The organism is Mesorhizobium sp. L48C026A00, assembly GCF_000502375.1.
GTDB lineage: Bacteria > Pseudomonadota > Alphaproteobacteria > Rhizobiales > Rhizobiaceae > Mesorhizobium > Mesorhizobium muleiense.
Genome location: NZ_AYWU01000033.1, coordinates 1 through 57,149, shown reverse-complemented (window position 1 = coordinate 57,149; position 57,149 = coordinate 1). Strand labels below are relative to the sequence as shown.

52 protein-coding genes and 6 pseudogenes (1 of these 58 running past the window's edge) are annotated in these 57,149 nt (G+C 60.9%); 31 read left to right on the top strand and 27 right to left on the bottom strand.

The features are described from left to right. The 10 genes and pseudogenes from X738_RS85380 to X738_RS75000 all read left to right on the top strand — a co-directional run. Positions 1–403: the 3' portion of a hypothetical protein gene (locus X738_RS85380; RefSeq protein WP_156942712.1), read on the top strand. 62 nt of this gene lie to the left of the window's left edge; only the last 403 of its 465 coding nucleotides appear in the window; its start codon lies off the left edge, out of view; the stop codon is at positions 401–403. 1,306 nt (positions 404–1,709) lie between these two features. Continuing rightward, positions 1,710–1,955, top strand: a pseudogene (locus tag X738_RS89815) (IS701 family transposase); the annotation flags it as partial. Between the two features lie 286 nt (positions 1,956–2,241). Further along, positions 2,242–2,626 (top strand): annotated as a pseudogene (locus tag X738_RS83585) (Tn3 family transposase); the annotation flags it as partial. Positions 2,627–3,296: 670 nt separating this feature from the next. After that, positions 3,297–4,355 (top strand): phosphoenolpyruvate mutase, encoded by a 1,059-nt coding sequence (gene aepX, locus X738_RS75030; RefSeq protein ID WP_023802965.1) that lies wholly within the window; start codon positions 3,297–3,299, stop codon positions 4,353–4,355. An 87-nt stretch (positions 4,356–4,442) separates the two neighbouring features. Beyond that, positions 4,443–5,630 (top strand): pyridoxal phosphate-dependent aminotransferase, encoded by a 1,188-nt coding sequence (locus X738_RS75025; protein ID WP_031256566.1) that lies wholly within the window; start codon positions 4,443–4,445, stop codon positions 5,628–5,630. 14 nt (positions 5,631–5,644) lie between these two features. Then, positions 5,645–6,454: a phosphocholine cytidylyltransferase family protein gene (locus X738_RS75020; RefSeq protein ID WP_031256564.1), complete on the top strand. Its 810-nt coding sequence runs from the start codon at positions 5,645–5,647 to the stop codon at positions 6,452–6,454. Positions 6,455–6,464: 10 nt separating this feature from the next. Further along, the gene (locus tag X738_RS75015) at positions 6,465–7,073 is read left to right on the top strand and encodes a CDP-alcohol phosphatidyltransferase family protein (protein WP_023802962.1); all 609 of its coding nucleotides are present in this window, start codon (positions 6,465–6,467) and stop codon (positions 7,071–7,073) included. Then, complete coding sequence (locus X738_RS75010) at positions 6,956–8,206, top strand: aminotransferase-like domain-containing protein (protein WP_084833910.1); 1,251 nt, start codon at positions 6,956–6,958, stop codon at positions 8,204–8,206. Before X738_RS75015 ends, X738_RS75010 begins: the two co-directional genes overlap by 118 nt. 67 nt (positions 8,207–8,273) lie before the next feature. Next, entirely contained in the window at positions 8,274–9,056 is a 783-nt protein-coding gene (locus tag X738_RS75005; protein WP_198032916.1) for a class I SAM-dependent methyltransferase, read from the top strand. A 36-nt stretch (positions 9,057–9,092) separates the two neighbouring features. Then, positions 9,093–9,911: a class I SAM-dependent methyltransferase gene (locus tag X738_RS75000; protein WP_023802959.1), complete on the top strand. Its 819-nt coding sequence runs from the start codon at positions 9,093–9,095 to the stop codon at positions 9,909–9,911. Here X738_RS75000 and X738_RS74995 read toward each other — a convergent pair. The 7 genes from X738_RS74995 to X738_RS74970 all read right to left on the bottom strand — a co-directional run bounded on the left by X738_RS74995 (position 9,891) and on the right by X738_RS74970 (position 17,868). Next, a complete protein-coding gene (locus tag X738_RS74995; protein WP_023802958.1) occupies positions 9,891–11,015 on the bottom strand; it encodes a hypothetical protein in 1,125 nt (374 codons plus the stop codon). The genes X738_RS75000 and X738_RS74995 overlap by 21 nt on opposite strands. Positions 11,016–11,123: 108 nt before the next feature. Further along, a complete protein-coding gene (locus tag X738_RS74990) occupies positions 11,124–12,290 on the bottom strand; it encodes an extracellular solute-binding protein (protein WP_198032915.1) in 1,167 nt (388 codons plus the stop codon). A 191-nt stretch (positions 12,291–12,481) separates the two neighbouring features. After that, positions 12,482–13,156, bottom strand: a complete 675-nt coding sequence (locus X738_RS0143835) for an HpcH/HpaI aldolase family protein (RefSeq protein ID WP_245277824.1) — start codon at positions 13,154–13,156, stop codon at positions 12,482–12,484. Positions 13,157–13,392: 236 nt separating this feature from the next. Further along, positions 13,393–14,229 (bottom strand): carbohydrate ABC transporter permease, encoded by an 837-nt coding sequence (locus X738_RS74985; protein WP_023802955.1) that lies wholly within the window; start codon positions 14,227–14,229, stop codon positions 13,393–13,395. Further along, entirely contained in the window at positions 14,226–15,197 is a 972-nt protein-coding gene (locus X738_RS74980) for a carbohydrate ABC transporter permease (RefSeq protein ID WP_051407956.1), read from the bottom strand. Before X738_RS74980 ends, X738_RS74985 begins: the two co-directional genes overlap by 4 nt. Beyond that, positions 15,194–16,369, bottom strand: coding sequence for an ABC transporter ATP-binding protein (locus X738_RS74975; RefSeq protein WP_023802953.1), 1,176 nt, complete (start codon positions 16,367–16,369; stop codon positions 15,194–15,196). Before X738_RS74975 ends, X738_RS74980 begins: the two co-directional genes overlap by 4 nt. Next, entirely contained in the window at positions 16,369–17,868 is a 1,500-nt protein-coding gene (locus X738_RS74970) for an alkaline phosphatase family protein (RefSeq protein WP_031256558.1), read from the bottom strand. Before X738_RS74970 ends, X738_RS74975 begins: the two co-directional genes overlap by 1 nt. A 147-nt stretch (positions 17,869–18,015) precedes the next feature. On the opposite strand from X738_RS74970, the gene X738_RS74965 reads away from it, so the two are divergent. From X738_RS74965 to X738_RS0143825, 3 genes and pseudogenes are all read left to right on the top strand, one after another. Then, on the top strand, positions 18,016–18,936 hold the full coding sequence (locus X738_RS74965) for a LysR family transcriptional regulator (RefSeq protein WP_023802951.1): 921 nt from the start codon (positions 18,016–18,018) through the stop codon (positions 18,934–18,936). 153 nt (positions 18,937–19,089) lie between these two features. Further along, positions 19,090–20,285 (top strand): annotated as a pseudogene (locus X738_RS74960) (pyridoxal phosphate-dependent aminotransferase); the annotation flags it as partial. An 18-nt stretch (positions 20,286–20,303) separates the two neighbouring features. Further along, complete coding sequence (locus X738_RS0143825; RefSeq protein WP_031256585.1) at positions 20,304–21,176, top strand: phosphonopyruvate hydrolase; 873 nt, start codon at positions 20,304–20,306, stop codon at positions 21,174–21,176. Positions 21,177–21,742: 566 nt separating this feature from the next. On the opposite strand, the gene X738_RS0143820 is transcribed toward X738_RS0143825, so the two are convergent. From X738_RS0143820 to X738_RS74930, 8 genes are all read right to left on the bottom strand, one after another. After that, positions 21,743–22,219: a plasmid pRiA4b ORF-3 family protein gene (locus X738_RS0143820; protein WP_280811474.1), complete on the bottom strand. Its 477-nt coding sequence runs from the start codon at positions 22,217–22,219 to the stop codon at positions 21,743–21,745. Positions 22,220–22,483: 264 nt separating this feature from the next. Beyond that, positions 22,484–22,669 (bottom strand): DUF4167 domain-containing protein, encoded by a 186-nt coding sequence (locus X738_RS88540; protein ID WP_031256556.1) that lies wholly within the window; start codon positions 22,667–22,669, stop codon positions 22,484–22,486. A 557-nt stretch (positions 22,670–23,226) separates the two neighbouring features. After that, positions 23,227–24,663, bottom strand: coding sequence for a glycosyltransferase (locus tag X738_RS74955; RefSeq protein ID WP_031256555.1), 1,437 nt, complete (start codon positions 24,661–24,663; stop codon positions 23,227–23,229). After that, a complete protein-coding gene (locus X738_RS81260; protein ID WP_023802945.1) occupies positions 24,626–25,348 on the bottom strand; it encodes an HAD-IA family hydrolase in 723 nt (240 codons plus the stop codon). The genes X738_RS74955 and X738_RS81260 overlap by 38 nt, the downstream gene beginning before the upstream one ends. Before the next feature lie 16 nt (positions 25,349–25,364). Further along, on the bottom strand, positions 25,365–26,612 hold the full coding sequence (locus X738_RS74945) for an aminotransferase class III-fold pyridoxal phosphate-dependent enzyme (RefSeq protein WP_023802944.1): 1,248 nt from the start codon (positions 26,610–26,612) through the stop codon (positions 25,365–25,367). 12 nt (positions 26,613–26,624) lie between these two features. After that, positions 26,625–28,109, bottom strand: coding sequence for a GMC oxidoreductase (locus X738_RS74940; RefSeq protein WP_031256552.1), 1,485 nt, complete (start codon positions 28,107–28,109; stop codon positions 26,625–26,627). Positions 28,110–28,182: 73 nt separating this feature from the next. After that, entirely contained in the window at positions 28,183–29,442 is a 1,260-nt protein-coding gene (locus tag X738_RS74935) for a condensation domain-containing protein (RefSeq protein WP_023802942.1), read from the bottom strand. Between the two features lie 199 nt (positions 29,443–29,641). Then, a complete protein-coding gene (locus tag X738_RS74930) occupies positions 29,642–30,598 on the bottom strand; it encodes a sulfotransferase (RefSeq protein WP_023802941.1) in 957 nt (318 codons plus the stop codon). 865 nt (positions 30,599–31,463) lie between these two features. Here X738_RS74930 and X738_RS74925 point away from each other — a divergent pair. Further along, positions 31,464–31,652: pseudogene (locus X738_RS74925) on the top strand (ISL3 family transposase); the annotation flags it as partial. 57 nt (positions 31,653–31,709) lie between these two features. Here X738_RS74925 and X738_RS74920 read toward each other — a convergent pair. Continuing rightward, positions 31,710–32,411 (bottom strand): annotated as a pseudogene (locus tag X738_RS74920) (IS6 family transposase). Positions 32,412–32,604: 193 nt separating this feature from the next. On the opposite strand from X738_RS74920, the gene X738_RS74915 reads away from it, so the two are divergent. From X738_RS74915 to X738_RS74900, 4 genes are read left to right on the top strand one after another with little or no spacing between them, the layout of a single operon-like run. Then, the gene (locus tag X738_RS74915) at positions 32,605–32,910 is read left to right on the top strand and encodes a gamma-butyrobetaine hydroxylase-like domain-containing protein (protein WP_023802938.1); all 306 of its coding nucleotides are present in this window, start codon (positions 32,605–32,607) and stop codon (positions 32,908–32,910) included. Then, on the top strand, positions 32,903–34,639 hold the full coding sequence (locus X738_RS74910; RefSeq protein WP_023802937.1) for a fumarate reductase/succinate dehydrogenase flavoprotein subunit: 1,737 nt from the start codon (positions 32,903–32,905) through the stop codon (positions 34,637–34,639). The genes X738_RS74915 and X738_RS74910 overlap by 8 nt, the downstream gene beginning before the upstream one ends. Before the next feature lie 10 nt (positions 34,640–34,649). Next, the gene (locus X738_RS74905) at positions 34,650–34,883 is read left to right on the top strand and encodes a 4Fe-4S dicluster domain-containing protein (RefSeq protein ID WP_031256548.1); all 234 of its coding nucleotides are present in this window, start codon (positions 34,650–34,652) and stop codon (positions 34,881–34,883) included. Position 34,884: 1 nt separating this feature from the next. Next, the gene (locus X738_RS74900; RefSeq protein ID WP_023802935.1) at positions 34,885–35,841 is read left to right on the top strand and encodes a HEAT repeat domain-containing protein; all 957 of its coding nucleotides are present in this window, start codon (positions 34,885–34,887) and stop codon (positions 35,839–35,841) included. Between the two features lie 19 nt (positions 35,842–35,860). On the opposite strand, the gene X738_RS74895 is transcribed toward X738_RS74900, so the two are convergent. Beyond that, complete coding sequence (locus X738_RS74895) at positions 35,861–36,670, bottom strand: Crp/Fnr family transcriptional regulator (protein WP_023802934.1); 810 nt, start codon at positions 36,668–36,670, stop codon at positions 35,861–35,863. Between the two features lie 335 nt (positions 36,671–37,005). On the opposite strand from X738_RS74895, the gene X738_RS74890 reads away from it, so the two are divergent. From X738_RS74890 to X738_RS74880, 3 genes are read left to right on the top strand one after another with little or no spacing between them, the layout of a single operon-like run. Continuing rightward, a complete protein-coding gene (locus X738_RS74890; protein ID WP_023802933.1) occupies positions 37,006–38,415 on the top strand; it encodes an ABC transporter substrate-binding protein in 1,410 nt (469 codons plus the stop codon). Positions 38,416–38,423: 8 nt separating this feature from the next. Next, entirely contained in the window at positions 38,424–39,206 is a 783-nt protein-coding gene (locus X738_RS74885) for an ABC transporter permease (protein ID WP_023802932.1), read from the top strand. Then, positions 39,206–40,036, top strand: a complete 831-nt coding sequence (locus X738_RS74880) for an ABC transporter ATP-binding protein (RefSeq protein WP_023802931.1) — start codon at positions 39,206–39,208, stop codon at positions 40,034–40,036. Before X738_RS74885 ends, X738_RS74880 begins: the two co-directional genes overlap by 1 nt. A 267-nt stretch (positions 40,037–40,303) precedes the next feature. Here the strand turns inward: X738_RS74880 and X738_RS74875 are convergent, their stop codons facing one another. Further along, positions 40,304–40,768: an ABC transporter permease gene (locus X738_RS74875; RefSeq protein WP_023802930.1), complete on the bottom strand. Its 465-nt coding sequence runs from the start codon at positions 40,766–40,768 to the stop codon at positions 40,304–40,306. 480 nt (positions 40,769–41,248) lie between these two features. On the opposite strand from X738_RS74875, the gene msuE reads away from it, so the two are divergent. From msuE to X738_RS74825, 10 genes are all read left to right on the top strand, one after another. Continuing rightward, positions 41,249–41,809 (top strand): FMN reductase, encoded by a 561-nt coding sequence (msuE, locus tag X738_RS74870; RefSeq protein ID WP_031256542.1) that lies wholly within the window; start codon positions 41,249–41,251, stop codon positions 41,807–41,809. Positions 41,810–41,833: 24 nt separating this feature from the next. Next, on the top strand, positions 41,834–42,934 hold the full coding sequence (sfnG, locus tag X738_RS74865) for a dimethylsulfone monooxygenase SfnG (protein WP_023802928.1): 1,101 nt from the start codon (positions 41,834–41,836) through the stop codon (positions 42,932–42,934). A gap of 56 nt (positions 42,935–42,990) precedes the next feature. Continuing rightward, positions 42,991–43,884, top strand: a complete 894-nt coding sequence (locus X738_RS74860; RefSeq protein ID WP_023802927.1) for an ABC transporter ATP-binding protein — start codon at positions 42,991–42,993, stop codon at positions 43,882–43,884. After that, positions 43,884–44,780: a branched-chain amino acid ABC transporter permease gene (locus tag X738_RS74855; protein ID WP_023802926.1), complete on the top strand. Its 897-nt coding sequence runs from the start codon at positions 43,884–43,886 to the stop codon at positions 44,778–44,780. Before X738_RS74860 ends, X738_RS74855 begins: the two co-directional genes overlap by 1 nt. A 3-nt stretch (positions 44,781–44,783) precedes the next feature. Further along, positions 44,784–45,821, top strand: coding sequence for a branched-chain amino acid ABC transporter permease (locus X738_RS74850; protein WP_023802925.1), 1,038 nt, complete (start codon positions 44,784–44,786; stop codon positions 45,819–45,821). 49 nt (positions 45,822–45,870) lie between these two features. After that, complete coding sequence (locus X738_RS74845) at positions 45,871–47,202, top strand: ABC transporter substrate-binding protein (RefSeq protein ID WP_023802924.1); 1,332 nt, start codon at positions 45,871–45,873, stop codon at positions 47,200–47,202. A 65-nt stretch (positions 47,203–47,267) separates the two neighbouring features. Further along, positions 47,268–48,059 carry an ABC transporter ATP-binding protein gene (locus X738_RS74840; protein WP_023802923.1) on the top strand — a complete coding sequence of 264 codons (792 nt, stop codon included), beginning with the start codon at positions 47,268–47,270 and terminating at the stop codon, positions 48,057–48,059. After that, positions 48,056–49,303: an SfnB family sulfur acquisition oxidoreductase gene (locus X738_RS74835; protein WP_023802922.1), complete on the top strand. Its 1,248-nt coding sequence runs from the start codon at positions 48,056–48,058 to the stop codon at positions 49,301–49,303. The genes X738_RS74840 and X738_RS74835 overlap by 4 nt, the downstream gene beginning before the upstream one ends. Positions 49,304–49,336: 33 nt before the next feature. Further along, positions 49,337–50,512, top strand: a complete 1,176-nt coding sequence (ssuD, locus tag X738_RS74830) for an FMNH2-dependent alkanesulfonate monooxygenase (RefSeq protein WP_023802921.1) — start codon at positions 49,337–49,339, stop codon at positions 50,510–50,512. After that, positions 50,509–51,927, top strand: a complete 1,419-nt coding sequence (locus tag X738_RS74825) for an FAD/NAD(P)-binding protein (RefSeq protein ID WP_023802920.1) — start codon at positions 50,509–50,511, stop codon at positions 51,925–51,927. Before ssuD ends, X738_RS74825 begins: the two co-directional genes overlap by 4 nt. A gap of 398 nt (positions 51,928–52,325) precedes the next feature. On the opposite strand, the gene X738_RS74820 is transcribed toward X738_RS74825, so the two are convergent. The 9 genes and pseudogenes from X738_RS74820 to X738_RS0143790 form a co-directional block, all read right to left on the bottom strand. Next, positions 52,326–53,384 (bottom strand): class I SAM-dependent methyltransferase, encoded by a 1,059-nt coding sequence (locus X738_RS74820; RefSeq protein ID WP_031256583.1) that lies wholly within the window; start codon positions 53,382–53,384, stop codon positions 52,326–52,328. Positions 53,385–53,424: 40 nt separating this feature from the next. Beyond that, on the bottom strand, positions 53,425–53,853 hold the full coding sequence (locus X738_RS88810) for an insulinase family protein (RefSeq protein WP_023802917.1): 429 nt from the start codon (positions 53,851–53,853) through the stop codon (positions 53,425–53,427). A gap of 275 nt (positions 53,854–54,128) precedes the next feature. After that, positions 54,129–54,407, bottom strand: coding sequence for a hypothetical protein (locus tag X738_RS88805; RefSeq protein ID WP_306454992.1), 279 nt, complete (start codon positions 54,405–54,407; stop codon positions 54,129–54,131). 6 nt (positions 54,408–54,413) lie between these two features. Continuing rightward, positions 54,414–54,692 (bottom strand): hypothetical protein, encoded by a 279-nt coding sequence (locus X738_RS88800; protein WP_023802914.1) that lies wholly within the window; start codon positions 54,690–54,692, stop codon positions 54,414–54,416. A 318-nt stretch (positions 54,693–55,010) separates the two neighbouring features. Further along, positions 55,011–55,846, bottom strand: a pseudogene (locus tag X738_RS74810) (IS5 family transposase). 120 nt (positions 55,847–55,966) lie between these two features. Further along, the gene (locus X738_RS85370; protein ID WP_031256539.1) at positions 55,967–56,191 is read right to left on the bottom strand and encodes a hypothetical protein; all 225 of its coding nucleotides are present in this window, start codon (positions 56,189–56,191) and stop codon (positions 55,967–55,969) included. A 3-nt stretch (positions 56,192–56,194) separates the two neighbouring features. Continuing rightward, positions 56,195–56,323 carry a hypothetical protein gene (locus tag X738_RS88535; RefSeq protein WP_023802911.1) on the bottom strand — a complete coding sequence of 43 codons (129 nt, stop codon included), beginning with the start codon at positions 56,321–56,323 and terminating at the stop codon, positions 56,195–56,197. Then, the gene (locus tag X738_RS87680) at positions 56,320–56,673 is read right to left on the bottom strand and encodes an ABC transporter permease (RefSeq protein ID WP_023802910.1); all 354 of its coding nucleotides are present in this window, start codon (positions 56,671–56,673) and stop codon (positions 56,320–56,322) included. Before X738_RS87680 ends, X738_RS88535 begins: the two co-directional genes overlap by 4 nt. 107 nt (positions 56,674–56,780) lie before the next feature. Further along, positions 56,781–57,149: TCP-1/cpn60 chaperonin family protein (locus X738_RS0143790; RefSeq protein ID WP_031256537.1), on the bottom strand; the 369-nt coding region annotated here is incomplete at its 5' end.

Genomic DNA, 57,149 nt, shown 5'->3' with positions numbered 1-57,149 from the left:
TTCCGGCAAAGTCGTTACGGGCTGGAGCTGGAAAACGGCCACCGAGCTTTCAGCCGCGCTAGACACCATCGTCAGGCCTAATGCGCCGTTCGCCAAGGCACTGCCGAGGAACGCCTATCCCGGCGCGCGATGGGTTCAGCCTGTCGTTAGGTCGACATCGCCTATGGCGGCCGTACCGGCGACGGCATGTTGCGCCATCCGTCGTTCAAAAGTGCCGCTGGCATTCAGTGAGGCGCGCGCCGGCGCGCTCGAGGAGCGCGTAGGCTATCTCGTCCTCGGTCCAGCCGGATTCCGCTGCGCGCTGAGCCAATTCCTGCAAGGCCGGTTCCAAGGCGAGCTGGCATTGAAGGCCGCGCTCCGGATGGTCGGCCGGGCAGCTTGGTTCCACGATCGCAACGCTTGATCGCTTCATTGCAGGCCATGGGCTCTCGCCCCTCTCCCTTAGCCACACGAGGCGCGTCAGCTCACGTGTTGTTGTTGGTGTGCTTCTCGGCAACCGCCTCATTTTGTCAACCAGCCGCTCCAGCGATCCGGCGCGTTCCAACTCCGCAAAGAAATGATGCGGCGTGACGCTACCAAGCCGGTGCATCTCGGCCAGGTTCCACACATACGGATAGGCGACCATGAAATCGGATCGAGGCGAGGCCTTGGACGGTTCAGTCTTGGTCAGGATACCGCCGCCCACGAGCCGATCAGCCTTCTCGATGATTTGGCGCACCCTCGTTTTCGATAGGCTATGTTCCTGCGCCAGGTCGGCGAAACTCTTGCCCTTCAGAAAGCCTTCGACCAGGGCGACTTTCCTGTCGACGGTCGGGCTAAATCCCCAACAAACGCGCAGTTTCCAGCATCATCCGTTTGTTCATCCGGTTGTTCGTCCCCCTGCAAACCCTACCCGGCCAAATCGGCGCTTGGAAGACCCACCAAACTCACGTCATAACGAAACAGAATTGGGTTCAGGCCGGCTCGGACGGCGACGGGTCCCACGACGTTTGTCAAGCCAGTCAAAGCCGGGTTCACGGATATGGTGGTGCTTCTGCCGGCGACAGGTCGACGTCCCCGAGCACATATCCGTGATGGCCGATGGCGCAGATGTCGCAGCCTGCCTTCATGACAGCCGGCACTCGTCGCCGGCGGTTGTCGCGAAGAGCTTCCCAGGACATTGTCGACTACGCTGCAGCATATCAATTCCTCCGGCGGCTATTTGCGCGTGTTGACGGAGAAGGCGGGCAGAATGAACCTCCTTCGAACGCAAAGCCCATCGGGTGAGGCGCGGGCAGGGTGATGGGCGCGATTGTCGCCTAAACGGACAACACGTCTGATCAGGGGCGCACCCCGGGCAATTACCTTCACGCGCTGCAACTGTCGAACGAGGGGTGGGCTCCCGCTGGAGTACGAAGACGAGCACGCGGCGGGTAAAGCATGATCTCCAGCGGGCTATCCGTATAGCTCTTCGCGAAGGACTGCCGCCATTTCGCCCTCTCCCGGAACTGACCCGCAGACGCCAAGCGCCAGCTGGCGGTGATGACCTGACCACCGGCTTCAGTCAGTACCATCAGTCGACCCAAAAAAACGTTAAGGGAAGTTTGACATGAGAACCATCGCGTTCGTTCTGCCGATCCTCTTCAGTTGCGCAGCCACGGCATCTGCTCAGGACCAGGAATCCCTCTCACCGGTTCGCATCTATACGGAGGCAGGGAGAATATCCAGGTAACTGGACACGCATTGCTCTGCCCGATGTCGTGGACGAAGGCTATGCCCGCTATGTTCTCATCCGCAAAAGCCGATCCGATCCCTCTGCCCTCAGCTATTATCTGGTGTTTGCACCTGCCGAGGCGGGACTGATCGATCTGGCCGGCGCTGCCGGGCTGCGCTGGACGATCGAAGAGTGTTTCCAGCGCGCCAAGGACGATCTCGGTCTCGATCATTGCGATGCCCGTTCATGGCATGGCTGGCACCTCCTTCCCATTACGGTCGATCACATGCGGGACGTGAAGGTACTCCGGCGCCGCTCGCGCTCCGCTCGCTTTCAATTTGAGGTTCAGGCTGCACTGGCAAATTGCCCAAGCCGCCCCGTCCGCACTTTCGGGCACACGAAATGGCAGGGGCTTTCCTCGACACTCTGCGGCCTGCACCATCGGATTGTGCGGCTCGGGGCAGAGAAGCCAGTTTCCGCTATCAGGGGTGGGAACAACTGTCGAAATACATCGGGGTACCGATCAACACTACCCTGATCCTCGACCTTGGGACGACTTGCTGCATCTGGCTGCATCGATCATCACTCGCGCAATTGTGCCCTCGCTATCCTGAAGAAGCTCTCGGCATCACCGAAGGAAAGCCAACTTGCAAGGGCGCTACGCGAACTCGGTCGGATCGAACGGTCCCTGTTCATGATCGAGTGGTATTCAAGCCGGCATTGCGCAGGCGGTGCCAAGCTGGTCTCAACAAGGGCGAGGCGGCTCACAAACTCAAGCGCGCGGTGTTCTTCCATGAGCGTGGCGAGATCCGCGACAGATCATTCGAAAGTCAGCCCTTCCGTGTATCCGGCCTCAATCTCGTCGTCAGCGCGATCGTGCATTGGAACACGGTCTATCTCGACCGTGCGGTCACACGGCTGAAACAAGAGGGGGTCAGAACAAGATCAGTGCGAAATCATACGCGAGCCAAAATCCTGAACGTTTTTCGTGGTTTGCCGCCTGCACCGAATATGTGTTTCTAGGCTGGAAAAAGCTTCTTAGAGCACGATTTAAGAACGAACACCGATCTCGGAGCCCTTTCTGAGGCTAAACGTACGATTTCGCACTGATCTTGTTCTTACCCCTCACGGCGAGGGATTCTGGAACGTCTTTCTGATTAGAACTCGTCAGTGACGAGTGCTGACGCGGCAGTGAGACAGGCCGTAGGCTCGTACTAGTCAAGACGGAAGAGGGAACGGGCGAAGAGCAAAAGGTTTTGGAATCGGCGCGGGAGCACCGGGCCCCTTTACGGCACCTGCCACCCTCGCACGGTGACATAGCTTGTCCACCGTCGCGATCCCAACAGAATTGTATCGTGGCTAACAAACGGAATCAGCTGCGCAAAGTCAACCTATTGCAATAACAACGGCTTTTTAGCTGGCATGGCTCTTGCTGCTTGAGCTGTAACGTGCGCTCCGGCCCAGAGCCGCTTCCAGCGAATCTCACGACCATTGCGCATCTGTAGGCCAAAGGACTTGTTTGGAGCGAGGTCAGGGCGACGATGAGTAATCGTCCCGTTTCACCGAGGTTCATTGGCTCTGAGTTTATGGAGGAGGTCATACAATGAGCAAGGCGATTTCGTTCGGGGCGGAAGTCGTGTCGGTGACGGTGCCATCGACGACGCTTCGCGAGCTTATTCTTTCGAAGGAACTGACATTTTTGATGGAAGCCCATGATGGGCTTTCGGCAGCGATTGCCGAGCGTGCCGGCTTTCGAGGGCTCTGGGCCTCTGGTCTTTCCATCGCCTCGGTGCTTGGCTATCGGGACGCCAACGAAGCGAGCTGGACGCAAGTCGTCGACGTCGTCGAGCGCATGGTCGATGCGACGAACATCCCTGTTCTTGTCGACGGTGACAGCGGCTTCGGAAATTTCAACAATGCTCGCTTGGTTGCGCGGAAGCTTGAGCAACGCGGCGCCAGCGGCATCTGTCTTGAAGACAAGAGGTTCCCGAAAATGAACTCCTTCGTCGGTGACCGGCATCTGCTCGCTGACATTGACGAGTTCTGCGGCCGGCTCAAGGCCGTGAAAGACACTACGGGACCAGATTTCGTCGTCGTCGCGCGGATCGAGGCGCTGATCGCCGGTCACAGTCTTGATGAAGCGCTGTCCCGTGCTGACGCTTATGCAGAAGCAGGCGCTGACGCAATCCTCATCCACTCCCGCAAAACCGTCGCAGACGAGATCCTGAGCTTCACCAAGGGATGGAGCAACAGACTGCCGACCGTCATCGTCCCCACTAAATACTACAAAACGCCGGCTTCGGTTTATCGTGACGCCGGCATTTCGACCGTCATCTGGGCCAACCATTCGATGCGGGCGGCGATCGCCGGCATGCGTGACACCTGCGGTCGCATTCGGTCGGAAGAAAGCATCGCCGGGATCGAGGACCAGGTTGCCGGCCTCGACGAGCTGTTCAGGCTGATCGGCTACGACGAATTGGCTCAGGCGGAAGAACAGTATCTGCCGAAGCGGACAGCGGAGCGACGTCCGAGCGACTCGGACCAATTAAGCAATCGACAATTAGCTCAGGAGGGGGGGCACGTGTGCGACCGCATCATTCAGGAAGAGAGCATTGCCGTATTGAAGGTGAAGTCGCGACGCTCGGCGAGCTGTTCGAACTGATGAACTACGGCTAGCTCTCGGCGGCAGAAGAGAAATGGCCAGGGACAGCCGCGGTAAGCGGTTTTGCCGAAAAGGATGGAGACGCGCATGTTAGCGTCACGGACAAACTTGTTCAAATCGTCGGGCACAGCGGCCGCCCGCGCCGCGGCGAAGGCTGCCGCCGATGCCGGGATGGAGATTGTGGATCTCACGGCCGGCGAAATCTGGAGCGATCTGGCACCAACGATCCGGGACGGAGCGATCGAGGCCATTCAACAAGGTCTGAACCGCTACACCGACACGATCGGCTTGATGGAGTTGCGCGAGGCGCTGGCACGGAAGATCTCTCTCGAAACCAGCCAGGTCTGGCAGGCCGACGAGATCGCGGTGACGATCGGCGCCAAGCAGGCGCTGTTCAACACGGCCATGGTACTGGTCAACCCAGGCGACGAAGTCATCGTCCCGGTCCCCTACTGGACCACCTTCCCCGCCCAGCTGCTGATCGCCGGCGGCATACCCGTCTTTGTCGACACCCGCGATAGCGCCTATGTGCCGCGGCCCAGCGACATCGAGCGCGTGATCACGCCGCGGACGCGCGCGATCGTCGTGAACACGCCGAACAATCCCACCGGATCCGTCTATGACCGTGAGACACTCCAGGCTCTCGCGGAGCTGGCCATCGCGAAGGATCTGTGGCTGATCTTCGATGAGTGCTATGGCGCATTCGCGCATGATCCGCACATCCATCATCCGATCGTCTCGCTGGTGCCGGAGGTGCGGCCGCGCACTATCATCATCAACTCCTTCTCGAAGACTCTTGCCCTGACTGGATGGCGGATCGGCTATCTGGCGGCGCCCAAGGAACTGGTCAGTGCGGTGAAGGCGCTGCAGTCGCACACGACGTCGAATCCCAACGTCATCGCGCAGCACGCGGTGCTGAGCCACCTCGAGCGCAATGACGGAACATACGAAGCGCAGCTGCGGTCCCAACTGACCGCGGCGCGGCGACGCGGCCTCGACATCCTGTCGAGCCTGGCGTCGGTGCCTGCCCCGGCGGCGCAGGGCGGGTTCTACTTCTACCTCGATCTCTCCAATCAGGTCGCGGGCGACAATCCCGTCCACAATGCCATGATCGCGGATCGCTTCGCCCACCGGCTTCTCGCAGAGCATGGCGTCGCCGCGGTCTCCGGCAGCGCCTTTGGCGACCCCTTCGGCGTCCGCCTCTCCTACGGCGTGCCGCCCGACCAGCTCGCGGTCGGCCTGGACCGCCTCGTCCAGATGCTGGTGATCGCATGATGCCGGAGACCGTGATGCCGAAGCCCAACATTCCGCAGCAGGCCGTCATCCTCGCCGCCGGCTATGGATCGCGACTCCGGCCCTTTACTGACTACCGGCCCAAGCCGCTGGTCGAGGTGAACGGCGTCGCGATCCTGCACAACGCGCTCGCCCATCTCGATGCGCTCGGCGTCCGCGAGGTGACGATCGTGGTCGGCTATCGCAAGGACGCGATCGAATATGCCTGTGGCGGCCAGTTCGGCGGGCTGCAAATCCGCTATGTCGAGTCGACCGTCTTCGCGACGACCGGGAGCGCCTGGTCGCTCTGGCTGGCGCGCGAGGCCTTGCTCGCGGGCGACCTCTTCCTTTTGGAGGGCGACGTCTTTTTCGAGCGTGCCGCGCTCGAACGGCTCGCGTGGCATCCAGCACCGGACGTCGCCGCGGTCGCGCCCTTCACCGAATTGATGGAGGGGTCCGCTGTGGTGATCGACGAGGGCGGCGCGATCCACGAGGTGCGGATGAAGCAGACCGCTGCCGATCTGCGCCGGCCCGGCCCGCCCTTGTTCAAGACCATGAACCTTTTGCGGTTCTCAGCTCAAACGCTGCGAGACAAGATCGTCCCGGCTCTCGATGCCTATGCCGACGCCGGGCACGCCAACGTCTATACCGAGCAGATGCTCGCGCAGCTGATCGCCGACGCCGGCCTCGCCTTGGCCGCCGCGCGCTGCGACGATCTGCGCTGGTACGAGATCGATACCGCCGACGACCTTCGCATCGCGGAGGGTATGTTCTCCAAGCCGGCACTGCGGTCTGCGTCGGCCGGACACATTGAGGTCATCAGGTGAAGGCTTTCCTATGATCCGGCACCTTCTCGATCCGGCTAATGCCATAACAGCGGGCGGCATCGTGCTCTCGATGATCGCGATCGGGCAAAACATCCTCGGCGTGCCTGAACTCGGCGCCGCCATCGCGCTCTGGGCGCTACTGGCCGACCATTTGGACGGCATCGCCGCGAAGCGAACGAAAGGACGGCAGGCAGAAACGGCCGAGATCGGAAAAAATCTCGACTCGCTGGCGGACCTTGTCAGCGCGGGCATCTTTCCAGCGATTACTATCCTCGGCATCGCCCAAGCGACCCCGACTACCATCGCCACCGCGTCGCTCCTCGTACTCTCCAGCGCCCTACGGCTGGCTTATTTCAATGTGAACGGGTCGCCCGGCGGCAGGTCGACGGGCTTGCCCACCACCTATGCCGTGCCGGTGACGGCAATTGTCCTCCTGTGCCGGCCATTCATCCCGGACACCTATTTCTCGACCGTGCTCGCCGCGTCGCTGCTGGCGGTCGCATGTCTGCAGGTCGCGCCGCTTCAAGTACCGAAGACGGCGGGGATAGGATATCTCCTCGTATCGCTCTTCTGCGTAGCTACTTCCCTGGCGCTGCTGGCTCGGGTGGGTATGGCGTGATGGCCAACGCGCGCTCCTCTGCGAGTGTCATCGACTTGACGACTGCGCTACCGGCAAACGCCTCGGCGCTTGACGACGCCTTGGCGGATGCGCTCCGCAGACTTGCGGCGACCGATGGGTGCGGCGAACTCATTCGCCGGAATCGCATTCGCGGCTTCGATCGGGACGCGCAGCTTGGCGCGAGATGGCTCTCGACCCGGCTCGGACGCGACCTTGATCCGGCCCAGATCGTCCTAACGAATGGCACGCAGAGCGCGCTCAGCCTACTCTTCTCAGCCCTTGTGCCGAGCGGCGCCGCGCTCGTCACCGAATCGCTAACCTATGCCGTGCTGCGCCAAATCGGCAACCGAGCAGGGCTCAGGTTACGGGGCGTGGCCCTGGATGAAGAGGGGATGATTCCCGAAGCGTTGGAAGAAGCCTTCGCGGATTTACCCGGCCCGCGGATCCTGTTCTGCAATCCCACCGTCCACAATCCGACCACGGCCGTCATGGGCATCGGCCGGCGGCAATCCATCGTGGACGTCTGCCGCAGACATGGCGTGGCGATCATCGAAGACGATGTCCTTGGATTTCTCCACCGCGATGCGCCGCCGCCGATCGCAGCGATCGCACCCGACATCACCTGGTACTGCATGAGCGTGTCCAAATGCCTCGCGATGGGGTTGCGAATGGCCTATCTCGTGGCACCTTCGGCGCTAAGCGCCGCCCGCGTGACGGAACCGGTCCGAAGACTATCCTCCTGGTTCCCCAACTCGCTGTCGGCGCTCATCGTCGCGCAGTGGATCGAGAGCGAAGCCGCAACCGGAATTGCCATGGCGATGGCAGCAGAGATCGCGAAGCGACATCAACTCGCGGCCGAGGTGCTCGCGGACATAGCTTATGTCACCAAAGACGGCGCCCTCCACATCTGGATGCCATTGCCTGCGGAGCTGCCGAGGCAAGCGTTTGCCACGGCGCTCGAACAGCGCGCAGTCCTCATCCGGCCGGCCGACCTGTTCTCGGTTGACGATGCCGATATCCCGAATGCCGTCCGCATTTCCCTGACAGGACCCGACACGGGTGCCGAGCTGAAGACAGGCTTGTCGATCGTTTCCAAGACCTTCCTTGGCTGGTCACGAGGATCAGCGCGATGAAGCCGACGATCATGCGCGTTCGCGCTTGCGCCAAGCAAAGACCGCTGAACTTCGAGGAGGAGACGCCGTGACAGCGACCGCCGTTGATTGGGGCAACTTCAGCGCCACGCCCCAGGACTATGCGCAACGCCCCGCGCATGCACCAACGTTGCTCCACACGCTTAAGCTGGAGATTGCCGACAAAGGATTCGCCGATTTCGTCGTCGACCTATGCGCCGGAACCGGCAATCTGACCGCGACCCTCGCTTCGCTTGGTCTTGGCGGCTACGCGATCGAGCCAGAGGCCGAGATGCGGCGGGAAGCGCGTCGCCTGAACCGCGATGGCGCATTTCAATGGCGCGACGGATATGCCGAGGCCACGGGCTTGCCGGACAACACCGCAAGCTGGATCCTGATCGGCAACGCTCTCCAGTTCGTCGATGCAATAAAAGCGCTCGAGGAATGCAGTCGGATTCTCAAGGCGGGCGGGTTTCTCACCGTCCTCTGGAATCCTCGCGACATCCGGTTGGATGCCTTTCAGCGCGAGATAGACCAGTTGATACGAGAAGCATGCCCAGCGGTCCGCCACACCTTCACCGACACCGAAGCGGCGATCCGGCCCGTCGAGCAGTCCGGGCACTTTCGGCCCTATCTCTACTGTGAACGGACGGATTGGCACGAGATGTCCGTCGAAACCTTTATGGCGACATGGCGAGGCGCACATTACGTGCCCAGCCAGATCGGGCCGCAGGCATGGCGCGATCTTCTTCAGACCATCGCCGCGCGCGCTTATACACGAGACGTCCTGCGGACAGGCTGGAGGACCCGGGCCTGGACGTTCCGCGTGACCCCGCCGGACGATGGAAATTGAATTCGCTCCCCGGCTGTTGACAAGGAGACCCCGTCGATGACGCAGCATCAGTCAGTGGCACCCGCACCCGACGACCTGTTCGAAGGCGCAGCCTATTATTTTGCCCGATATCAGGCCGATTATCCGGCGACGATGTTCGAATTCCTGGCCGGCAATTATCTTGTCGACCCGTCCGCCGACGACCTGTTGGACCTCGGATGCGGGACCGGCCAGTTCGCTGTCCCGCTCTCGAAATTCGCACGACACGTCGTCGCGGTGGATCCAGACAGCGGCATGATCGCGGAAGCCCGCCGGCTCGCGGAGGCAAACGACGCCGCCAACATATCATTTCTGTCGGGTCGTTCCGAGGAGCTTCTGCCCGAGCTCGGTAGCTTTTCGTTAGTTACCATCGCCGGGGCGTTCCATTGGATGGATCGGGAAACGGTGCTCGCGAAGCTGAGCGCGAAAGTCTCCGACCAAGGCGCTATCGCGATCATCTCGCGCGTCCGGACGAATTGCGAGCCGCGTGACTGGTTCTCGGAGCAGCTCCGCTACATCGAAGACTTCTGGGGCGGCCATTTCCCCGCAGGCAAGGACGGCATCAGGCCGACATTGGCGGAGTCGAACGAAGCTATTCTTCGGCGCTCCGCTTTCCGCAATGTCGAGCGGCAGAATTTCAGCTACGAGCATCGCTGGGATATCGACTCGCTCATGGGATATATCCTTTCCACGTCCAAAGCTTGCCCGGGCGTTCTCGGCGATCGACGCAGCGAATTCGAATTGGGAATGCGTTCGCATTTGCTCGCGATGTCGCCGGCAGGCAGCTTCATCGAGCGCGGAAATGCGGAGGTGCTGTTAGCACGGCGGCGGGGATGAGGATGCTCCGCCCAAGGCTTGGAGACGCGATCGAATTGCGTCCAATGCCGCCGAGAGGCGCGATATATGGGCAGCGGTTTGCATGGCGCCTTCGCGACCGATGAAGAAGAAATGGCCGCCTTCGACCGAACAGGACAGCGTGGTCTCCATCGCGAACTTCACATCCAGGATGCTGTTCCATACGTTGTCGCTGCCGATGCTGGCACCGGCTCGCGCCAGAGCTTCGTAAATGGAATAGAGCTTCTGGCTGTTCAAGAAGGCCCAAGTCGCCTGATCGGTCACCACGTGCCGCGCGTCCAAGGGAGACGTCGGTATGATGGCCCCGGTGATCGGATAGCCCGAGAAATCGAACGACCCCAGATCAGTGATGGTTTCCACGAGACTATTTCCGGAAAGACCACTGCCCTGCTCCGGTTCGCCCCGCAGCAGGATCGGCGTGTTTGTCGTGTAGGCCCCAAAATAGTCCGCCGCGGCAATGAGGTCATATTCCCTGCCGCCGTTCCTCCAATGAATGTCGTTCAGGTATAGTTCGTGCTGCGGCTGCGCGTCGCCGAGCCGCCCGTCGGTCTTCCAAAGGCCGTCCTCGGTGAAAGGCTGGCCCTGAGGCGGCCTGTCCGCCAACCGCGGCAGCGGCGGGGTCGCGGCCAGCGAGATGAAACCCCTGACAGCAAGACCATGGCTTTCAGCGGCGCGCGTGAACGCGCGGCTCGCGCGACCCGCCATGCTCCAGCCCATGAGAAGTACGTCGGGCGGCAGGCTGCGCTTGGCGATTATATCGGCAGTGATGGTCGCGGCGGCCGCAGCCCACATCGTCGTCGTCAGCGCCACGTCGGGCCGCGGGAAGACAGGGTGGTCCGATGGATAGGAGAGCGCGAGCAAGCCGAACCCGCGTTCCTCAAGCCAATGATCGAGAAAGTCCGTCGAGCGGGCGCCATCATGGCCGTAATAGACCCGCGCGAGATGGCCCGCGCCAGGCAGGCCGACAATTAGCGGCAACGACGCCGCGCCCTCGCGAAAATAGGCGAGCGCGGAAACACCTTCGCCCTCGACAATGAATTCAGACGCTCGCAGGCCGGACTTCGCGGCCGCCGATATCGAAGGCATCGGACATAAAATCTCCAGTGGGACGCCCATTGCTGGGGTGGGGAGAGCCGGCGCGATCTCCCACGCCGGCTCGACCAGATGCTGCGCTAGTTCGGCGCACGAGCAGGGTTACTCGCCCACCATGCCCGGGATCTTGTTCTGCAGATCGGCGACCGCATCGGCCGGCGACTGACGAAGCGTCACCACTTGGCGTGCCGAGTCCAGTAACAACTGGTCGATACGCGCCGCACCCGTGCCGTTGAATGCGTACCAGGGGGCAGCATAGGCGATCGAGTCAAGCGCCGCCGACATGGCCGGGCGGTCCTTATAATATTGGCCGAGCAGGTCGGCCGTTTCCACCGCCACATTGTTCGCCGGCACATAGCCCGTGCTTTTGCCGACAATGACTTGCGCCTTCGGGCTCGAGACAAAGCGCATGAAGCGCCACGCGGCCTTCGCGCGATCGTCATCGCGGGCGTGGAGAAGGACTGCGATGCCCGCCGTCGGAATCTTGCCGCTGTCGTTCGCGAACGGGAAGCGGATCGTCCCGATCTCGAAATGCCCCTGCGCCGCGCGCTGGAAGCTCTCCAGGCTGCTGCTGGAGTCGACGAGGATCGCGATCTTTCCGCCGGAGAATGCCTGACGCGCCTGCTCGTCCGTCATGTCGACCTTTGCTTGACCGGCTTCGCCAAACTGGCGGAACAGATCAAAGGCGTGGCGACCGGCGTCGTTGGCGAACGCGACCTCCGTCCCGGCGGCATTGCCGACTTCCGCGCCCTGGCTCAGGATAAAGCCCTGCCCGACGAACGAATTGTAGCGCGTGTAAGCACCGAGCACGTCCGGATGCCGTTGCTGGATCGCCTTGGCGACGCCCAAGATGCCATCCCAGGTGCCGGGAAGCGTGCCGTCGCCGTTCTGCGCCTCGGCAACCAGCTCCTTGTTGTAGAAGACGACCGGGAAGGAAAAGGCGATGCTCAGGCCCAGCACCTTGCCGTTGATCGTGGTTGCCTGAGTGACGGACGGCGAGAAATCGGTGCTCCAGCTCGTATCGCTCTTGATGAAGTCGCCGACCGGCGCGACATAGCCCTGATCGTCAAGCAGCTTCAGATAGTTGAAGCTCTGAAACGAGATATCGGGAAGCTGGCCGACAAGCCCCTTCCGAAGCACGCTTTGGATCGCGTCGGTCTGATCGCGCTGCGTGAGATCGAGATTGATCTTCACATCCGGGTTCTCGACTTCGAAAGCCTTGACCAGGTTCTGGAACATCTCGGCGAAGATGGACGGGGTCGCGTCCACCTGGAGCGTGATAGGCGCGGCTGAAGCAGCGCCAGACATAAGGCCAAAGCCCAATATTGCTGTGGTTGCGAGGCGAGAAAACATCGCTCTACCTTTCGAGAGGCTTGGAGTTGATCTGATATCGACTGGGTGGGCCAACTATCAGCCGGATCTAGCGACGGCCCCGGTCGCGTCGATCCGGCCGAACCGCGTCATTTGCTCGCGCGCCGAGCGCTCTCGATGCGACGATGGAAGTCGCTGGCGCCATGGGCGAGCATATGATTTGCATGATCGTAGAACAGGCGAACGCCCTTGCCCATGAACTCGGCCACGTCGTCATGGTTGACCAAGGTCCCGCACGCCCGACCGCTGCCTACGATGGTGTTGATCGCGCCATCTACGGCGTCGGCGACGGCCTTCGGCTTATCACCCTTTTGCCAGCGGTAGGTGATGGGGGTTTCGCCGATTGTCAGCGCCAGATCGCCGGGCGCGACGAGATAGGCGTCGACGCCATCGACTGCCATGATCTCTTCCAGATTCCGCACGGCTTCGATCGTTTCGATCATCAGGATCAGCACGCGGTCCTGATGATCGAACGGGGCGGAGAAACGGAACCGATCGACAATGGCTTTCGCAACGGTCGCGTCGGACACAAGTGGGATCATCAGACCATCAACGCCGCATTCCAGATATTTGGTCACCATCCACGGTGACGGGTCTTCCGGGCGCAGGATCGATACGATGCCGGACAGGTTGGCGGCACGCGCCATTTCCTCAGCCCGCTCCGGGCCGATCGCGCCATGTTCGCAGTCGATCAGCACAGCATCGAAGCCGCATTCGGCCAGCTTCTCGACCAGGCCGGGCGACGAATGGCTAGAATGGACCATCGTCGCTACGTCGCCGGTCCGCAGTTTATCCTTAAGGGCACGGGAATAGGAGAGATTTCGCTTGAAGAATGATGCCATGATTGAACTCCTTATGGTTTTTGAACATCGGCAGGCATGAAGGATCGAGCGGACCCCGAGGACGGACGCCCGATAAGAAACGGATGGTGCTGCTGGTGGCGTTATCGCCCGCTAATGATGCGAGTTCTTCGCCCGGTCACTGTCGGCAAGACGGCCCTTTATTTGATGGCACCTCTTGTAATGCTTTCGATGAACAGGCGCTGCGAGGATAGAAACGCGACGATCAGCGGCAGGACGACGATGGTTGCAGCAGCCATCAGCGGTCCATAGTCGACCCCCACGTCCTGATTCTTGAAAGCGATGATCCCGACAGGCGGTGGCAGCAGGCTGGCGTCATTCACTGCGATGAGCGGCCAGAAGAGACTGTTCCAATGTCCGACCACCGAGAAGATGCTGAACGCAACGACCGCCGGCATCGTCATCGGCACCATGATCTTCCAGATGATCGCGAACTCCGACAGGCCGTCCAATCGCGCGGCGTGGACGACGTCGTCCGGGATCGCTTTGAAGAACTGGCGGAACAGGAAGATGCCGAACGGCGAGACGATATAGGGAAGAACGAGGGCGGCGTAGCTGTTCAGGATGCCCACCTTCGATGCGAAGATGAAAAGCGGCAGCGCCAGCACCTCATGGGGCAGGAGGAGCGCAATCAGCACGAGGGCAAAGATCAGCTCGCGGCCGGGGAAGCGCATCTTCGCGAGGACGTAGGCCATCGGCGCGCACACCAGGATCTGAAGGGTCAGGATTGCTGTGCAGACGATGACGCCGTTCAACATGTAACGCAGCAGTGGCACGCGGGTCAGCGCCTGCGTATAGTTTTCGACCCCATAGAATTGGGTCGGCAGGAACGAGAAATGGTCCCCGAACATCTCGCCGGGCGGCTTGATCGACAGGCTGACCATCCAGATAAACGGCAAGAGAATGATCGCGCTAGTCATCAACAAGACGGCATGGCGCAGGAAAAGGGCTGGGCGCATCGGCACGTGAATGCTCATTGGTAATGAACCCTCTTGTCCATGACGCGCGCCTGGAGCAGCGTCAGCGCAACGACGATGATGAGGAACACGACCGCGACGGAAGCCCCATAGCCGGTCCGTAGATAGACAAAGCTCTCGCGATAGAGGGTGAACAGCAGCATCTCCGAGGCGTGGCCGGGACCGCCCTGGGTGAGGACCTCGACCGTGTCGAACGTCTCGAACGCCCGCAGCGCCACCACGATGAAGACGAACATCGAGACAGGGCCAAGCATCGGCAGCGTCACCGTCCGCAGGCGATCGAGCCAGAGATCAGCGCCGTCGATGTCGGCCGCGTCGTAGAGGTCCTGAGGGATCGCCTTCAGCCCCGCGAGAAATAGCACCATCGCGAAACCAAGGTTTTGCCAGATGCCAATGACAGCCAGCACCGGCAGGACAGTGTTCTCGTCGCGCAGCCAGTTCGACGTCGGCAGCCCGAGCGACGCGAGCGACTGATTGACGAGGCCGATCGTCGGATGAAGCAGCGCCTCCCACGCAATCGCCATTGCCGCAAGCGTCGCCATATAAGGCACGAAGTGGATCGCCCGATAGAATGCGCGGAGACTCTTTCCGCTCTCGATAAGCAGCGCGATCCCCAGACCGAACACGATCGTCCCGGGCACCACGGTCGCCACATAAACGAGCGTGTTGATCAGGGATGCTCGAAAGCCGTCATCGGCGAAGACCTGCTCGAAATTGTCGACTCCGACAAAGGATAAGGTCCGCGCGCCAAAATGCCAGTTGGTGAGTGCGACCGCGAAAACTGCAAGCACCGGCAAGAAGAACAACGCGACCAGCAGGACCAGTGCGGGCGCGGCCAGCATATAGGACGTGAACGTCTCCGATAGCGCGCGCCGACGCAGCGCCCGAGGATTGTGCTCTGACGGGGCGCGGGTCGATATCAGCAGGTGCTGACTCCGCGTGCTGGTGAAACTTGCGCTGCTGCTCATGAAACAATCTCGCGGACCGCTCCGGCCGGGACCGAGCTGTTCGAACGCTGGCGAAGGCGCTTACCATCCGCCGCGAAGAGCAGTGCCCGCTTTGGATCGAAGCGGACGGACAATGAGTGCGCGCCGGCAATGGCTGGCGCTCGGCTCGCATCGAGACGCGCTACAAGCGGTTCTCGCTGCCCGCCAATATCCAGATGGACGAACAGGTCCGAGCCCATATGCTCGACGAGGCGCACCGTTCCCGAGAGTGAAAAGCTATCACCCGGCGTTGCCAGATCGAACATTTCCGGCCGAATGCCTATCGTGACGACCGCGCCGACGGGGAGTCCTTCGCCGATTGGCACGGCGATCGTCGCCACCGCGACCCTGCCGTCCTCGCGCACCACGCCTTCCAGCATGTTGATCTTGGGCAACCCGATGAACTCCGCGACACGGCGATCGTCAGGATCGGCATAGATGTCATGCGGCGGCGCGACCTGCAGCAGTTCACCGTCTAACATCACCGCGACACGGTCTGAAAGCGTCATCGCTTCCGCTTGGTCATGGGTCACATAGACGAAGGTCGTGCCCAGCCGGTTATGCAGTTCCTTGATCTCGGCGCGCATCTGGACGCGCAGCTTGGCGTCGAGATTAGAGAGCGGTTCATCCATCAGGAAGACCGCCGGATCGCGGACCATCGCGCGGCCGACCGCGACACGCTGGCGCTGGCCACCCGAAAGCTGGCCTGGCTTCCTCGCAAGCAGATGACCGATACCGAGCGCCTTGGCGGTGCGGGTGACGTCCCGCTCGATCTCCGCGACCCTCGCGGTCGTTCTCGGCATGAATCGACCCAGCAGCGGCAACCGCTGCCAAGCGGACAGCCGCCGCATGCGCAAGGGCAATGCCATGTTCTGCGCGATTGTCATGTGCGGGTAGAGGGCATAGGACTGGAACACCATCGCCACGTCACGCCGCTTCGGGCGCACCCCGTCGACCACGCGATCACCGATCGCGATCGAACCGCCGCTCTGCACCTCGAGGCCTGCGAGGATGCGCAGCAGCGTCGACTTCCCACAGCCCGATGGACCTAGCAGCGTCAGAAACTCGCCATCCGCGATCTCAAGCGAAATGTCGCTTAAGACAGATGTCGGCCCGAAAGACTTTCTCAGATTGTCGATGACGATCCCGCTCATTACTCAGCAGCCTCCGAAAGGTCGGAGGAGGCTACCGAGCCGCCTTCCAGGTAAGTTGTCTGATCCACACAAATGCGCCGGAGGATCTGCCGGTAACCATTGAGACCAGTTTCGAACACCTCCGGCTCCAATCTGATGGCAGGCAGGTCGGCGGCGTTTTGGAGTACTTCCCTCAGCACTCTTCCCGTCATCGACACAGGAATCAGGACTCCCAGGAGATGAAGAACGGTGGGCGCGAAGTCGCAGATGCCCGATGGAATGTCTGAATTCTGTCCTGGATCCCGGAATGCCGTACCTGCCACGATGCCGACCGCGGCAAGCTCTTTCGGATGCAGCCCGCCATGCACGCCAAGGCCGGGACGCCGCGCATTGTCGTACCAGGTTCTGCCCACCAGCCCGAACTCATCGACAATGTCGTCGGACCTGAACGAGAAATACACGTCAGGCGCCCGCTCATGGTCGGCAAAGACCAGACTGCTGGCGAAACTGCCGCGAGCCATGCCTTCGACGGCGTTTCGAGGGGCGGTGAAGATCGGCCCACACCAGGGCCGTTCGGTCAGGGCCTCAACGACACGGCCTAGATTGTTTTCAGAGCGATCGGCTAGGTAAAACGCGCCGACCTGGCCGGGAACGACCACCAGGTCCACACCAGCCTCTGGCGCCGGGCCCGGGGTGAAGCCGTCAGCCTTCAGTTCTTCGATGACCGAGACGCGGCTATGTGCGGTGATATGGCCATGATCGGAAGCGATGATGATCTGAACGCCGGCGGCCCTCCCATCCGCTTCCCACCAGTCGAGCACGCGACCGAACTGTGCATCGCAAAAGGAGATGATTTCTCGGGTGGCGGCTGCCCCGGTTCCATGGAAATGCGAAGTCGTATCGGGCTCCCCATAGGAAATTATCGTTACATCAGGCTCCAGCGTCGGCCAGACAAAATCGAGAAAAGCGGACGTGATCCAGACTTGCCCATCGGTATCCGGCTGGCCTTGCGGTGGAGCGGGCGGCAGGGGACCGAGATGGGCCTTTGCCTGGTCAAGCAAATCATTCGGTGAACAGGCTTCACGGAAATGTCCCGAAAACCGGAGATGACCGAAAGCTTCGGCCAGGTGGTTGAATAGCCGGGTCGTCCCAGGGGTATTGGTAGTAAGGACCGCCAGACTCTTTCCGGCTTTGTGAAGGATCTCACCCAGCGTCGGCGCAGTCATCAGACCGCCATTGCTTTCGCGGTTCAATTGCTCGATGAGGCGCGCATCGGCAGTGTCAACATAGAGCTGCGGTACAGCTTTTCGATCGACATACTTGTTGCCCACCATTCCGTGCTTGCTGGATGTCGCCCCTGTAACCAAGCTCGGAAATGCAACCCGCGTCTCGCTCGGATAGACCGTTCGATGGCGAGACAACGTCGTACCGCTTCTTTGCACCCGCTCTATGTTAGGGGTGAGTTCGGGACTGATCAGATCGGGGCGTAGCCCATCAAAGCTCACAACAAGAATTTTCATGGGGACCGACCCTGCAGACACAACTTCATTCTTCGTTGCAGCGGGGCGTATCGGTCTGACGTAACAAATCTGTGACATATATTTAATAATACGATTCAGCACCGCCACTATTCGATGGATGGGCTTCACACCATGGAGTGACTAAAAATGGGATCAGAGGTCGGCGATGTGCCCCTGAACGCGATCAGGGCGTTCGCTATGATCGCGCGAGAAAGGAGCGTGACCAAGGCAGCCGAGGCGCTCGGCACCACACAGAGTTCGGTCAGCAGGTATCTCGCGGTCCTCGAAGATTATCTCGGCGCCGGGCTGATCAAACGACAGGGCAGATACACCGAGCTGACCGATTTCGGACGGCTCTTCGCCAGTTCAGTAGCCGAACCTCTCGATCATATCTCATTCACGGCGCGAAGAATGCGCCGACGAGAGCGCCGCGAGATCAATCGGATCGTCGTCAATTCGTCCCTGCCAACTTTCGCCTATACGTTCCTGATCCCGAATCTCCAGGAATTCTCCACCGAGATGGGTGGTGCTGTCATCGACGTGATGAGTTCCCTGTCGCTGCCATCTTCGACAGATGGTTTTGATGTTCTGATTACGCGTGACCTCGCTCTCGTCGAACCATCGGACCACTGGGAAGTTTATCGTGAACATCTTGTCTGCGTCGGCGCTCCCAGTCACATAGCTGGAAAAGGCATGGCAACCGCCAAGTCCTTGCCGATCCTCACGATTACCTCTCGCCCCGACATCCTGCCTGCCTGGCTGAAGGCCCATGATTTGACTTCTGACGACATCAAGCCGGGGGCGCGATACGATCACCACTATATGGCGCTGCCCGCCGTCATCACTGGCAAGTGCCTGCTTGTCGCGCCTGAGATCGTGGTAGGCGACCTGGTGCGTAACGGTTTGCTCAAGGTCGTTCCAAATTCGCGCACACCAAGTGGAATGCAGTATCGAGCATATGCTGTGGACCGGAGCAATAACCCGGAACTTGCGCGTGCTTTCTGTCGTTGGCTGGTGCGCCTTTGCCGCAAGGAGGCTTTGATCGCGGAATCCAGCCGGATCGAATAATGCGACTGTTGCATCGATAGATTCGATATATGGATTTGCCCAATCCGCATTTTCGCAGACTTCATGGACATATTGCCCATGTGTCGTGCCATGGCCCTGTGGCGCCGGTCAGGATCACGTCCGCCATGTACGCCCCCACTCCTGAAGTTGTCCATGCCACTCGTTTCAAGCCGCCTCAAATCCATTCGTCCATCCGAAACGAAGGCGATGACGGCTCAAGCGGCCGCGCTCAAGGCGCAAGGCCATCAGGTCATTACCCTCAGTCAGGGCGAGCCCGACTTCGACACCCCCTCAATATCGTTGAAGCCGGTATCCAGGCAATCCGTGATGGTCGAACCCGATACAAGGCGGTGGCCGGAGTGGCACCGTTAAGAGAAGCAATTCGAGACAAACTGGCGCGGGAAAATGGCCTCAACTATTCGATCGACCACGTCACGGTCGGCTGCGGGGCCAAACAGGTCGTCCTCAATGCGCTCTTTGCCAGTCTGGAGCCGGGCGAGGAGGTCATCATCCCCGCTCCCTGCTGGGTCTCTTACCCCGATATGGTGCGCCTCGCCGGTGGCGACCCCATGATCGTCAACTGCCCGGAAGCACACGGCTTCAAGCTGACGCCGGAGGGGCTTGAGAAGGCGATCACCGCCCGCACCAAATGGCTGATGCTGAATTCGCCCAGCAATCCCACGGGCGCCGTCTACAGCGAAACCGAGCTTGCCGCACTGGCCGACGTTCTGAGGCGGCATCCGCACGTCTACATCCTGTCAGACGATATCTACGAGAAATTAGTCTACGGAGCAGCGCGGTTCGCGACAATGGCGAGCGCTGCCCCCGACCTTTTCAACCGCACGGTCACGATCAATGGTGTATCGAAAACCAATGCGAGGATGGGTTGGCGCCTCGGCTATGGCGCCGGGCCCATCGAGCTTATCAAGGCCATCAATGTCATTCAGGGGCAGACCACGTCGCACACCAGCTCGATCTCCCAATATGCGGCTATCGAAGCGATTGCAGGTGACCAAGGGTACGTTCCCGAGTTCAAGGCTGAGTTCGAGAAGCGCCGCAACCTGGTCGTTGAAAGGCTCAATGCCGCGCCGGGATTGAGCTGCACCGTCCCTGACGGAGCCTTCTACCTGTTCGCCAACTGCGCCGGTGTCCTCGGCCAGAAGACGGAAGCGGGCAGAGTGATTGCGACCGATACCGACTTCGCCATGTATCTGCTCGAAGAAGCGGGTGTCGCGGTCGTTCCGGGTTCAGGCTTCCTAGCCTCCCCGTACATCCGCATTTCCTACGCCTCCTCGATCAGCGAGCTTACCACAGCGTGCGACCGCATCACCGCGGCTTGCACCAAACTTTCTCAGGACAAAAGCAGCATGAGCCAAGGCACGCTTCTCAAGAACACCATTTCGAAGAACGGCCTCGCTCATGTGATGGCCGCACATAGTCCGTTGTCGGCCCGTCTTGTCGAGGAAGCCGGGTTCGACGGCATTTGGGCGTCCGGCTTTGAGCTGTCGGCTTTGTATGGCCTCCCCGATGTCAGCCTCGTCTCGATGAGAGAGCACCTCGAGATGGTGCGCGCAATGGCGGAGCAGTCGTCGCTGCCGATCATCGCCGATATCGATACAGGGTTCGGAAATGCGATCAACGTGATTCATGCGGTGAAGCAATACGAACATGCAGGCGCAGCAGCAGTTGTTATCGAGGACAAGACCTTTCCCAAAGTGACGAGCCTGTTGGCTGATGGCCGGCAGGAACTGCTTCGGGTCGAGGAATTCCAGGGCAAGATCCGCGCAGCGATCGCGACACGCTCCGATCCGAACTTCCTGATCATTGCGCGAACAGAGGCTTTGATCGCCGGTCTCGGCGAGAACGAGGCCCTCGATCGAGCCGCCGCGTATGAAGCTGCTGGCGCCGACCTCATCGTCGTCCACTCCAAGCAGAAGACGCCGGATGAGGTGGAGAGCTTTGTCCGAGCCTGGAATGGCAAAGGCGGCATCGTAGTCATTCCGACCGCCTATCCCCAAATGAACGAGGCCCGGATCAAGGATTTGGGAAAAATCTCGGTCGTCATCTATGGCAACCATGCGGTCCGCGCGTCAGTGACGGCCATGAAGGATGTATTCGCGCGGATCCTTAAGGATCGCGGCATTCACAACGTCGACAAGGACATTGTTTCAGTCGAGGAAATTTTCCGTCTCCAGAAGATGGACCAGGTGAAGGCCAATGAAAAGAAGTTCCTTGCGTGAAGGAAGCCTGCTGGCCCGATCATCACACCGTTCCATGGTCCGTACGTCGCGAATGGACCCGCTCCGCTTATTTGCATAGAACTGATAGGACTGGCCCACCCCGATGACAGGGCTGCCGAACTCTGAACCCAGATATGCGATCTACCTCACGCCGCCGCTCGGCGAAAGCCCGGCTCGCATTGTGCACAGCCGAGCCTGATGCCGCGTCCCCCGTTTCTGGACAGCACAGCTGTTACCGAGCTGGCAAGTTCTGACTGCCTGCGACGGTGGAACTCATGCCGTTATCCAGCCGATATGCCGCAACGGCAACAGAGTGCCGAGCTGATCGCACGAGCATCTCCTCAAAGGAGACGCGCAGCTGTTTCGCGTTGCACTTGTCCGACCTTGACCAGCGAACATCGTCCGTGACGCATCGCTTGGAGGCGATGTCGGGGACTTGGTTCACGATAAGGATCTTCACGGTGCTCGCGCTCCTGCAGGCGTTTGTTCACGTCACGGCGTTCGAAAGGTCTTCCGAGCATTGAGGCGCGTGCCTCGATCCTTTGCAGCGCCTCGCGCACGGATTATCAAGGCGTGAGAACGATTTCGTCCGACAAACTCTTTAAGGAAATCGACCGCCAGAGCGACGTCCTCATAGACCTCGTGGTCAATACATAATCCGTCTGCATCATGAAGGTTTCAGGGCCACCGCAATCCTCCGGCGGGCAATCGCCATCACCACCGGTGCATCTCGGAAAGGTTGTTCCCGGCCGTGCCCCGAAGCGATCTTCTAGCCGCACGTCATGCGCCCAGGGGATGTTGAGGTCGTATTCGTAGAGGAGCCGGCTGCCTTTGCGCAGTCGCAGATCACCAAGCGGGACATCCGGAGATCGCGCTGCCGTCTCCCATGAGCCATAGCGCACAGCATAAAGAACGAACTGATAGAGATAAATGCTCTCCCAGCCGATGGTGACCTGGAAAACGCCATCGAGCTGGTACAAGGTCATCGTTGCCGGCACCTGCAGGCGCCGCCGCACCATCGGGCTCACGCCCTTCAGCCAGATCCGGAATTGCAGATGTCGGGTGCACCGCCTGAACCGGAAGGGGGCCTCTGCGATTTCGCCGCCCGCTTCCGGAACTCTTATTGCGGGCTGGTTTCAAATGCGGCGGGGCCTCCGAAATCATCGGCCGGACAATAGCCCAGTCATGCCGGCTTCGTCACTCGCCCCACAATTCCTCATGCTCTCTTTTCAGCCGACGGGTGGGTCGATGACGCTTTTAATACATTATAGCCAAGGGACGGTTGTTGCCGAAGACAGCCGTTTCGCTCACGTCAGGCTGCTGTGGGGTTCCGGGACAGCTCCGCAGCGGAAATAGTGCTCTGCATGCTGGTAGTAATTCTGTGCCTCGACGCGGTTGCCGAGCAAAGCCTGGGCATGTGCAAGTTCCAGATAGCGCTCATAGCTTTTTTGCGAACCGTGAGCGTTGCCTGTCTTCAGGCGGGCAGGCCCCAATGTCTAGGCCCTCGTGCGGATACTGGAAGATGTCACCTGTCTCGGTTGATTTATTTTCATGTTGCTTTCAAGCCCTGACGGCTTGCTCCTTTATTGGAATTGTTTGGTTTGGCGCATGGTCGATGTTCGGGATTCACGCGCCGCATGAATCATGCTGCCGGTCAACTGCACAGGCTGCCACCGTTCAGCCGAAATAGCTTTGCGGCCTGTCTTGACCCGCACAGCGTAATTCTGGAATCATTTGTTTGAGCGGACCCCGGCTGCACTTGGGGTGGCAAATGGTCGACTTCAGGTGCCGAGCGCTCGATCACAGGTGAGAGCGAGCCGAGCCTGTTCAGCAGAAAATATATACGAACGCAATATGGCGATTTCAAGTTGTGGTTTACCTCTCGGAGGCATGACCAATCAATGATTTGTTCTGCCGGAAGTTGATTTCTCAGTCTTCGAACAGCTTGAGATGCCGGTTACTGGAGCGATCGCGCTATGGCGGCCTGCTTGCGCTGCCATGGGCTTATCGCAATGCAGTATGCAAGGTCGTCCAGATTCCGCCGCCTGGCTCAGATGACCGTTGTTGGCTTGAACGGTTGCACCTCCTCAAAGCTGGATAGAGCCGATTGGATCGAGTCATACCACTTTGGAATTTGCGAGATTTGCGTACTCGAGCGCAGGCAGTTTTGGCGCGCGGTTCTGGCCATCTCCTCGAAATCACTATAACTGGTTGCAAGGTGATGCATCATTTCTGCAGCTTTGTCCTCGATGTCAGGCTCGTCGAGGACAACGCCATTCAGTCCATTTACGACCTGCCTTTTCAGACCAAAAGCGGACGACACTACGACGGATTTGCCTCGGAACAGAGCCTCTGTTGCTGTCAGGCCGAAGCCCTCTTCGCGGGAGAGCGCAAATACTCCATGGGCGTTCTGTTGCAGCCGGCCGACAATTTCGGCATTTGCGTCGTGGTCCTTCATCGAGATACAGGCCAGATACACGCGCCGCCGCACTTCCTTGGGTAATTGAGAGCATAATACGACGCATTTGTCGAAATACTCGCGTCCTTCAGGATCGTCGGCAACATCCAAAGGATCCGGTCCCGCGACCACCAAGCGTATATCGTGTGCCTCGTCGAGCGCCATTTTCACAAAGCGATCAAAAGCGGCGATGATCCGGTCAATACCTTTCAGTCCATCCCACCTGGATACATGCAGGAAATACCGCGAGCCGAGAATGTCCTGAAGGGATGGGGTGGGCTCGAATTCTTGGCCATTGAACGAAAACGAATTCTCCAGCGTCTGGCGTGCCGGCCCTTCATAGTTACGGTTCTTGCTTGAGAATGGGCTGATCGATGGCTGGATGATATCTATGGGGAGACCGGTATCAAAGGCATATTCCTTTGCGCTCAGGACAATGCGCTGGAATTGACGGAGGTATTCCCCCAGAAACCTCCAGATTTCGTCGACTGTCGGGGTGCGCTTTGGATAGCCGATGTGGCATCGCCAGATAGCCGGGTGCGGGTGAGATTCCAAGAACTTCGCGGCTGCACCAAGTGGCTGCGGATCATGAATAACCAGAAAGCCATCAGGTCTGATGATCCTTTCCAGCTGCGCGGCGCCTTGCTTCGATGCCTCAAGATAATGGGGCAGCAGATCATTCAAGCCTGCCACGGTGGCGTCGTGAAGAGAATTATGAAGTCCTTTGGTGAACCGAAAAAATTGCTCTTCCTTCGGTTTAAAGATGAGCCAACGCACATCAAAACCAAGTTCCCGAAGGAGGCATATGTGGTGTGGAAGCATTTCGGCCACCCCACCGCCGAACGCGGTGGAACTTATGTGCCAAATACAACGGCTGCCAATCTTTTCACGAATTGCGCTGGACGAACGAAATAGTTCATCGAGAAGTTTGTCATAGTCGTTTCGCTCCGCTTCGTAATGCTCAAGTACCGAGCCTTCTACCAGCACCTCATCAAACAGCGGTGTGCGGGGTTTCGTTGATACTTTCATTTCGTGGCCGTCTTTCAGTCTGGGAAGCAGGTTCAGCGCGGCCGGTTAGAAAGGGAGCCTCGCAAAAGTTCTCTATCCAGCCGCTGCTGTCAGGGTGACCCATGGCATTGGGGCCGACACCTACGCAGTCGCAGCCTGCAGCGATCGCCGCTTCAATTCCGGTGCTGGAATCCTCAAAAACCAAGCATCTTTTGGGAGTGATGCGCAGCATTCGCAACAGCGTTTGATAGGGTTGCGGATGCGGCTTTCCTTGACTGACGTCCTCGGCTGCAATCATGATCCTCGGGCAGGAGAGTCCAGCCGCCTTGAGGCGGGCAAGGGCCGAAACCCTTGCCGAAGAGGTGACAATAGATCTCCGTTCGGCGGGGATCGAGCTATAGAACTCTACGGCGCAATGGATCGGTTCCAACAGTCCCATCGCTTGGATCTCATAATCCGCAATGCGAGCGGCTTCGCGTTCTGGCGAGAGACCGGGCGCGACCGCCGCCACCAGGTCGACGTCCCGGCGGGCGGCCGACATCCGCATTGCGTAATCCGGAGAGATCCGTTCCTCCCGTGCCCATCGACGGAGTGCGCTTTCGACCACAGCCTCCGAATCCACAAGGGTTCCGTCCAGATCGAAGGCCACGTGATCATAATCTTCGAGCTGAACATTGACGGTTGCGGTTTTCGTTTGATCTTTCACGGCTTTCCTCCCCGTATCAGGCCCAATGATGCTTGTTGGAAAGACATGCTCTCGCTGTGGTGTGGAACGCCTCCGCGCAGTATTCGACCATGGATGCGTCAGTGACCTGTGCAGTCATGTCCTCGTCCTTGCGGTAGTCTGAGAGTGCTCGCTCCAGTGCCGGCTGCAAAGCTGCGAAAAATGCACCGTCCATGGACGCATTGCTCATGTATGTCCCTGGGTAGCCCGTGTAGATACCGTGCTGCAGACACCTCTGCGCGAAGACCCTTCCATGCTTTTGCGAGGGCAGAACGATTCTGAACATGGTATCGCTTCCGAGTACGCGCGCCGGTATTTCGCTACGCTCGAACGAGGTCTGAAACTGCCTCTTGAGCGCTAAGCCGCTCTCGGCGATGCGAGCAGCAATTTCTGCTTCTTCAAAGATTTCCTGGGTCAGGTTGCCGGCCACAAAGGCCCGGTTCTCGCGCAGATAGGTATTGCCCAGATAGGCCCTGTCGGCTCCCACCATGGCATCGGCGGTGCCGACGACCGCGGAAAGGCCAATGCCTTGTGCGATCCCCTTGGCCAATGTGATGAGGTCGGCTCCCACACCGTGTTTTCGGCAGTAGCCACCCTTGGCGTAACGAAGTCCGCATAGAACCTCATCAATGATGAGCAACACTCCATGCAGGCTTGCCATCCTGGAGATTTCCTGGAGCAATTCCGGAGGAAAGATCGACGGCTCAGGCGTGACGAAAATTCCCGCGACTCTCCCCTCGTTCCCGACCAGCTGCTGCTCCAGGATATCGAGGTCGTATTGGAAATCCTGGATGTGTTGATCCTTGGCCGGCGGATTGTCCGACCAGGGGAGCTGTTGAAAGATGTCGTGCCATCCGTGGAAGCCAGCCGTCAGCATGACCGGCCGGCCAGTTCGGTGCCGGGCGATCCGAACCGCCGCTTCCGTTGCACAAGATCCGGTCCTCAGAAAGAACACTCTGGGATTGCTTGGGAACATCTCCGCGATTTTCCCGGCGAGTATCTGGCGTTGCTCACCCACCGGCGATGGCAGAATATCAGTTTCCTGCTCCATCGCCTGCGCAAGCCTGGCCTTGAACACTGGGTCATTGCTGCCCAAGGGCGAAGCCCCGCTGCAGGACGTCATATCCAGATAGATCTTGCCGTTGATATCCTCCGCCATCGCGCCATTGGCGGAGCGGAATATGATGGATGATGGGGTGTCACGCTCCCATTCGGCCAAATGTCCGGCAGCTCCAGGATCGAGCATCTCGGTTACCCTTTACTTGAGTGACATGGCCATTCGCCTGGCGTTGGCCATGATTGTGTGTGTCGGATTGCTGTTCCCCGCGAAGTTCATAACGGAGCCATCCATGACATGGATGTTGGTGAACCCATGGACCCTGCCGCAGCTGTCGACGACCGAGGTCCTCGGATCACATCCGGCGCGCATCGTGCCGTGCAGGTGGCAGCCGCCTTTTCCATGGAAAGATGGCTCTCGCTCGATGCGGAATGCGCCAAGGTGGCGCAGAATGTCATCCGCGCGGTCGGCGAGAAAATTCATTCGCGCACGGTCATTTTCCGAGTTTCGGTATTCGAAACGGATGTAACGGATACCGTACTGGTCAACAGCCTCGTCAAGCACGACGCGATTGTGCGACCATGGCTCTTCTCCAGCTATGTAGTGCAGGCGCACAAGGCCGACGTTCTCATCCGGCGAGGGGAAATTCGCTTCATAAATGAGGCCGCCAAATCTGCATGGCACGTCGTTATGTTCGTAGAACTCATCGGTATAAACGGTCGCATGCGGTCCCCAGTGCGGAGCACATGCACCGGAGCCGCGATCGGCCGGCTCCATGTAGCCGACGGAGTAGCCGCTAATCTTGAATGAGAGGCCTCGCCCAACGAGGCCGGATTCGTTTCCTATTCCCTTAAGTGCATGCCCACTCTTTGACCGAAGCATCAATGCCGCTGATTGTATCGCGTTTGCGCACACGATGACCCTTTCAACTGGGACCCGGATCAGTTCCGACGAGAGCGGCACATAGCACTCAAGGGCTTCAGCCCGACCGTGGTTCCGCATTTCGATCCGGTTGACGAAACAGCCGTATAGAACCGAGATCGTTCCTGGCAGGGCGGAGTCATCCAAAATGTTTCTTGCAAGCACTGATGCTCTCGCATCCGTAGGGCACACCAGTTCATCGCAAGCGGAACACTTGATGCACCCCATGTTGGTCCCTGGCGGCCTGATTGCCAGGGGGATGCTCTTTGATCTTATGCTGAGTTCCTGCATTGCATTGGTTAGCATCAACCCACGCGCACTGGGTGGATACGATGGAAGCCCATTCGCGCCACTGATCTCCAGGAGATGCTCGATCTCCGAATAGTAGGGTTCAAGATCCTGGAGGGTAATGGGCCAATCAATCGCCATGTCAGTCGTAAGATATTGGGAGGCCGACAGATCTGCTTGTCGGTATCTGAACGTTATCGCGTTGTAGAACCACATCCCGCCGCCGACGCAGCACGCTGTCCAAGGATTACCATCGATGGGGCCGTTGGAAGTGAGTGCCTTGCTGTACGCCGCTTGATGAGGCCCGAGCATGGCGCCAGGCGAAACCAGGCCTCCATATTCCAGGACGGCCACATGGCAGCCCTTTTCCGCAAGTGTTCGGGCGACGATCGATCCAGATGGCCCAGAGCCAACGATAACCGCATCGAAGTTTGTGTAATTACACGAGTCCGCTGCAATGTGTCTGATATCCGTCACGGGCAATAGTCTCCTGTGGGGTGGGCGGTAGCGGGCCAGCGAGCGGTTCTCGCGATGCAGGCGAGGAGATGCTTTATACTGGCCATGTAGTGGGGGGACCGCGACGCCTGCCGGGCCGGTCGCAGGGTGACGGTAGTTGACGAAGAGGCCGTCGTAGGTACGCATGATCCAGAGGTACACGTCGTCCGGGTCGGTGCTGCGGCCGCGGAGGATGACAATCCGCCAAGTGTTCCAGTCGCGGGCACCGGGGTGCGACGAAGGTCACTGTACGAAACTTGAAGGGGTCGCGGAGGGGTCGGCCGAGGAGCTCCTCCACTCGGGGTGTGGGTATCTGGACCAGGTCCTTCACGCCGTCGAGGCCGGAGACCGCGGAGCGCGCCGCCTCAGCGAACGAGTCGGTTGCGCTTAAGGGGAAGGCGATGGGGCCCATACCTACGTACCAGCCGATGGAGGACCGCGAGGGACCCGTCCGGGTGTGGAAGGGGGCCATGGTACGGAATTCGCCCGAGCCGGTGATTTCGTGGCCGACCTTGGCCAGGCAGGCGAGCAGTCCGGAGAAAGAGGCGCCCCCGGCCGCGCGGCAGACTCGATCAAAGGCGTGCCCGGTGGATGCGTCGACAAGCTCGGTGTATCCGCCTGGCTGGGCGGCGGGGCTGCCGCTCACGTCGCTACCCGGTACAGGGAACTCCGGCAGGCGGCCGCCGGCTTCGGTTAGGAACTGCCGCCAGTGGACGATCGATTCGTGGGCCGCTGTCAGCGCGTCGGCGGCGGTCCGTTCGGCCTCCGCGAAATCGAGGTAACTGGCCGTGGGGGGAAGGGGAGGTGGGGCGGGCTTGCCGTTGGCGGCGGCGAGTGCTGCGGCGTACAGAGTGTGGATCTCATAAGCGGTTAGGCGAACGGAGTAACCGTCCGTCAGGGTGTGGTCGGCGGCGAGACAGGCGGTGGTTGCTTCTGGGCGGCTGATGGTGGCACAGATATACCCGGGCCAGCCGAGGGGGCCGGTTTCGCTGTCGAACAGTTCCTCCAGATACCGCGCCAGCTTCCGGCCGTCGGTGAAGTCCCGCGCCGCACTTGGGTGGATGCTCATGGCGCCGGCCGGTGTGCAGCGAGGGGACAGATTGAGTTGGCTGCGCAGTGCTTCGTGGTGGTTTGTCCAGCCGCGCAGCGCAGTGGCGAAGGCGTCCGCATCGAGTTCGGCGGGCAGATCGAAGGCGCAGCCCAGCCAGGACGGTGGCAGGGGACCCTCACCGGCCGCCTCGAGTGCGTATGTGATGTGCGCTTCCTGCACGTGAGACGCCCGCCGTAGGTCGGCTGCCCAGGTGGTGTCGGACATCGGCGTAGCGCAAGCCCGCCAGACGGTGAGACCGCCCGGAGACAGACCGAGTGATGGTATGTCAGTGAACTTCATGATATGGCGCGCCTTATCTGGGAGGAGCGGAAACGATGGGTGCACGAGGAGCGCCGGCCGGTCGCGAGAAGAGGGTAGAAGCTGCGGGGCAGGCGTCGCCGGAGCGCTTCGTGTGCCGACGGCGTCACCCCGCGCTTTCCGGATCCGGCATCGACAGGTCGTAGCCTAGGTGTTCCAGTTCCTTCCCGGCGATCCGCTCGAATTCCTCGATCTCCCCGGGCGTGAGGTCCTGCAGGTACCGTCCGTTACGCCCGGTATACAGCGGCTTACCCGCGGCCTCCGCTGCGGGATGGCCCCAGGGGTTGTCGAACAATGCGTGCTCGTGCTCCGCGTGGTGCAGGACCGCATCGTCCCATGGCAGGCCGAGGTGGCCCAGCATCCGCTCGACAGTGTCGCGGGGGCGGGTGACCAGATCCTCATACCGCACTTCCAGATAGCGGCCGTCGGGCGCAGCATGGCGGGGCCGGGTGACGACCTCCAGCCAGCCGCGCGCGGCTTCCGCGACGGTCCGGTAGCCCCAGTCGGGGACGGTCTTGAAATGGGAGGCAGTCAGGTCGCGGCCGTCGCGGATGATGTGGATGAAGTGCGCTTGTGGCCAGATAGCGGCGTACGTGCCGATGTCCTGGATCCTCCGCTGAAGCTTCAGCCCCCATCGTCGGGCTCCCGTCTGTTCACGCCGGAATTCGCCGATGGAGTTGATGAGCAGGCAGCGGTCCTCCAAGGCGGACAGATCGGTACCGCGCTCGGCCATCAGGCTGATCACCAGGCTCCGTACATCGTCGCGGTCGAGACCGAAACGCTCGCACTGCACAACGAAGTGCCCGCCGTCGTACCACTCAGGGTCAACGGTGTCCTTCGTCCTACCGGCGAGTCGCGAGTCGCGGGCATCCATCAGGTCGCACACCGCGAGAATGTGCGGGCCGAGGTTAATAGGTTCGGTGAAATCGATCTCCGGGCCGACGACCAGGTCGTGGTGCGAGTCGAGCAGGACACTGAGCAGAGTGGTGCCGGAGCGGTTCTCGCCGCCGAGCAGGACAGGGTTAGAGGGCAGGGCGAGATGAGGGGACACGTCTTTGTCCATGCCCACGTTTCCTAGGAGAGGTTTGGAAGTGTTCACTTTCGTCTCCTCAAGCACGAGATTTTAGGCGACGCGACATCGCTCTGACGTCTCAATTTCCATCAATTGGCGGTTTCGTTTGAACTTCTAAGGCGAAGTCTTTTGAAAAAACCCGTCACTACGCAACGGCAGCGTATTGGCAGCAGGCGACCAACAAAATACGGTGAGGTCTGAACGCCAGCGGCACATCCACCCTAAAACCGAATGCCCGGCAGGAGACTGAGTTCGCTGCCGGTCCGGTACGCCTTGGGAGGTGGCATAAGTCGGAATTCATGCCCATCGACCTCAGATGGCTTTTGAGCTCCCCTGGAAAAGGTCATGATGCTGTAATCGGCGACCTGGAAGATACATTGGCCCATCGCGATGTCGTCGGGAGGAGCATCCACTCTAACAGGTCTGGATGTCGACCAGGGTTCCGGTAACGCCGATTGACAGCCTGCGCACCAGATCTCATGTCCAGGTTTCATTTCGTCGGTCGCATCGCACACTCACGATTTAACGATGATAGGATCGAAACGGGATTCTTTTCCGGAGTACTTTTTCGATGGAATCGAGGGCAGAAGTCCTGAGCGATAATCTTGGTAGCGTTTTCTGAAGCGGTAAGATCGGTGGTGGAAACCTTCGCCAGCGGTTTTTCGTGGCCATGGGAGACTTCTCCTCAGTACATACTCGTTTTGCGGATAGCCTTGCATGTACCGTGCCAAAGCAGAAAGCATTTAAAAACATCTGATTGATCAGGTTCTGTTACGTTGCGTACCCGACATTGTCGGGTATCGGACAACGCCGAACGTGCCTGAATGGCGCGTGATGACTCCAGTGCGACGGCGAGGCGTTGCCCAAAGCGGTTCAGGTCGCCGATCCGCATCTCATGGAGAATGCGAGCGCGGCTTTCCTCCATGCCGTCCGGAAGTCGATGCGTTCGATCCGTGCCGCGATCGGCGCCACCAGGGTCGATCCAAACCTGCTCACCTACGCGGAGAAGCTGCAGTATGAGGGTTATCTGCAGCGCGAGGAGACGAACTGGTTTTGTTGCAACGGCTGAATGGGAGTGCAGATAGGTCTGACACGAGGCCAATCACGCGGCAAGGATTTGGAACTGCTCGGCCAGGGATGGATTCGGAATGAAGGCGAACCTCGCCTGTTGCTTACGCATCATGTGAACCATTTCGATTCCGTTTAGGATGATCGCGGCTGATGCTGGTGATTTGAAGCCGAGCATTGACCGAATGCGGCGCTTGATGCGCCGATGGTCCTGTTCGATCCGGTTATTCAGGTATTTACTCTTGCAGATCCGGATCGGCTTCAGCCGACGCTGGGAACGATCCTGCAAGCGATTTGTGATGTCGCAGGAAACGATAGCCTTTCCTGGTTGGTCTGGTTGACCATCGACGACGACGCGGTCGGGACGGCCATGACGTGCCAGCGCTTTTCTGAAGAACTGTTTGGCCGAGGGCAGGTCACGCTGCTCGCTGAACCAGAATTCGTCTGTATCGCCGACACTGTCGATGGCGCGGTAAAGATACATCCACTGGCCGCGGACTTTGATGTACGTCTCGTCGACGGCCCACTTCCCGGTCACGCTACGCTCGCGCCGGTTGAAATGCTCCAGCAGTAGCGGGTGCGAAACGAACGGTCAATCGGTGAATGGTCGTGTGGGTCGACGGCCATCCCCCGCTCGGCCATCATCTCCTCAAGATCACGCAGGCTGAGATTGTAGGACAGGTACCAGCGCACGGAAAAGGATCACTGACTGGTCGAATTGGCGGCCCTTGAACATCTAATCCTCCGAAAATGTCGAAGGGGTCTTGCCATAGCGCCGGTAATCAAAACGTTGCAACACATCCAGATTGGAACAGCTCTTGTTCCGCCCCGATTTACCCCGGTTTCAATAGGCATGCTGGACGCAGGCAATTTATTGCGTGTAGATGTTCCGCTGTTCCCTAAGATGGGGCGAGCCATCAGGGAACGTCGTGATACCTCTTGAACTCAAGATCAATTCCCCGCGCAGCCTTCTCTCCGTTACGTGGGATGACGGTGCGGTCTCGCTCATCCCGGCGTCCGTGTTGCGAGCGCGCAGCCGGGCGGCACAGCAGGTCCGGGCGGACGTCGAGGGTAAGGCCCGTTCGTTCGAGACCGTCACCGTGACGAACGCAGAGGCGATCGGTTCATATGCCATACGGCTGGTTTTCTCCGACGGTCATGACCGGGGCATCTATCCCTGGAGCTATTTGCGCGAAATCGCCGAATTCTCAGGCTTGAGGAACGAGAATGGATAATTTTGTCGAAGGGCTGTCGGAAGTCACCTGCGATGTGCTGGTGATCGGCGGCGGCACGGCCGGACCCATGGCGGCGCTCAAGGCGAAGCAGAAAAATCCCGCTCTGAATGTCGTCCTGCTCGAAAAGGCCAATGTGAAGCGTTCCGGAGCTATCTGCATGGGCATGGACGGGCTGAACAACGCTGTCGTCCCGGGATATGCGACGCCCGAGCAATACACCAAGGAGATCACCATTGCCAATGACGGCATAGTCGATCAGGCGCCGGTCTTCAAATATGCCTCGCGCTGCTACGACATCATCCAGGAACTCGACCGTTTCGGCATCCGCTTCCAGAAGAACGCCAATGGCGATTTTGACCTGAAGAAGGTCCACCATCTCGGAACCTACGTGCTGCCGATGCCGAATGGCGATACCGTCAAGAAGGCGCTCTACCGGCAGATCAGGCGCGAAAGGATATTGGTCTCCAACCGTTTCATAGCAACGCGCCTGTTGACCGCCAACGACGGCAGGATCGCGGGCGCCACTGCTGTGAACACGCGCACGGCTGAATTCCTCGTGCTGCGCGCCAAGACCGTGATCCTGTGCATGGGCGCGGCGGGCCGGCTCGGATTGCCGCATTCCGGCTATCTCTTCGGAACCTATGAGAATCCGACCAATTCCGGTGATGGTTATGCCATGGCCTATCACGCGGGTGCCGCGCTCGCGAATCTCGAATGCTATCAGATCAATCCGCTGATCAAGGACTACAACGGTCCGGCTTGCGCCTACGTCGCCGGCCCCTTCGGAGCCTATACCGCCAACAGTGAAGGCAATCGCTTCATCGAAAGCGACTATTGGTCGGGACAGATGATGCAGGAATTCTACAACGAACTACAATCGGGCAAGGGGCCAGTGTTCCTAAAGCTCAACCACCTTCATGCCGACACGGTCGGCGAGATCGAAGAGATCCTGCACAACGTCGAGCGCCCGTCGCGTGGCAGTTTCCATAAGGCGCGGGGCACCGATTACCGCGAAAAGATGATCGAAATGCACATTTCCGAAATCGGCTTCTGTTCGGGTCACAGCGCGTCGGGCGTTTTCGTCGATGAATTCGCCCGGACCACGGTGCCGGGCCTCTATGCCGCGGGCGACATGGCGAGCGTGCCACACAACTATATGCTCGGCGCCTTCACCAATGGAGCCGTCGCCGGCGAGCACGCTGCCGAAGTCGCGCCGGAAACCAACCTTGCGGATTTCGACAGCGAGTTCGTTCAGGCGGAGCGCGAGCGGGTGTTGGCACCGACGCGGCGCGAGGACGGCATCCCGCCCAACCAGCTGGAATACAAGGCCCGACGCCTGGTCAACGACTATCTGCAGCCGCCCAAGGTGACGGCCAGGATGCAGATCGGCCAGGCGCGGCTTGCGGAGGTCAGGGATGATCTCGAAACCGCCCTTGTCGCACGCGACGCACATGAACTGATGCGTTCGCTCGAAGTGTCGTCCATTCTCGACTGCGCCGACATGGCGGCCCATGCCTCGCTCTTCCGGACGGAGAGCCGCTGGGGGCTCTATCACAACCGCGTCGATTATCCCGAAAAGGATGACGACAACTGGTTTTGCCATACGCTTCTGCGCAAGGTCGACGGCCGCTTGGTTTCTGAGAAACGGCCAATCCAACCCTACATCGTTCCGATCGAGAACGAGGAGCGGACGGCCTATGACCGTCTGCGCGTTTCCAATCAAGCCTGACGAGGAAGCCATGCCGCTTGCGCTTTCACCCACAACTGTCCCCGTGGTCGTGGACGAGGCAAAATGCATCGCCGACAAGGGCTGCACGGTCTGCGTCGATGTCTGCCCGCTGGACGTCCTGCGCATCAGCGATCTCACCGGCAAAGCCTATATGAAATTCGACGAGTGCTGGTACTGCATGCCGTGCGAGAAGGATTGTCCGACCGGCGCCGTAACCGTCAACATCCCGTATCTGTTGCGCTGACATGCCTTCATTCGATCCCTTCGAAGATTTTGGCGACATCGAGGAAATCGGCGAGCGTCTGAACGATGCAGACGCGGCCGTGCGACGGCTTGCCGTGATCGACCTTGCCGAGACGGCGAGCGCGGATGTGCTGCCGCATCTCCTGACTGCCGTTGCCGACCCCGACGCGACCGTGCGTTTGCAACTGGCGATCGCACTGTCCGAATTCGACACCGTTGAGGGGGCTGCGGGCCTTGCCCGTCTGGCGGCGGATCAGGATTTGACGGTGGCCCAGGCGGCAGCCGATAGCCTTGCTGAACTGAAGGATCCGGCGGCCGCTGCATCCATTCTGCCGCTCGTCAGTCATGTGCGCGCCTTCGTCCGGGCTGCCGGTTTTCGCGGGCTGAAAGCGTTGCGTTCGCGTGGGGCACTCGGCCCCGCTCTGGCGGCGATGCGGGATGAAGATGCCAATGTTCGCGCACAGGCGCTCGGCGTCGTCGCCTATCTGAAGCTGGAAGAGACCTTGCCGTCCCTCATCGCCGCGACGCGCGACGCCGATGCCACCGTTCGGTCGGTTGCGGTCAACGCCTTGTCTTTCACGAGCCAGCCCGCCGCAGCGGCCGCCGTGACGGCTGCCCTCGATGATGAGAACTGGCAGGTGCGGGCCGCGGCGGCCGAATCGCTCGTTCGTATCGGCCAGACCTCGGCCGTCGACGGACTGAGCGCCGGCCTTTCCGACGAATACTGGCAGGTTCGGCAAAAATGCCTGAATGCGCTTGGCAAGCTCAAGGCGCAATCGGCGGTACGGGAGATTTCCGAGCTGTTGACGAGCGACATGGCCTCGCTGCGCAAGGAGTCTGCGGCGGCGCTCGGTGAAATCGCTGATCCATCGTCGCGGGATGCTCTCATGGCGCATATCGGCGACGCCGATCCAGACGTACGCAAGACCGTTCGCTGGGCGCTAACGCGGCTCGGTTAGTGGAAGCCGAAACGCGGCCTCACCCGGCCGTGCGCTTCGAAACCATTTCCTTCAGCGCGTGAGGGCGTTCGATGCGGATATGGCGCGGCGTCACCGTTACCAGCCCTTCCTTTTGGAAGCGCTTCATCATCATCGTCACCCATTGGCGTGTGGAACCGACCATGGCCGCAATCTGGTCATGCGTCACCTTGGCATTGATGACGATTGCCCGTCCATCGCGGACGCCATGAAGGTTGCCGAGATTCATCAGGAATTGCGCCAGACGTTCGATCACCGAACGCGTGCCGAGCATCTGAGCCATCGCCGAATAGCATCTGCCCTTCGCTGCAAGCCCCTGCAGAAGACAGAGCGCGAAAGTCGGAAGCTCGACGACGAGCTTCTTCAACGCATTGGCCGGTATGAACAGCATCCGGCATTCACTCAATGCTTCTCCGGACCAGATATGGGTTCCACCGCCGGTCATTTCGGGACCACCAATGAAATGCCCCACCGTCCAGTAGGCGAGGGTGATTTCGCGTCCTGACGGTGCCGTGTAGAACACGTGAACCTTGCCGCTTTCGATGATGAAAATGCCACCGTGCCTATCGCCCTGGGTGAAGATCGCCTGACGGGTCGCAAAAGCGAGACGTCGGCCATGCGCCCTAAGTTTCGCCCACTCCTCTGATGTCAGGGTATCGAGAAAATGCGCGCCGTCGTCGAGCCCTTCCACGCTTTCGCTGAGAAAGAGCGCCCGATGGCCGGGAAGAACGACCTGCTCGGGCAGTTCGAGCACCGGCTCATGTTTTTTACGCTCAGCTTCGAAATCGGTCGAAAGCATTTCGAGGCCCATATCCGGCTCCTTGCGCATCGCGAAAACGCGTAAACAGTATATAAATTCTATAGACAAAAAAGGAATATGGTTGCGCCTTTCAGGCCTGGCGTAGATGATTCTTGTGCCCTAATTTCGAACGGCGCATCTAACCACTTGTTTTTAGAAAGACGATTTTTAATCCGTGCGAAAACCGGCCGGATGCCCGCGATCCAAGACCGGCTCCGAAATGGTGCAAGTAATTGCTTATAGCTTCAGCCGATCGGCACATAAATTTGCGGAACAGCGGCTGGCTATCGCCACTGCGTCGGCAAATCCAGCCGCCGTATGCCGGCATCAAATCACGAGGTAGGACCATGTATTTTCGCACACATTTGGCTGCCCTTGCCCTTATGGCGGCCAGCTTCGCGTCTGCAGCGGATGCCGAAACCATCCGCGTGGCGATCGGCACGCAGGACACCACCATCAATACCGCCACGGGCGGATTGCTGATCCGTGAGTTGAAGCTGCTCGACAAATACCTGCCGCACGACGGCAAGTATAATGACGTCACCTATGATATTCAGTGGAAGAACTTCACGAGCGGCGCGCCGATCACCAATGAGCAGATCGCCGGAAAGCTTGATTTCGGCGTGATGGCAGATTTCCCCGGCTCGTTCAACGGTCTCGCCCATATCAAGGCCGGAAGAAAGAGCTTGTTCATCACCGTGCTATCCGGCAGCGTGAACGGCAGCGGCAACGGCATTGTCGTGCCGACCGCTACGCCCATCCAGTCGCTCTCGCAGCTAAAGGGCAAAACCATCTCCGTTCCATTCGCATCGACCTCGCATGGCATGCTGCTGCGTGCCGTCAAGGCACAGGGCTGGGACGCCGAACGCGACTTGAAGATCATCACCCAGGCGCCTGAAGTTGCCGGCGCGGCCCTGCAGGCAAACCAGATCGAGGCGCATGCGGATTTTGTCCCATTTGCCGAACTCTTCCCCTGGCGCGGCTTCGCACGCAAGATCTATGACGGATCGCAGGCAAAGACGCCCACTTTCCACGGTGCTCTGGTCGATGCCAACTATGCCGAAAGATATCCCGAGATCGTTGTTGCCTATCTTCGCGCCGCAATCGAGGCCGATCAGTTGATCGCCAAGGAGCCGGAGAAATACAGTGAACTGATCGCAAAGGTGACGGGCGTCGAAGCCGAGGTCGACTACCTGTTCCATGGACCGCTCGGGCTTCAGACCCGTGATTTAACCTGGAAGCCGGAATACCGCCAGGCTGTCGCCACCGCGATCGACACTTTGAGGGTCCTGAAAAAGACCGACCAGTCGCTCGACGTGAACAGCTTTGTCGACGAGCGGTTCATAAGGGCCGCATTCAAGGCATCTGGGCTCGGCTACGATGCCGCGCTCAAGAACTACGCCCAGCTGCCTTTGAACGCCAAGGATGCTGCCGGTGAGGCGATCAGCGATCCCAAGCGTGTTGCCGAGATTTGGATCCAGGGTGAGCCGCTCGTGCGACATTATGCGTCGCCGGAAAACGCATTCAAGGCGCTCAAGGCCGTCGAAGGTGAGGGCAAATCGATCCGGGTATTTTATGCCCAGGACCGTGAAAGCGGCATCAAGCTGCTCGGCAATCAGGCCTGGTTCGTGCGTGCCGACGGCGGCGAGGTCAGCGCCTTCCTGCTAAAGGAAAATGCCGAGAAATGGGCAAACAATCATGGTGGCAAGGTGCTGGATTTTGCTGCCGCCAAGGCCTCGATCATGGCCAGCAATTGAGGCTGGCCATGACGCGTTTCCACCTTGGGCGCTGGTTGCGCCGGACAGGATCTCTCGCCACCTGCCTCATTCTCTGGCACATGGCATCGAGCCTCAAACTGAATCTCGGCATTGTCACGTTCGAGAATGTGCCGTTGCCCGTGGATGTCGGGTCGGCAGCATTGGATTTCCTGCGCTCGCCCAAGTTCTTTGCCCATGTCTCGAGCAGCCTGGAAAGGGTTCTCGCCGGCTTTGGCATCGCCGCCGTGATCGGCATCGTCCTCGGCCTCGTTATCGGTCGCTCACGGTGGCTCGGGGATTTCCTGCAAACCCCGCTCGAGCTCCTGCGGCCGATCCCGGCCGTCGCCTGGATTCCGCTTGCGGTTCTGATGTTTTCGTCGTCGGATCTCTCGATGATTTTCATCACCTTTACGGGCGCATTGTTTCCGATCCTGCTCAACACCGTCCATGGCGTGGAAAGCGTCGATCCAAGGCTGATCGCCTCTGCGCGCAGCCTGGGGAGCACACGGACCGCGATGCTGTTGGAAGTCATTATTCCAGGCGCCGCGCCGAACATCGCCACGGGCTTGGTCATCGGCATGGGCACGTCCTGGTTTTGTCTCGTTACCGCCGAGATGATCTCCGGCCAGTTCGGTATCGGTTACTACACCTGGGAATCCTACACGCTGCAAAACTATCCTGAAATCATCGTCGGCATGATCCTGATCGGGCTGTTCGGCATGGGAAGCAGCGCCCTCTTGCGAGCGGCAGGGGCGGCACTTCTTCCATGGCACACGAAGGACAGCAAATGATGAACACCCATCAGCGCAGCTTTCGCGCTGCAACGGGCCGAATCGAAGCCAATCATGTTTCGATCCGGCTCGGTCGCGGCAGCACTGCGTTCGAAGCCGTCAGTGATGCGAGCTTCGAAGTCTCTCCCGGCGAATTCGTCTGTCTTCTGGGGCCATCCGGCTGTGGGAAGTCGACCCTGCTCGGCGCCTTGGCGGGACACATCAAGCCAGCTGCCGGCGTCCTTTCGGTCGACGGACAGCCCGTAAAAGACCCCCATCCGGAACGCGGTATCGTTTTCCAGCACCACACGCTCTTTCCGTGGAAGAACGCGCGCGACAATGTCGCTTTCGGCCTCAAGATGCGCGGCGTCAAGCGCGGGCAACGGCGTCTCGAGGCGGAGAAAATGCTCGATCTCGTCGGTCTGAATGGCTTTGCTGGGCGCTATCCCGGCCAGCTGTCCGGCGGCATGCAGCAACGCGTCGAGATCGCGCGTGTTCTCGTCAATCAGCCACGGTTGCTGCTGATGGACGAGCCCTTCGCAGCGCTCGACGCGCTGACGCGGCTTCGAATGCAGCAATTGCTGCTCGATATCTGGGAGCAATTCCGCAAGACGATCCTATTCGTCACCCATGATATCGACGAAGCCCTGCTGCTCGCTGATCGGATCATCGTCATGCAGGCGCAGCCCGGCCGGATCCACGAGGAAATCACCGTGCCTTTCGAGAGGCCGCGCATGACCGAGATCACCGCCTCGGGCGAGTTCATGCGGCTGAAACACCATTGCCTGAATCATCTTCACAGCGACAGGCGAGGGGATACTTTGCCCCGGCTTTCTCCCTTGGGTTTGTGATGAATGTCGAGGCGGTCTCGACAGCCGCCATTCGGGCTGGAAGATCTCAACGGTTCATGAACTCGGGAACCTATGAGCTCCGTATCCGTCCTTAAAATTGGCCAAGATCACAGCTTGGGCCGATAGCCCAATACCTGGATGAGGAATTTCGAAGTCTTTGCTTGCGCGGCCTGACACCATAAAAAGTCGGCCGAGAATGCGACTACTCCCATCCGAGCGGAGAGCTATGCGGTCGTCTGGAACGATCCGAACACGGGCAGTTGCCGGCTAGGGCTGCGACATCCTGCGGTCGACGAGCCTGAGGCGCTGCGTGAAGCCATGTCGGCGGTCAGGCACTGCGGCGAGCGAGTTCGGCGGCTTTGGCCGCGTCCCCGTTCGGAAATGGCGACAGGGCCGCTCATCGGATCCTTCAGCGCAGAAAGCGGTGACATTGAAGACCACGCCGACGCCACCGAGGAGGAGAGTGCACAGCAGCAATAGATCCATGTGGAACAGCTGCTGGCCCTCGTTCATGCGCCCGCCGATCCCTGGTGCGATGTTGAGCAGAAGCTCGGCCCCCACCGTCGCGGTCCAGGCATAGATCAGCGCGGCATGAAGGCCCATGAAGATTTGCGGCAGCGCTCCCGGAATGGCGATGATCCGGGCGAAGTCGAAGCAGCCGAAGGTCAGCACGTCGGCAAGCTCGCGATAGCTGCGCGGGATCCCGGACACGCCCTGCCAGGTGTTGATCAAGCGGCTGGAACGCCGCCAGCGCGATGAAGACGATCTTGCCGGCGTCGCCTCCGCCGAACCACATCGAGATGAGCGACTATCTGGAGTGCCAAGTTGCATTTGCGAACTCTTTGCGGGCATCGCGTGCTTTTGCATTGAGAATGACGAGCAGCTTGCGGGCGAGCGCGCCATTCCGCACCCGTACTAAGTGTCAAATTCTTACCACTTCCGACCGCTCGGCATTGCTGATCGGCGGCGAAGGAGTGGCCGGACGGAGCGCCGATCGCCACGATCAAGCCTGGCCGGTCTGCCCTCGCGGTTTGCCGCCAATCGGATGTTATAGCTAATGCTAATGACGCGTCAGCACGCCGATTTTCTCCCCGGTCCGGGAAAATCGGAAGATAATGCCTTATCTCTATAGATTTTGTCGAATATCGTCCGATCCCGACTTAGTAAGCGGCCATCCCCTTGGCGGAACAGGAGATCGACGAAGTGGCAAGAATTTCGGTTCTCGGCATATCGGGTGGCGTAAGCACGCCATCGCGCACGACTGCGGTGGTGAACGCGCTGGTCAAGGCAGTCGCTTTGCGCCTCCCGGGGGACACCGGCCTGATCGAAATCACCGAGGCGGCGCCTTCGCTTTTCGCCGGGTTATCCCGTGGCGCGCTCGGCGCGTCCGGCGAAGCGATCATCCAGCGTGTCGAGAAGGCCGACCTGCTCGTGGTCGGAACGCCTGTCTATCGGGCTTCCTACACCGGCGCCCTCAAGCACCTGTTTGACCTCGTCGACTATCGCGCGCTGGCCGGCAAGACCGTGCTTCTCGCGGCGACAGGCGGAAGTCCATACCATGGCCTAGTTCTCGAACATCAGCTCCGGCCATTGTTCGGCTTTTTCGGCGCCGTCACCGTCCCGACCGGCGTCTACGGCGCGCCCGACGATTTCATCGATGCCGAAATCGTCGGCGCAGCGATCATCGAGCGCATCTCACGGGCCGCCACCGAAGCGGTCTCCTTGCTTAATTCCAGTCATGCAACCGCTGCCGTCGCCACGCACGTCGGCTGAGCCAATCAAAGGGGAAACGACGACATGACCTCGCATTCCGACCACCTGAAATTCGCCTACTGGGTCCCGAACGTCTCGGGCGGCCTGGTCATCTCCAACATCGAGCAGCGGACGGGCTGGGACATCGACTACAACCGCAAGCTCGCCCAGATCGCCGAGGCCAACGGCTTCGACTACGCGCTGAGCCAGATACGCTTCACGGCCGGCTATGGCGCCGACAACCAACACGAATCCGTCTCTTTCAGCCACGCCCTGCTTGCTGCGACCACAACGCTGAAGGTCATTGCGGCTATCCTGCCCGGCCCCTGGAATCCTGCGCTGGCGGCCAAGCAGATCGCCACCATCAACCACCTGACCAACGGTCGCGTCGCCGTCAATGTCGTCAGCGGCTGGTTCCGTGGCGAGTTCGCTGCCATTGGCGAACTCTGGCTCGACCATGACGAGCGCTATCGCCGCTCGGAAGAGTTTATCCGGGCGCTGCGTGGCATCTGGACCGAGGACAGTTTCACTCTGAAGGGCGATTTCTACCGCTTCACCAACTATTCGATGAAGCCGAAGCCGATCGAACCCTTGCCCGAGATATTCCAGGGCGGCTCGTCGCGCGCCGCTCGCGACATGGCGTCCCGTGTCTCCGACTGGTATTTCACCAACGGCAATACGCCGGAAGAGATCAGGAAGCAGGTCGACGATATCCGCGCCAAGGCGAAGGCCAATGGCCACAAGGTCAAGATCGGCGTCAACGCCTTTGCCATTGCCCGCGAAGGCGAGCAAGAGGCGCGCGCCGTGCTGGACGAGATCATTGCCAAGGCCAACCCCGAAGCGGTGCAGGGCTTTGCCGACCAGGTCAAGAACGCTGGCAAGGCATCGCCGGAAGGCGAAGGCAACTGGGCAAAATCATCCTTCAAGGATCTTGTCCAATACAATGACGGGTTCCGTAGCAATCTCATCGGCACGCCGGAACAGATCGCCGAACGCATCATCAAGCTGAAGGATGCAGGCGCCGACCTGATCCTGCTCGGCTTTCTGCATTTCCAGGAAGAGGTCGAGTTCTTCGGTAAGCGGGTCATCCCGCTGGTGCGCGAACTGGAAGCGGCGCGCGACAGGGAGCTTGTCGCCGCGGAATAGGACAGGCACGGACTTCGGGCCGCTGCCAGCACTCCTTCAAAAATCAGGGACGTTTCATGATTGGTGCTTCATTGGGAGCCGCCGCATACGAGCGCGCGCCCGTAATTTCCGGCATTCTTGCTGGCGCTGGTCCCGTCGAGGACACGCGCCAGGCGCGTCTGTCGACAAAGGCTGATGCGATCCTGGCGCTGAGCGCGATCGGCATTTCCTTTGGCGGCGTCACGGCGCTGAGGGATGTCGACCTCGAGGTCGAAAGCGGCGAGATCCGCGCGGTGATCGGCCCCAACGGCGCCGGCAAGTCCTCGCTGATCAACATCATCAGCGGCCTCTATCATGCCGACCACGGGAAGATCGCGATCGACGGCCAGTCCTTCTCCCGGGTGCCGCCCAGCCGTCTGGCACGGCTGGGCGTCGCGCGCACCTTCCAGAACCTGGCGCTGTTCGGCGGGCTTTCAGTGCGCGACAACATCGCATCCGGTCGCGTCCACACCAGGCGAGCCAACTTCGCCGAGCATATTGCGGGCCTGCCACGCGCCCGCCGCGAAGATGCCGCGATCGCTGAAAAGGTCGACCAGACAGTCGCCTTCCTGCATCTCGAGGCCGTCGCCGACCGCCTGGTCGCAACGCTGCCTTACGGCCTCCAGAAGCGGGTCGAACTGGCGCGGGCGCTGGTGGCCGAGCCGAAGATCCTGTTGCTCGACGAACCAATGGCCGGCATGACGGCGACCGAGAAAGCCGAGATGGCCGGGTTCGTGCGCGCCGCGCGCGACCGGCACGGCGTCACCATCATCCTGATCGAACACGATATCGGCGTGGTCATGGGGCTCTCCGACCGCGTCGCAGTGCTCGACTACGGTCGCAAGATCGCCGACGGGACGCCGGCCGAGGTCAGGGCCGATCCGGCAGTGATCCGGGCCTATATCGGCACTGCCGATGGAGAGGGTATCTGATGAGCTACTATGATTTCCTCTTCGTCATCGAGGTGCTGGTCGGCGGCCTGCTCTCGGGCGTCATGTATTCGCTAGTCGCCATCGGTTTCGTGCTGATCTACAAGACGTCGGGCGTGCTGAACTTCGCGCAAGGGTCAATGGTGCTGTTGGCAGCGCTCACCTTTGTCAGCCTCGTCGAACGCGGCATCCCATTCGCGCTTTCGCTGCTCATCACCTTCGCGGTCATGGTCGCGCTGGGCTTCACCATCGAGCGGACGGTGCTCAGGCCGCTGGTCAATCGCTCGCCGATGACGCTGTTCATGGCCACGCTTGGCCTCTCCTACATCATTGAGGGCGCTGCCCAGTTGGTGTGGGGCACGCAGGTGCATGGGCTCGATCTCGGCATAGACGACACGCCCTTCGAGGTCGGCGGCATCCTGATCTCGTCGTTCGACCTTCTCGCTGCGGGCATTGCCGCGGCGATGGTGGCGGGCTTGAGCGCATTCTTCTACTGGACCCGGATCGGGCTGGCGTTTCGCGCCGTCGCCGACGACCAATTCGCGGCGCTCGCCGTCGGGCTGCGGCTGCCCCGGATATGGGGAACGGTGTGGACGGCCGCGGGGTTCGTGGCGCTGGTCGCAGGGCTGCTGTGGGGCGCGCGTGTCGGTGTCCAGTTCTCGCTGTCGCTGATCGTGCTGAAGGCGCTGCCGGTGCTGGTGCTTGGTGGCTTCGATTCTATCCTTGGCGCCATCGTCGGCGGTCTGATCATCGGCGCCAGCGAGAAACTCGCCGAGGTCTACCTCGGCCCCTTCGTCGGTGGCGGCATCGAAGGCTGGTTCGCCTATGCGCTGGCGCTGGTGGTGCTGCTGGTGCGCCCCTCCGGCCTGTTTGGCCAGAAGACTGTCGAAAGGGTCTGACCGATGGCTGTGCAAGCGCTCGATGCCGCAAGGCTTCCAATCGACTGGCAGAAATTCGCGCTGCCGGCCGTTCTGATCGTCGTCGCTTATGGGCTGATCCCAGCCTATGCGTCTAGCTATCTCGTCGAGGCGATCCTGCTGCCGTTCCTGGCGCTCAGCCTGGCGGCGGTCGGCCTCAATCTGCTGACCGGCTATTGCGGCCAGCTTTCGCTCGGGTCCTCCGCCTTCATGGCGGTCGGAGCTTTCGCCGCCTATAATTTCAACTTGCGGGTCGAGGGGCTGCCGCTGGTAGCGACCATGATCCTGGCCGGGATTTCCGCGGCCGGCATCGGCGTCGTGTTTGGATTGCCGAGCCTGCGGTTGCGCGGCTTCTATCTCGCCGTCTCGACGCTCGCCGCCCAGTTCTTCGTGCAATGGGCGCTGACCAAGTTCGGCTGGTTTTCCAACGATAGCCCATCCGGGGTGATTTCCGCGCCGCACCTTGTCGTCACCGGATTTTCGCTCGACGGCGCGACCGGCCGCTACCTGCTTTCGGTGACCACGGTCATCGTGCTCACGGCCCTTGTCTGGCGCCTGGTCAACAGCGCGACCGGCCGCAATTTCATCGCCGTGCGCGACAACGAGACGGCGGCGCGCGTCATCGGCGTGCCGGTGCTGCGGACCAAGCTGCTGGCGTTCGCTATCTCGTCCTTCATTATCGGCGTCGCCGGCGTGCTGTGGGCCTTCACCTATCTGCGCACCGTCGAGCCGGCCGGCTTCAATCTCGACCGCTCGTTCCAGATCCTGTTCATCATCATCATCGGTGGGCTGGCCTCGATGCGCGGCGCCTTTCTGGGAGCGGCGTTCATCGTCATCTTTCCGCTCATCCTGTCGCGGCTCGGCGCCTTCCTGTTTGGCGGACTGTTCGATTCGGGTGTTCTCGACATGAGCCAGCGCATCGTGCTCGGCGCGCTCATCATCATCTTCCTCATCGCGGAACCGAACGGGCTGTCGGCTCTCTTCGACCGCCTGAAACGACGGATCGGCTCAAGGTCCAGCTGAGCGCCGCTCGACATCCTCTCACGGACCACAACCTCAGGAGACGCAATCCATGACCTTCTTCAGTCACCTACGAAAAACGGCGATCGCCACGGCCTTCGTGCTCGGCGCGACGGCGGTTCACGCCGACGAACAGTATTTTCCCCTTCAGAGCTACCGTGTCGGCCCTTATGCCGCCGGCGGCACCGGCTTTTTCGGCGGGTTCATCGACTACCTCAACCTGATCAACATCCGCGACGGCGGCGTCAACGGCGTCAAGCTGACTTGGAGCGAGGGCGAGACGCAGTATGAGGTCGAGAAGGGCGTCGAGGTTTATGAACGGCTGAAGAGCAATCCCGGCATCGCCGCCTGGAACCCGCTTTCGGTCGGTATCGCCTATGCCATGATCGACCGCATCACCGATGACAAGGTGCCGCTGATCACCATCAACCACGGGCGCACTGACACGACCGACGGGCGCGTGTTCCCTTATGTCTTCCCGCTGCTGCTCAATCCCTACAGCGAGACCTCCGGCATCGTGAACTACATCGCCTCCAAGGAAGGCGGCCTGGACAGGCTCAAGGGCAAGAAGATCGTGGTGCTCTATCACGGCTCGCCCTATGGCAAGGAGACGATCCCGATCTATGAGCTGCTGTCGCAGAAATACGGCTTCGAGCTGTCGCAGATCGAGGTGCCGCATCCCGGCAACGAGCAGCAGGCACAGTGGCTGACGATCCGGCGTGAGCGTCCGGACTACGTCGTGCTACGCGGCTGGGGCGTGATGAACCCGGTCGCCCTGAAGACCGCCCAGAAGACCGGCTTCCCGGCCGACCACGTCATCGGCAATGTCTGGTCGAACTCCGAAGAGGACGTCATCCCCGCCGGCGACGCCGCCAAGGGCTATACGGCCATCACCACCCAGGCATCGGGCGAGCAGTATCCGGTGGTCCAGGAGATCGTCAAAACGGTCTACGACGCCGGCAAGGGCAACCTTGAGGACAAGAGCCGGATCGGTTCGGTCTACCATAATCTCGGCATGGTCAACGGCATCCTCAATGTCGAGGCGGTCCGCATCGCGCAGGCCAAGTTCGGCAACCGCACGCTGACCGGCGATGAAGTCCGCTGGGGCTTCGAGCATCTCAAGCTCGATCCGGCGCGCGTCGAGGCGCTCGGCGCCAAGGATCTGTTCCATTCCATCAACGTCTCCTGGGACAATCACGAGGGTGATGGCTACGTGACCTTCCAGCAGTGGGACGGCAAGAAGTGGAATGTCGTTTCCGACTGGATTGCGCCCGACTGGAAGCTGCTGCGCCCGATCATCGAGAAGTCGTCCGAGGCCTATTCCAAGGAAAAGGGCATCAAGATCCGCACGGCCGAAGATGCCGAAGCGGTGGTCAGCAACTGAGTTTCACGATCTCGCGGCCGGCCCATTGGCCGGCCGCTCCATCCAGGCGCCAAGTGGAGTCATCGATGTCCAGCCCGGAAACCTCGATCCTGTCGGTCACCCGCGTGGAGGCTGTCTACAACGGCGCCATCGCCGCCCTGCACGGCGTCGACCTGTCGGTCGGCAAAGGCGAGATCGTCGCACTGCTTGGCTCCAACGGCGCCGGCAAGACGACGCTTTTGAGGGCGGTATCCAATCTCCTCCCGGCCGAGCGCGGGGCCATCACCTCCGGCCGGATCACCTTCGATGGCGAGGATGTCTCGAGGGCAAGCCCCTCGCATCTCGTTCGCCGCGGCCTGGTCCAGGTTCTCGAGGGACGGCACTGTTTCCGCTCGCTGACGGTCGAGGAGAACCTTCTGACCGGCGCGCTCGGGCGTTCGTCCTCCCGCACCGGCGTCAAGGCCGACCTCGACCGAGTCTATAAGCTTTTCCCCAGGCTCGCCGAGAAGCGGCAAACCCGGTCCGGCCTCACCTCCGGCGGCGAGCAGCAGATGACGGCTATCGGCCGGGGCCTGATGTCGCGGCCGAAACTCTTCGTGCTGGACGAGCCGTCGATGGGGCTCGCGCCGCTGATCGTCGATGAGATCTTCAGCGCCTTGAAGCGGCTCAACCGCGACGAAGGCCTGTCGATCCTCGTCGCCGAACAGAATTCGGCGGTTGCGCTGAAATATGCCGACCGCGCCACAGTGCTCGAAAACGGAAAAAGCGTGCTGGAAGGATCGGCTGCCGACCTGCGCCAGCGCGACGACATCAAGACCTACTATCTCGGCGGCGCGCCGCTCCCATTGCAACACTTTCCCCAGGAGACTGCAGCATGACCATCCAATCGAAGCAGCCGTCCGATATCCGCAGCGCCGTCCCCGCGGTCGAGCGTCCGTCGGCCAGAGCGCATGTCATCAAGACCGACGCCGAGGCGATCGCTGTGGCGGAAAAACTGGCCGCAGACTTCGCCAAGGACGCCTCCAGGCGGGACCGCGAGCGCATCTGGCCGAAGGAAGAGCTCGATGCGTTTTCGCAGAGCGGCCTGTGGTCGATCAACGTGCCGAAGGCCTATGGCGGACCGGAACTCTCCTATGTGACGCTGTCGAAGGTGATCGCCATCATCTCGGCGGCCGATCCGTCGCTCGGCCAGATTCCGCAGAACCATCTCGGCGTCGTCGCCGCCATCCGCACCGTCTCTGACGAGGCGCAGAAGAAGCTGCTCTTCGCCGAAGTTCTGTCCGGCACGCGGTTCGGCAACGCGTTCTCCGAATTCGGCTCCAAGCGGGCGGCTGATTTCGAGACGAAATTCGTCGACGCTGGCGACCACGTCGTGGTCAATGGCCAGAAATTCTATTCGAGCGGCGCGCTGCTCGCCCATCTGGTGCCGATCGTGGCGCTCGATGACGAAGGCCGCGCCTGGTATGCCATCGCCGACCGCGGTGCGCCCGGACTGACTGTCATCGACGACTGGTCGAGCTTCGGCCAGAAGACGACACTGTCCGGCACCGTTCTGCTCGTGAATGTCAAGGTGCCGAAGACCCATCTGGTCCCCGGCTACAAGGGCTATGACAGGCCGACGGCCGACGGCGCCATCTTCCAGATCATCCAGGCCGCGGTCGATCTCGGCATCGCCAAAGCAGCGATCGACGAAACCGTCAACTTCGTGCGCACTAAGTCGCGTGCGTGGATCGACAGCGGCGTCGATCATGCCTGGCAGGATCCCTATACGATCCAAGCGGTCGGCGACCTCCGCCTGCGGGCCAATGCGGCCGAGGCCGTTCTGGACAAGGCCGGCCTTGCGGTCGATCGCGCTGTGCTCGACCCCAACGAGAAGACCGTCGCGGAAGCGCAGATCGCTGTGGCGGAATCCAAGATCCTCACCACCGAGATCGCCATCAACGCCACCAACAGACTTTTCGAACTCGCGGGCACGCGCTCGACATTGGCCGAGCACAATCTCGACCGGCATTGGCGCAACGCCCGCACCCACACGCTGCACGATCCGGTGCGCTGGAAATACGCGATCCTCGGCAACTATTACCTGAACGACGTCAATCCGCCGTTGCATGCCTGGAGCTGAGCGCGGGCGTCGTAAAGTCACAAAGGACTGTTCATGAGCACTGCCATCCCCGACAGGATCAAGGTTCTGTGGTTTCTCCCGACCCATGGCGACAGCCGCTATCTCGGCACCTCCGAGGGAGGCAGGGCGGTCGATCTGCCGTATCTCACCCAGGTCGCCAAGGCAGCCGACGCCATCGGCTACTATGGCGCGCTGCTGCCGACCGGGCGAAGCTGCGAGGACAGCTGGGTCGTGGCATCGGCGCTGGCGCCACTGACGCAGCGGCTGCGCTTTCTTGTTGCTGTGCGGCCGGGCCTGCAATCGCCGACGCTCGCCGCACGCATGACCTCGACGCTCGACCGCATTTCCGGTGGGCGCCTGCTCATCAATGTGGTCACCGGCGGCGACCCGATCGAGAACAAGGGCGACGGCATCTTCCTCAGCCATGACGAGCGCTATGAGGTGACGCGGGAGTTCCTCGATATCTACAAGGCCGTGCTGCGGGGCGAGACCGTCGCTTTCGAAGGCAAGCATTTCCGCATCGAGGATGGCAGGCTGCTGTTCCCGCCTGTGCAGACGCCGCATCCTCCGCTCTATTTCGGCGGCTCGTCGGAGGCAGCCAATGCGGTCGCCGCCGAGCAGATCGACAAATATCTGACCTGGGGCGAACCGCCGGCCGACGTCGCCGCCAAGGTCGACCATGTGCGCGGCCTTGCCAAGAAAGCCGGACGCCAAGTGAGCTTCGGCATCAGGCTGCATGTCATCGTTCGCGAAACCAATGACGAAGCCTGGGCCGATGCCGACCGCCTGATCAGCCGCCTGGACGACAAGACGATCGCCGAGGCGCAGAAGGTTTTCGCGCGCATGGATTCGGTCGGCCAGTCGCGCATGAGCAGGCTGCACGGCGGCAGCCGCGACAAGCTGGAAATCAGCCCCAACCTGTGGGCCGGCGTCGGCCTGGTGCGCGGCGGCGCCGGCACCGCTCTGGTCGGCGATGCGGCGACGGTGGCGGAGCGGATCGATGAATACCGGCGTATCGGCATCGATTCTTTCATCCTGTCCGGTTACCCGCATCTAGAGGAGGCCTATCGCTTCGGCGAACTGGTGCTGCCACTGTTGCCGCTCGATCACGAAATCTCGACGCGGCCGACGACCGTCAACATGGGGCCATTCGGCGAGACAGTAGCCGGCGACCATCGGCCGTCGGCGCTGGGTGCGAGCCAGTCTTGAGCACCAGTGGACCGGTCGTAGCCATTGTTGGGGGCGGCTTTTCCGGCGCGGCGACCGCCTTTCACCTGGCGCGGCTGCTGCCGGCCGGCGCGGCCGATATCGTGGTCGTCGAACCCCGCGAGGGGCTCGGCTATGGTCTGGCCTATTCGACGGCCGATCCTTCACACCGCATCAATGTGCCGGCGTCGAGGATGACGCTGATCTCCGGCCAGGATAGCCACTTCGCCGACTGGCTGCAGCAGAGCAGCGCCATTGTAGTGGATGTCGAGGCGATCACTGCCAACGGCGTGGCCTATCCACAGCGTCGCGTTTTCGGCCGTTATGTCGAATCCCACCTTCAGCCATTTTTGCAAAGCAAGACGATTCGGCACGTCAGATCCGCCGTCGCGTCGGTCGAGCGTAAAGGCGACGGATATCGCCTGATCCTTGCCGACGGCGGAACGCTCGCGGCCGATGCATTGGTTGTCGCAACGACTCATCCGCCGCCGGCCTTGCCGCCAGCTTTGCGCGCTATGGCCGGCGCCGCCGGTCTGGTCGCCAATCCCTATAACCTCGAACGACTGGAAGCGATCGAGCGCGACCACCATGTCCTGGTCGTCGGCACCGGGCTCACCTCGGCGGACGTCATCGCCACTCTCGACCGCAGGGGGCATCGCGGCAGCATCACAGCACTTTCGCGCCATGGCTACCGCTCGCGCAGCCATGCAGCCTCGCGTGGCGATCCGATCGGCGATTTCACGACCCTGCCTTCACGCAGCGCGGCGGCACTGTTCAGGCGCATCCGGGCCACGATCCTTGATGCCAAGCGTCAGGGCGAAGACTGGCACCCGGTGCTCGATGCCGTTCGGCGTCAGGGACAGGCCATCTGGCAGGCCTTGCCGCTAGCCGAGCAGCGCCGCGTGGTGCGTCATCTTCGTGCGCTGTGGGATGTGCATCGCTTCCGCATCGCGCCACAGATCGCGGCCGTGCTCGATCGCCGCGTTGCCGAGGGCAGGCTTGCCTATCGCGCCGCATCGATTGTCGGCGCCGAACAGGTCGACGGATGCATTCGCGTCGGGCAGCGGCTGCGTGGCCAAACCGGCTTCCTTGTCGAGGGTTTCGACAGTGTGATCGTGACGACCGGACCGGCGCACGCCGATATCTTGCGGACCAACACGGCGATTGCGGCGCTCGAGAGGATGGGATTGGTCCGGCTCGACCCGATTGGTCTTGGTTTGGAGACCGACCGCCAAGGCCGTGCGGTCGGCACATCCGGGCGCCCGACCGACAGCATTTTCGTCAGCGGGCCACTGGCGCGAGGCAGCGTCGGCGAACTGATGGGAATTCCCGAGGTCACCGCACATGCCGAGCGCATCGGCGCCGAAATTCACCAATGGTTGGGATACCAAACGGCGTTGCGTCGCAAGGCGTCGTGAAGCTGTGATTAGCATGAGTCTATTCAGATCACACTGACGGAACGCATCGCCAAGATTGAAGGCGCATTCGAGGTTTATGAAAGCGCCATTGGTCGCAGTGCCGCTCCTGGCGCTTTTCGCGTTTGTCGCCGGCGCCGCCGAAGTCGCCCAAGTTCAGGTGGAGAAACTGCGCGTTTGAGCGGAGTACGGTCTTCGGAGTTGGATTCTCGGAGAGCACCGAACGAGTCTAGGCGACGAGCTTGGCTGCGTGTGCCTTCAACTACTGTTGGCTTCTAACAACTCCAATCGGATGTCAGGGGGAGTGACGCCTCTGAAAATTTGTCGATAACTGTGAGTTCGGATTTTGACGATGATCTTCACCATAAAGCGATGAGCTGCAATTTCTAGCGACGGCCGCGCTAGGGACGGGCCTCCAGCACCATGTTGAACGGCGTCTCCGTGGCGCGACGGAATCGCTTGAAGCCGCCGCCGGTCACCACCTTGCGTAGCCTCGCCTCGCCGGCCTGGGCGCCAAGCCCGAGCCCGACTTCCTGCGACAGGGACGCGGGCGTGCACACGAACGTGGAAGCGGCATAGTAAACGCGTCCGACGGGATTGAGGTTCGCCGCTAGATGATTATGCGCGAACGGCTCGACGATCATCCACGTGCCATCCGGCTTGAGCGACCCGTGGACATGGGTGGCGGCGCCCCCCGGGTCGCCCATGTCGTGAAGGCAATCGAAAAAAGCGACGAGGTCATAGGTGCCGGGATAGGTCTTGGCGGCCGCGACCTCGAAGCGCGTGTTGGCGCCGACGCCGGCTTCCTCGGCGGCCTTGCGGGCGCGCTCGATCGAAGGGGCGTGATAATCGAAGCCGACGAAGCGCGAATTGGGGAAAGCACGTGCCATGAGCACCGTCGATGCGCCATGACCGCATCCGAGATCCGCGACATCCACGCCGCGTTCGAGCTTCTCGACTACGCCCTCCAGGGCCGGCAGCCAGGAGTCGATCAGATTGGCATTATAGCCTGGACGGAAGAACCGTTCCGTACCGCGAAACAGACACGCGCTATGATCGTGCCATGCAACGCCCTTACCGGACTGGAATGCCTGCCTCACCTTTTCTTCGTCGAGCCACAGCGCGGATAGGAACTCGAATGCGCCAGCCATGAAGGCCGGGCTATTTTCATCGGCGAACACCAGCTCCTGCTCGGCGTTGAGATAGAACTGGTCGTTGGCTTCATCGTAGTCGACGTAGCCCGCCGCCGCCTGCCCGGAAAGCCATTCCCTTACAAGGCGCTCCTGGGTACCGGTGCGTGTCGAAAGTTCGGCGGCCGTCATCTTGCCGCCTTCGCGCAATGCCTTGAACAGGCCGAGTCTGTCGCCTAGCAAGACAGCCGCGCCCGTAGCGATCGCACCGAGATCGCCGACCATTTTCCCCAAGAATGCGTCCAACTTTTCCTGACTCGCTTCAGACATCGAAATCTCCCTTTGGGCTCGATCTCTCCCAGTAAAAGCCTCACAAGGGGAGAAGAATGGCGAAATTGGAGCCCGGGCCCATTCTTTGGCGTCCACGCGCGGGCCGACCACCATAATGGCGGGTTCGGCCGAAAGCAGCTTCTTCGCCGCTGCCTCGACTTGGTCGATCGATGTGGGCGGCGCGGCGCTGGTGTAGCCGATGCCAAGACCCGACAAGCGTGGCTGCAATCGAACTGGAGGAATCCAGATTGTTGGTAGCATAGGTGCCGATCAGATATTTCTTGCTCGCTTTTAGCTCGGCCTCTGTCGGCCCTGTTTCCGCCAACTCCCTGATCACGTGGCGTATCAGCCCGAGCGTCTCGGCCGCCCTGTCGGCGCGCGTCGCCGTGGTCACGACAAGCGCATTGGAATGCTGGTGGTCTTTCAGGCTGGAATGGATACCGTACGCAAGGCCGCGCTTTTCGCGCACTTCTTGGAACAGACGTGAGGTAAATGGCGAGCCTCTGAGTATTTTGCTTATCAGCTGTGCGGCTTAGAATTCCGGGTCGCTGCGTCCGATGCCGGGAACCAGCTGCAGCGAAGTCTGCGGCGGGTCGTAGGCGACCAATTACGCCGGCCGAGCTCGGGGCGACATCGGCCACCGGGGCGATCGCCTGCTTCTGAGGCAAATCGCCGACCAACTCGTGGAGCCTTTCACTCAGGCCTTTGGCATCAATGTCGCCGACGACCGCGACGTGCAGCCCGTCACGGGCGAAAGCGGCCTTGTGGAGGGCGCCTAGATCGGCCGGCGTTATGCCGGCGAGGCTCTCCTTGGTGCCCCTCGTCCGGCCTCGAATAAGAATGCGTGCCGTAGATTCTGCGCCGCCATGCAAGCTCGGCGATCGCGTGGGGGTCGCGCTCATTGGCGATGATGCTGGCGAGAATGTTGGCGCGGATGCGGTCGACCGGCTCCTGGTCGAAGCGGGGGCTGTTAGCCGCGAGCCTGAGCAGAGCGAAGGCGGCGTCCTTCCGTTCGGACAGCATGCGCATCTAGCCATAAATGCCGTCGCGCTGCGCGTCGAAGCTCATCTCGGCCCTGGAATGGTCAACCGTCACCTGGAAGGCATCGCTGTCGAGATCGCCGGCGCCGTCGTCGAACAGGCCGGTCATCAAATTGGCCAGTCCCTCCTTGCCAGCCGAGTCCTGCGTGGTGCCGCCGTCGAAGACGAAGCGGATGGCTCCGGTTGTGGTGACGGGACGGACGATAAGCAAGGTTCGGGGCGAAGTGATTTGTTCCGCGGCGGCGGTATGTTTTGGTGAGGTGATCATGCGACGTCTTCTTTGGTCGGTCACGTGTTTGCGGATGATCGTGCATGTACCGTGCCAAATGAGAAAACCATTTATACGCAGTCTGGTAGATCTGACTCTGCTACGTTGCGTATCCGACATTGTCGGAAATTGGACAGCGCCGAACGCGAAGCGGCTCGGGGCTTGTGTGATGCTTGCGCGTGCTGCTGCGGAGGGGGATATGAATGCGCCTCGAACTGGCGCGAGGCCTTCGAGAAATCGCCAGACTCTTCCGGGTCCATCGAGCTACTGTTGGGCGCATCGGCTCTGAGAGTCTGACTCATAATTGCCGGGCGGATTTCATCCTCTCGCCAACCGCCGTGTGAGGCGGCGGATGTGGGCGACGAGGATCCAGGCAGTAGCGCTTTGGATGGTTGCTTCGAAGTCCTTGGCAAGCCGGCGGCATCGCCCGAGCCAGGCGAAAGTTCGTTCGACCACCCATCGGCGAGGCAGAAGCTCGAAGCCCTTGGCGGTGTCGGAGCGCTTGATGATCTCGAAGCTCCACTGATCCAGCGCGGCCATGGCGTCGCGGAGCTTGTTGCCGCCGTAGCCGCCGTCCGCGAAGATGTGGCGCAGCCACGGATAGAGCGACCGGATCGAGGTCAGCACGTCGGGTGCGCCATCGCGATCCTGGATGTCGGCGGGGTGAACCTGCAGGCCGACCAGATGGCCCTCGGTGTCGGTGACGATGTGGCGCTTGCGGCCTTTGATCTTCTTGCCCGCATCGAAGCCTCGCGGTCCGCCGCTTTCGGTGGTCTTCACCGACTGGCTATCGATGACGCCCGCCGTCGGACTGGCCTCACGCCCGACCATCTCGCGCAGTGCCATGACCAGCATGTGGTTGATATGCGCCAGGAAGCCTCCGTGCGACCAGGCGTAGAAGTAGCCCTGCACCGTCGAATAGGGCGGAAAGTCCTTCGGGATCGCGCGCCATTGGCAGCCGGTCGAGGCCATGTACAGGATCGCCTCCACCACCGCGCGCAGGTTGGTCTTTCTCGGTCGCCCCCGCTTTGACCCCGCCGGCAGAAAAGGCGCGATCATCGCCCATTCCGCGTCGGTAAGATCGCTTGCATAGCGCAGGCCTTCACGCCGATACTGCGCGCGGGTGGTTTCAGTCAAGCCATCGTGATCTCCATTGAGCTTCGCAACCCAACGGAATCACACCGATTGAAATCGCCCAACTTCTTTTTCAGTCAGCCTCTAAGACAATTCCTTTTACGAGTAGATCAACCCTGAAACGCGACCCCGCTCAACCGCTACCACGAGCCTCTCAGGCGTTCGATGAGGAGGGAAAACCCGATCGCCAAACCAAGCGCGATTCCGGCCACACTGCCACACACGAAACCGATCAGGTCACGCACCAGGCTCGCCAGCAGATTGGAGCCGAGGCCACCGCGGCTGAACTCTGCCATGCCTCGGGCCACCACCTCTTCCAGGGACGGTAAGAAGCGCGGGTCAGCAGCGCCGGCATGGGCGAGCAACTCTCAAATCGCGAGCAGCGCAATTGGTACCGCAAGCGGCCGCAAATGTCGGCCGATGGAGCGGAAGGGCGGCGGCGCGATGGGAGCGCTGTGCGACAACCGCTCCCGACCTGCAATCGTGATCAGGCTCATCGTGGGATCTCCGGACGCCAGCGTTGCAGATGGTTTCGGCAAGCGTGAGCAGGCCGTGGATCACCAATCTGATCAGGCCGACCACGATCATGGCCCGAAAGAACGAGTTCCAATTGAAAGAGCTGACGGCCATAGGCCATCAGGTATCCGAGCCCTTCGAACGATGCGATGAGTTCTACCGCAACCAGGGTCTGCCAGCCGTTGGCAAGGCCTTCTCGCAGCCCTGTAAAGATCGACGGCACGGCGGAAGGCAGCACGATCATCGTGAGTTTCGACCAGCGACTGAACGAAAGGACACGGCCGGAGCCCGCCTCACGACGCCGTTGCGCTTCGCTAACCTTCGCCGCCATCAGGCTGGGTAGAGGACTTGCACCTCCAAGCTGTCGATCATGCTCGGCACACAAGAAAAGGGCGGCATTGCTACCGCCCTTTCCGCTGTAGGTTGATAGGGGCTGGATTAGAAATCCATGCCGCCCATGCCGCCCATGCCACCGCCGGGCATACCACCCGGCATGCCGCCAGCCGACTCCTTTTTCGGAGCTTCGGCGATCATGGCTTCGGTGGTGACCAGCAGGCCGGCGACCGAGGCCGCGTCCTGGAGAGCCGTGCGCACGACCTTGACCGGATCGACGATACCCATGGCGATCATGTCGCCATATTCGCCGGTCTGGGCGTTGAAGCCGAAGGTCGGACCCTTGTTCTCGAGGATCTTGCCGGCAACGATCGATGCTTCCGCACCGGCGTTGGCCGCGATCTGGCGGGCCGGAGCCTGCAGCGCGCGACGCATGATGTTGATGCCAGCGGTCTGGTCGGAGTTGGCGCCGAC

What these genes read in the sequence shown, in the direction of transcription:
- aepX (WP_023802965.1), top strand. Translation starts at nt 3,297, where the DNA reads ATGAGCAAGGCGATTTCGTTCGGGGCGGAAGTCGTGTCGGTGACGGTG.
- X738_RS75025 (WP_031256566.1), top strand. Translation starts at nt 4,443, where the DNA reads ATGTTAGCGTCACGGACAAACTTGTTCAAATCGTCGGGCACAGCGGCC.
- X738_RS75020 (WP_031256564.1), top strand. Translation starts at nt 5,645, where the DNA reads ATGCCGAAGCCCAACATTCCGCAGCAGGCCGTCATCCTCGCCGCCGGC.
- X738_RS75015 (WP_023802962.1), top strand. Translation starts at nt 6,465, where the DNA reads ATGATCCGGCACCTTCTCGATCCGGCTAATGCCATAACAGCGGGCGGC.
- X738_RS75010 (WP_084833910.1), top strand. Translation starts at nt 6,956, where the DNA reads ATGTCTGCAGGTCGCGCCGCTTCAAGTACCGAAGACGGCGGGGATAGG.
- X738_RS75000 (WP_023802959.1), top strand. Translation starts at nt 9,093, where the DNA reads ATGACGCAGCATCAGTCAGTGGCACCCGCACCCGACGACCTGTTCGAA.
- X738_RS74995 (WP_023802958.1), bottom strand. Translation starts at nt 11,015, where the DNA reads ATGCCTTCGATATCGGCGGCCGCGAAGTCCGGCCTGCGAGCGTCTGAA.
- X738_RS0143835 (WP_245277824.1), bottom strand. Translation starts at nt 13,156, where the DNA reads ATGGTCCATTCTAGCCATTCGTCGCCCGGCCTGGTCGAGAAGCTGGCC.
- X738_RS74985 (WP_023802955.1), bottom strand. Translation starts at nt 14,229, where the DNA reads ATGAGCATTCACGTGCCGATGCGCCCAGCCCTTTTCCTGCGCCATGCC.
- X738_RS74980 (WP_051407956.1), bottom strand. Translation starts at nt 15,197, where the DNA reads ATGAGCAGCAGCGCAAGTTTCACCAGCACGCGGAGTCAGCACCTGCTG.
- X738_RS74975 (WP_023802953.1), bottom strand. Translation starts at nt 16,369, where the DNA reads ATGAGCGGGATCGTCATCGACAATCTGAGAAAGTCTTTCGGGCCGACA.
- X738_RS74970 (WP_031256558.1), bottom strand. Translation starts at nt 17,868, where the DNA reads ATGAAAATTCTTGTTGTGAGCTTTGATGGGCTACGCCCCGATCTGATC.
- X738_RS74965 (WP_023802951.1), top strand. Translation starts at nt 18,016, where the DNA reads ATGGGATCAGAGGTCGGCGATGTGCCCCTGAACGCGATCAGGGCGTTC.
- X738_RS0143825 (WP_031256585.1), top strand. Translation starts at nt 20,304, where the DNA reads ATGAGCCAAGGCACGCTTCTCAAGAACACCATTTCGAAGAACGGCCTC.
- X738_RS74955 (WP_031256555.1), bottom strand. Translation starts at nt 24,663, where the DNA reads ATGAAAGTATCAACGAAACCCCGCACACCGCTGTTTGATGAGGTGCTG.
- X738_RS74945 (WP_023802944.1), bottom strand. Translation starts at nt 26,612, where the DNA reads ATGCTCGATCCTGGAGCTGCCGGACATTTGGCCGAATGGGAGCGTGAC.
- X738_RS74935 (WP_023802942.1), bottom strand. Translation starts at nt 29,442, where the DNA reads ATGTCCGACACCACCTGGGCAGCCGACCTACGGCGGGCGTCTCACGTG.
- X738_RS74930 (WP_023802941.1), bottom strand. Translation starts at nt 30,598, where the DNA reads ATGGACAAAGACGTGTCCCCTCATCTCGCCCTGCCCTCTAACCCTGTC.
- X738_RS74910 (WP_023802937.1), top strand. Translation starts at nt 32,903, where the DNA reads ATGGATAATTTTGTCGAAGGGCTGTCGGAAGTCACCTGCGATGTGCTG.
- X738_RS74905 (WP_031256548.1), top strand. Translation starts at nt 34,650, where the DNA reads ATGCCGCTTGCGCTTTCACCCACAACTGTCCCCGTGGTCGTGGACGAG.
- X738_RS74900 (WP_023802935.1), top strand. Translation starts at nt 34,885, where the DNA reads ATGCCTTCATTCGATCCCTTCGAAGATTTTGGCGACATCGAGGAAATC.
- X738_RS74895 (WP_023802934.1), bottom strand. Translation starts at nt 36,670, where the DNA reads ATGGGCCTCGAAATGCTTTCGACCGATTTCGAAGCTGAGCGTAAAAAA.
- X738_RS74890 (WP_023802933.1), top strand. Translation starts at nt 37,006, where the DNA reads ATGTATTTTCGCACACATTTGGCTGCCCTTGCCCTTATGGCGGCCAGC.
- X738_RS74885 (WP_023802932.1), top strand. Translation starts at nt 38,424, where the DNA reads ATGACGCGTTTCCACCTTGGGCGCTGGTTGCGCCGGACAGGATCTCTC.
- X738_RS74880 (WP_023802931.1), top strand. Translation starts at nt 39,206, where the DNA reads ATGAACACCCATCAGCGCAGCTTTCGCGCTGCAACGGGCCGAATCGAA.
- sfnG (WP_023802928.1), top strand. Translation starts at nt 41,834, where the DNA reads ATGACCTCGCATTCCGACCACCTGAAATTCGCCTACTGGGTCCCGAAC.
- X738_RS74860 (WP_023802927.1), top strand. Translation starts at nt 42,991, where the DNA reads ATGATTGGTGCTTCATTGGGAGCCGCCGCATACGAGCGCGCGCCCGTA.
- X738_RS74855 (WP_023802926.1), top strand. Translation starts at nt 43,884, where the DNA reads ATGAGCTACTATGATTTCCTCTTCGTCATCGAGGTGCTGGTCGGCGGC.
- X738_RS74850 (WP_023802925.1), top strand. Translation starts at nt 44,784, where the DNA reads ATGGCTGTGCAAGCGCTCGATGCCGCAAGGCTTCCAATCGACTGGCAG.
- X738_RS74845 (WP_023802924.1), top strand. Translation starts at nt 45,871, where the DNA reads ATGACCTTCTTCAGTCACCTACGAAAAACGGCGATCGCCACGGCCTTC.
- X738_RS74840 (WP_023802923.1), top strand. Translation starts at nt 47,268, where the DNA reads ATGTCCAGCCCGGAAACCTCGATCCTGTCGGTCACCCGCGTGGAGGCT.
- X738_RS74835 (WP_023802922.1), top strand. Translation starts at nt 48,056, where the DNA reads ATGACCATCCAATCGAAGCAGCCGTCCGATATCCGCAGCGCCGTCCCC.
- ssuD (WP_023802921.1), top strand. Translation starts at nt 49,337, where the DNA reads ATGAGCACTGCCATCCCCGACAGGATCAAGGTTCTGTGGTTTCTCCCG.
- X738_RS74820 (WP_031256583.1), bottom strand. Translation starts at nt 53,384, where the DNA reads ATGTCTGAAGCGAGTCAGGAAAAGTTGGACGCATTCTTGGGGAAAATG.
- X738_RS88805 (WP_306454992.1), bottom strand. Translation starts at nt 54,407, where the DNA reads ATGCTGTCCGAACGGAAGGACGCCGCCTTCGCTCTGCTCAGGCTCGCG.
- X738_RS88800 (WP_023802914.1), bottom strand. Translation starts at nt 54,692, where the DNA reads ATGATCACCTCACCAAAACATACCGCCGCCGCGGAACAAATCACTTCG.
- X738_RS88535 (WP_023802911.1), bottom strand. Translation starts at nt 56,323, where the DNA reads ATGAGCCTGATCACGATTGCAGGTCGGGAGCGGTTGTCGCACAGCGCT.
- X738_RS87680 (WP_023802910.1), bottom strand. Translation starts at nt 56,673, where the DNA reads ATGGCGGCGAAGGTTAGCGAAGCGCAACGGCGTCGTGAGGCGGGCTCC.